The following is a 57,671-nucleotide window of genomic DNA, read 5'->3' on the forward strand; positions in this document are numbered from 1 at the left end:
TTTATTTTGAAAAATATTGATTGTAAAGATTGAAAAACTTTGCGGACGTGGATACACCTCGCGCTTGAGTTAGATCGCTTGATTGATAAATCATCATTTGATTCAACGAAGCATGATTTTAGCTTCTGATTGATTGTTGACTTGCTTCGAGTAAATCTTGATGCACTAATTCTGAAGTAGCTATTAATAATCCAGGTAAACTATAGTCTTGACAAGCAGATAAAGGTGGTAAAGAAGAACCATCTAAAGTAGTTACAATACAACCAGCTTCTCTAGCCAAAAATGACAAAGCTCCGCCATCAATAAATTTTCCTCTTCTAATTGCTAATCCTGTAATTTCATTAGCTAAAATCCCATTGACATTAGGAATTTTTATTTCGGTAGAGTAATCATTTTCTACTTCAATTACTTGATATTTTTGGGTTAATACTGGTTTGAGGAAACTCATTCCCCATCCCAATAAAATAACAGGTTTAGGATGATTAATTATCAAGGGAGTGCAAGCTTCTAGATCTTTATCTAAATTGCCTTGATATGTACCTTCTCCACGTAGAGCATAATAATAAGTATGTTGAGCAGGAGAAATAGCAATTACTGCTTCAAAATCATCAGCATTAAGAATACTTAGAATGATTTGATAATTATTATGTCCATCAAGATAAAATTTAGTACCATCTATCGGGTCGAGAGTAACTAAATAATCTCCTGAAGAACCTAAATCTGTTGCTCGAAAATATTTAGTATTGCGAGATTGTTCGTATTCTTCTCCATGAAAACGAAGCTCAGGAAAAGTTCCTAATAAAACAACTTCTATTAAGGTTTGAATCGAAATATCTGCATCAGTTAAGGCAGCAGAAAAAAAATTATTTCCTAATCCTTTATCGGGTAAAGCTTTAATCTTGGACTGAATTTGGTTTGCATAACCAGCAGCTACCTTAAGATGCGGAAATAAAGTTTTGAGAATTTGACGAGGAGAAGGATGAGAAGCCATTGAAGTAAAAAAGATAATTGAATTTAAACTTAAGCTTCTATAGTTAAGAAAGCTATAAATCAAATTAAAATTTAGAAAAGCCTTGTCTTGAACAATAGTGAACGGTTGAAATTAAAAAGCTCAAAAGATAAAAATAACTGTCAATTATTAACTATGAACAATTAACAACTAACTAAGTATTTATTGTCTTTTATTCAAATGCCAAACACTAAATAAATTATTATTCATAGTATTTCTTTTCTTTAGCAATTAACCAAGCTGCGATCGCACCACCAACAAAACCAAATAAATGTCCTTGCCACGAAATTCCGATTCTAGAGGGTAAAACACCCCATAGCAAACCGCCATAAAGAAAGAAAACAACAATAGACAAAACAATTGATGGCAAGTTCTTTTGGAAATAACCGCGTAGTAATAAAAAGCCTAAATAACCATAAATTAAGAGACTAGCACCAATATGAATTGAACCTGGTGCGCCAAACAACCATACTCCTAATCCTCCTACTAACATTGTCGCGATCGAAACTATATAAAAATCACTAGTTTCTTGAAGCATAGTTAACCATCCCAAGGTTAGAAAAGGGATCGTATTAGCTATTAAATGGCTAAAACCTCCGTGAAGAAAAGGAGCAAACAAAATACCTCGTAAACCAATAATATTATGAGGTTGAATGCCAAATCTATCTAATTTTCCGCGAAATACAAAAAAATCTAAAATTTCTATCAGCCAAAAAAGAGCTACCCATACTAATAAAGTTTTGAACTCGCGGACAGTAGATTTTTTTTGGTAGCTAGTCATGATTTTTTAGAGTTGTATCGTGCAATGATAGTATATTTTACAGTAGCAATTTTAGTCAGCCTGTTTGTATCTAGGGGTTAAGTTTGCTTTCGTTATAATTTAATCTTTTAAATTATTTAATCTTTTGACATAAACCCGATCGCATCGAGCGGTTTCTACGCCTGTTGCTGGTTGATAGCCACTTTTTTCATACAAGTTTACTGCTTCTTGCAAAACCGAAGCCGTCTCTACCCAAATTTCTTTAAAATTAGCAAGGGCGATCGCTTTTTCTAACTCTTGTAGTAAATATTTACCTAATCCCTTTCTTCTTACTGAAGGTAATAAATACATTTTGCGAATTTCTACGGCTCGTTCACCTCTGGTAATGGGATAATAAGCTCCAGTACCAACTATTTGATTTGCTTGTTCTACTACCCAAAATTCTCCACCTTTTTCTAAATAAGCAGTTTCGATTTGTATAACATCTTTATCTGCCTCTTCAGGTTGCCAGGGTAAACCATATTCGATCAAAACCTGCCTAATAACTGCTGCTACTACTTCTCTGTCTTTTGGTTGCCAATTTCTAATTAAAAATTCATAATATTTCTTCATGGCTTTGATCAATTTAATAACTGCAAGTTTAAACCTTACTGAGAAATAAAGATAAGCCAATCATTGATCTTTGTTCCCAATCTCAATCAATCAATTGCATTAAAATGTTGATAACTGATAACTGATAACTGGTCACTGGTCACTGGTCACTGGTCACTGTCTCAGCTGTGTATTCTTGGTTCTGGATATAAATTGGCTAAAATTTCACTTTCAACACTAGATAACTCATCTAAACGCTGTTGAACTGCGTTTGTTTCACAATATTCATTAGCTAATAACCAATAAATCCCATAGTGACGAGCTTCTGATGCCATCAAACTTCGATAAAATTTAGCTAAGTCTGGTTCTGGACAATATTCCCCTAAAAGTCCTAATCTTTCGTGAGAACGAGCTTCAATTAAAGCCGAAACTAATAAACAATCCAACAAACGATCTGGTTCTTGATGGCGAATTTGCGCTTTCAACTTAGCACCATAAGGAGGAGAGTTTAGAGGTGCTAAAGCAATTCCTCGCCGGTCTAACCACTGATTTACCTGCTCAAAATGCTCTAATTCTTCCTTGGCGATCGCGGTTAATTGCCGAACTAATTTATGAAAAGAAGGATAGCGAAACATCATATTAATTGCTACTCCGGCAGCTTTCCTTTCACAATGAGAATGATCGAGTAGAATTGTATCTAAATTCGCGATCGCGAGTTTAAGCCAAGATGAATCAGTTGGCTGTTTTAAGATTTTAATCTTAGCTACTATAGACAAATTAAACCTCTACTTCTCACCAGTTATTTTTGTAGGTATTTAATTGAGCGGAATGTCAAGACGTATTTAATTATTCTTTATATAATATGATGTAGTTGAAATCAGGAAAAAATATTTAAAATACCGCCTAATCATCCCAAAATTGGGAATCCTAAGTTAATAGGTTAATAGTCTAGTCTTATCATTAAAGGTCTGGAAAGTTCAAGATAATTATTGATATTTTAGGTAGTTAAAAATTAATATGCCCAATCAACGCCGAATCATAATAGGAGATGTACACGGTCACTACGATGCCTTAATCGCCTTATTAGATGCAATTGCGCCAAATAGTGAGGATCAAGTTTATTTTTTGGGAGATTTAATCGACCGAGGCCCAAAAAGTGCAGATGTCGTCGATTTTGTGATCCGCAACCAGTACCAATGTTTACGAGGCAATCATGAAGAAATGTTACTAGATGTGGTTGGTAGTGGACAAGTTTCGATTGAATTTTACCAAGGATGGCTCTATAGTGGCGGTCATGCTACTGTAACGAGTTACGATAGTAAAATCCCTCAAGACCACATTGATTGGATCAAGACTTTACCTCTTTATCTCGATCTCGGAGACATTTGGTTAGTTCATGCAGGAGTTTGTCCTAGACTTGCTTTAGAAGAACAAAATTCCGAACAGTTTTGTTGGATCAGAGAAGAATTTCACGGCAGCAACGAACCTTACTTCAAAGATAAACTAATTATCACTGGTCATACGATTACCTTTACCTTACCAGGAGTTCAACCAGGACAAATAGCTGCCGGTGCAGGTTGGTTAGATATTGAAACTGGTGCTTATCATCAAAATAGTGGCTGGCTAACTGCCTTAGATGTTGATAGTGGCAAAGTTTATCAAATTAATACCCAAAATAACTGTTTACGAACAATGCCTTTAAAAAGAGCGATCGCTAATGTTGATCCTACTCAAATTACACCAAGAAAAGTACGTCGAAGAGCATAAAACAGTTATCAGTGATCACTTACCAGTGATCAGTTATGAATTATGAATGATGAAGGATGAATAATCAACAATTAACTATGAACCTAAGCGAAGCGCACTACCGTAGGTCTCAACAAAAACCAGTGTTTTGACCAGATTTTATTACAGTCGAGAAACGCTATCTTATTCAGCTAATTGAGTAATTTGTTGAGCTAAATCAAAATCTTTTTGAGTAATGCCCCCCGCGTCGTGGGTAGTCAGGTTTACAGTAACTTTGTTATAAGAAATACTAAGATCGGGATGGTGTCCTGCTGCTTCGGCAGGTTCAACTAACTTATTCACAAATGCGATCGCGTCAACAAAGTCTTTGAATTTAAAAGTACGAGTAATTTTTTTTCCGTCAGTAGTCCAACCTGATAAACTTTGGATTTGTTGGTTAATTTCGGTTTGGTTCATTAACATTGTTTCTGCGTTTGCTTTGACAATTTTAATATTATTGAATAAAAGTAAAGTAACTCCAAAAGCTACTAAGAATTTTAAGATTTTCTGAGACAGTAGAAACATTAGTAAACAAGCTCATTGAAATTTTTTAGTTAATTAATTATCCTGCCATAATTTTTTGATTCTTAAAAATATTTTTTCAAATAAGGAAGTTTTGATAATTTATTTTTCAAAAACTGTTTAATAAAAATTAGTTAAAAAAAAATAAAAAAAAAAATATTTAATTTTTAATCTTATTTATTGCAAAAAATTCTTGTTGTAAATTAAATCGAGCTTGACTTTCTAATCGATTAAAAAAATATTCTGTATGATAAACTCTGGTTCGGGCTAAAAAACTTGCTAAAACTTTTTTTCTTCCAAAACAATAATCTGCTTGAGGAAGCCAAGAATATTCTTGACGAATTGCTTGACTATAAATTTGATATTCAGTTTGACTAGCACCAAGAATTGATAAATCTGCATCTAAAAAAATTTGACTGTCATAATCTTCAAAATTTGTCTGATGGGTTTGAGTCTTTAAAATTAATTGTTTAACTGATTGAATAATACAATCATCTATTTTTAAATGAGTTAAAACTTGTTCAGCATAAACTGCACTTTTTTCTTCGTTAATTTGCGCTTGTGAATCATAAATCACATCATGAAACCAAATAGCCAATTCAATGACTGAAAAATTCTTTGCTTCATCTTTCATTAAATTAGCTACAGTTAATAATTGTTCGATATGTTGAAGATTGTGATAATATCTTGTCGAATTAGAATAAGCAGTAACTAAATCATTAAAGATTGGTTCAGCTAAAAATAAATCTACCTTTAAACTTTGAAGTAAATTATCCCAATTATCCTTGAGTTTTTCTAACTTCATTCCTTAGCTTGAATTTTAGCAATTAAATCATAAAAAGGTTGCCAATTATCTTCCTCAACAATTGGTTGCCAAATTGATTCTATAACAGGACGAAGTAAAACTGTTTTAAGATTATAAAAATTAAGGCGATCGCAAATCAAGTCCATTTCTTCTGGTGGTAATAAATTTAAACAACCATGGTACAATTTACGCCAATAATCGCTCACTTCTTGAGATACACGAGCAAAAAAATTATTTTCTAGAATTAAAGAACTATCTTCACGCCAACCATAATTAAAACCTGCTGCTAACTCAGCAAAAAAAGCATGATAACCAATATCAGTATTTCTGAGTAATTTAATCGTTGCTTCTAATAATTCTGCTGCTGCCAAACTTGATAAGTTTTGGAAACCTAACTTATTAAGCATTAACTGATTATAGGTAGAAGAATAACAATCTTCAAATTGAGCCAAACCAGCCTCTAAATCAGACTTAGCAATGATCATCCCTAAAGGTAATTGCAACAGTTCCAAATTTAACTTACAAATAAAAGGCTGATTCCCATAACTATAGCGTCCACCGTAGTCAAAATAAGCTGCCGTAAAATAAGGATTATAAGTAGGGATAAAAGCATAAGGACCATAATCAAAACTTTCCCCAGTAATCGACATATTATCCGTATTAAGTACCCCATGACAGAAACCTGCGGCCATCCATTGGGCTGCTAATTGGGCAACTCTTTCGACTAATTCGGCATAAAACTTAGCGTATTTATCTTCTGTGTTGGCAATATGAGGATAATAAATTTCAATCACATGATCCAATAACTTCTGAATCAAATCAGGTCGTTGAAGATAATGTAGCCTTTCAAACGTACCAAACCGAATGTGGGAAAGGCTAAAACGCACCATCACCGAGGAACGAGTAGGAGAAGGTTCATCTCCTCGCCAAAGTGCTTCTCCAGTTTCGATCATACTCAGACAACGAGAAGTTTTAACTCCTAATTGATGCAAAGCTTCTGCTGCTAACACTTCTCTAACACCACCTTTAAGGGTTAATCTCCCATCAGCAGTACGAGAATAAGGAGTTCTTCCTGATCCTTTAGTACCAAAATCATACAGTTCTCCATCTGTTCCTCTAACTTGCCCGTAAAGAAACCCTCTTCCATCTCCTAAAAAGGGATTATATTCGCCAAATTGATAGCCATGATAACGTAAGGCTAAAAAAGGTTGTATTCCAAGGAATTTACCAAAAGCTTCAATAAAATGCTCATCTTTAACCGATTTAGCTCCTAACCCGAGCAATGGAAGTAAAGAGTCATTGCGAAAACGAAGAATATGTTGAGGAAATTCGGCTGCTGCCACTTTATCGTAGTAATCATCGCCCAAATTTTCCAAAACTGGCTGATACTCAAGACTGAGAAAAGGGTTGAAGCTAGTTGAAGTCATCAATAAAATACATGAACTAAATACATTTTAGCTCAGTGAGCGAGAAGCCTTACGCCTAGGCGATAGCCAGGCGTTAAGACGCAGTAATAGAGGACGCAAGAAATCTACTACGGTGCTGTCTGTTGGATAGGAAGCTCACGCTTACCCGAAGGGAAGCGTTGAGTACTTCACATATATGCTTATAATTTTAATCAATTAGGATTGCGATCGCTTACTATTAAAAATAAATAAACAAATATTTAAAGAGTCGCAGAATTTGGGAAATTTACGTTACAAATGATAACTATTAAAATCGCGTCTGACTGGTAACTAAAATTATGTGTGGAATAGTCGGGTATATAGGAACTCAAGCAGCAACAGAAATTTTAATCTCTGGTTTGGAAAGATTAGAATATCGGGGTTATGATTCGGCAGGAGTGGCAACAGTTTTAGAAGGAAAAATTAACTGTGTTCGCGCCAAAGGTAAATTATATAATCTACGGGAAAAAGTAGAAAGAGAGCATAACCCGGCCCAAATTGGCATCGGACATACTCGTTGGGCAACTCATGGGAAACCAGAAGAACATAATGCTCATCCTCATATGGATGCAGCGATGGGTGTAGCGGTAGTTCAAAATGGCATCATTGAAAATTATCGCGAGTTAAAAGAAGAATTAATTAGTAAAGGCTACGAATTTAAGTCAGAAACTGATACAGAAGTTATTCCTCACTTAATTGCTGATTGTTTAACCAATTCCCAGCATTCTTTACTCGATGCAGTTAGACAGATTATTCCCCGTTTGGAAGGAGCATTTGCGATCGCGGTTATTAGTGCCGATCATCCCTATGAATTAGTTGTAGCACGTCAACAAGCTCCCTTAATCCTCGGTTTCGGACAAGGGGAATTTTTCTGTGCTTCTGATATTACTGCTTTAGTTCCCCATACTCATACAGTTCTCAGTTTAGATAATGGGGAAATGGCAAGATTATCTCCTTTAGGTGTAGAGATTTATAATTTTGCAGGCGATCGCTTAAACAAATTTCCTCGTACCCTGGATTGGAATCTGGTTCAAGTAGAAAAGCAGGGATTCCGCCACTATATGCTCAAAGAAATTTACGAGCAACCTGGAGTAGTACGAACTGCTTTAGAAGCTTATTTCAATCCAAACTGGCACGCCCAAGATAATCCCGATTTTAGTCCTGTAACTCTTAGTTTATCACCCCGACTTTACGAAGATTTAGAACATATTCAAATTCTTGCTTGTGGTACGAGTTGGCACGCTAGTTTGATTGGTAAGTATTTGTTAGAACAATTGGCGGGAATTCCCACCACCGTAGATTACGCATCCGAATTTCGCTATGCTCCCAAACCCATTATTGGCAATACTTTAACTATTGGTGTTACCCAGTCAGGAGAAACTGCTGATACCATTGCTGCCTTGGAAACAGAAAAAGAGCGACGTGCTAACCTCGAACCTAAATTACAAGCACGATTATTAGGTATTACCAACCGTCCCGAAAGTACCATCGCTCAATTAGTCGATCAAATTATCAATACTCAAGCTGGGATTGAAATTGGCGTAGCAGCAACCAAAACCTTTGTCGCTCAAGTAATGAGCTTTTATTTCCTGGCTCTAGATTTAGCTTTTCGTCGCAAAACTTTACCTCTAGAGCAAATAGAACAAATTATTACTGGATTACATCAAATTCCCACTCAAATAGAAAAAACTTTAGAAAGTCAAGCTAATTACATCGAAGAATTGGCACACGAATTTACCAAAGAAACCGAAGACTTTATCTTTATCGGCAGAGGAATTAACTTCCCCATTGCCTTAGAAGGAGCATTAAAACTCAAAGAAATCAGCTACATCCATGCAGAAGGTTATCCTGCTGGCGAAATGAAACATGGTCCCATCGCCTTACTTGATACCAAAGTTCCTGTAGTCGCGATCGCAATGCCTGGTAGTGTATATGATAAGGTACTTTCCAATGCCCAGGAAGCTAAAGCTAGAGATGCTAGATTAATTGGCGTAACATCAGCGATGAATGCACAAGAAGCTGCTGCAACTTTCGATGATGTATTAACTGTACCTGAAGTTGAGGAATTGATCTCGCCGATTTTGGCAGTTGTGCCTTTGCAGCTATTGGCTTATCACATTGCAGCAATTAAAGGGTTAGATGTCGATCAGCCAAGGAATTTAGCGAAAAGTGTTACTGTTGAGTAAGTACAATAGTTCTATGCAGGATTTGTAGAGTAATAAAAAAGTTGGAAACTTTGGCAGGATAGTAGTACGTTTACTATCCTCTAACGAAGTTATCTGCTGTAATCCTATTCGATGCTCATCTTCGGCCCAAGTTTCTACCGTTGATTCAGGATATTGTCGTTTAACGTGTGCTGCGGTCTGCGCCAGTTTTTTTTCCACTGTTGCCTCATGTCGGGGTCGCTATCAACATGAGCAGGTCTTGGTCTTCGACGAACGTATTTTAGTCCTTTGAGATAATCCTATCCTCTTTGAGGTGCGATCGCGAGTCCTAATAACTCACTCATCCAAACTGCTAATGAGTGTTCCTGTCCATAATCCCCTATCAGCTGGTGGTGTTTGAAGGGTTTGCCATAATAAAGCTTGTTGTCGCCCCCACATCTCTTCTCATGTATATTATGGGTAATCAAACGGATTAGATAGAAGTTGAACATGATCCGATTAGGGCGATCGCGCTCCATGAAAGAAACCACTCCCGCAGCTATGCCTCCTTGTTTCGATAGATAGTGTCAAAAGTTTGATGATTTGCTCTTAAATAAAGCCCAAAAAAGAAAGTTTAGGCACACTGCACGAAGGATTATTGGGGAAAAGTGAGCGAAAAAATGTGTCTCAAATGGCTAAAGATGCGGTAGCAATCACATACTATAAATTATTTTATTACTCTACATTTAGAAATATTTAGAAAAGCAGCTTAACTTTACGTTTATCAACCTATAAACGCTTAAGCTTTTTAAATTCACATAACTCATTTTTTAGAACTTCTTGTTCTCCTTTGTGTTGTTCTATATTATTTTTAATTTGATTTTGTTTCTTTTCTAGCTCTAAAATGTGTTGATTATACTTATCTTTTGTTATTTCTAAAGCATCATTAATTTTCCTATCTTCTGATTCTAAAGCCAGATTAAAATCTTGGATAATTTTATCTACTAGATTTTTAACAAAGGATTGATAGTAACCAGATAAATCTTTTTTTAGTTTTTCACTTGCCTCCTCCATCATTAAATTATTATCTTGATTATAAGCATTAATTAACAAAAATATAATCCCAAAAACTACCAAACCAAATATCCATGGAAATTGTTTAAAGAAATTAGAAATTTGACTCATAAGCTGACTTTTTCCAGCTTGAATACCAATAAAAGAAAGTAATAAAGTTACCATCATCATGGTTTGCATTACTTGACTTCTTAACTGCTTCATAACGTAAGCACCTAAAGAAATTTGCTTATAACGAACTTCACAAGAAATTCCCGCAAAGGAAATCATAAAATTTCCTTTAATATTTAGAATTTGCGGAGAAGAAAAAGGTGACTCTTTTAGTAAAGAAGGAATAACATCGACATTAGTATATGACCGCTGTAGCAATCCATATAAACCATCTTTACCATAAACATGACAAATTCTATCCCATTCGTCCGTAGCCCACTGCCCTACTGAAAAAGTACAAAAATCAATTAGATTTTGATTGACATCTTGCGATTCTTGTTTATTTTTATTAGCAAGTTGAAGATATTTATGTCCATGTTTTGTAAAAATGATTGGATTTAAATCATCAACAAAGTTTTGAATTTTATAAATAATACTTTCTTTACGAAATCCATCTAAGAAAGCCACTTTTGATTGAGTTAAATCTAGTTTGGCTTGTTTAAAAAATGTATCTTTATCTTCGTTGATAAGACTAATTGCTTTTTTAGTTATCTCTTTAAAACTAACTTGGTTTAATTTTTCTAACTCTTGTCTTTCTTGAGCAATTTTTTCTGCAAGTTCTTCTTGTTGATGCTGAACGACTCTTTCTACGGGTTCTAAAAGATTGATAAACTTAATACTAAGTCTTTGGGCTAATAAATTTTCTGGTTGGCGTTTAACTATATTTTCTAAAGTTTTTAAAAAAGTATCTTGCTTTTTTTGTAAAGAAGAGTCTAATCCTTTTTTTTCATTTTCTTGATAATAAGGCTTAAGGCAAAGATGAATTAACTCAAAACCTGAATTAGAAGCTTGATTTTTTAAATAACTTTCAAGATTACCTAAATTAGTCTCTGCACTTAATACTTCTTCCTTAGCATCAGGCAGATCGATAATTAGAAATTGTTTAGCTATTAAGGTACGATCAAGATTTTTGACAAACTCTTTTTCTTTAGTAATAAGAGGTTTTCTAGAATCAATAACTAAACAAAAAAGATCGCAATCCACAACTTCCCAGTAAGCATGATTGATATTAGTATCTGGTGTGAAAATTTGAACTTCAAAAAGTAATTCGGCAATCCCTTGACTGGGTTTGGGATATCCTAAAGTAATTGTGTCCCCTGGCTGCAATGTTTGACACCCCTGTATGCGTTCTGAATTAACAAAAGTTCCATTGGTAGTATTGAGATCGCAAATTTCCCAGAGTTCAGAATTGGGATCGTTTTGTACGGGTTTAATGGTAGCATGATGCCAAGAAATTCCTTGATATATTTTTCCATCTAAACTAATTGAACACTCAGGATTTCTGCCAATTAATTCTTCTTTACCAAAAGAAAGTTCATAGCATCGCTGCATATCGGTAGAATTATTTTGTCGATGTTGAAGTTTAAGATTAGTAAATCTTTGAAGTTCTATTTTTTTAGGCAGTTCAGGAAGAGGATCGAACTTGAGATTATATGATTCTAGAAGTGATTCCTGAGTATTAATAAGATCGAATAAAGCTTGAGCTAATAACAAATTTTGACTGACAATTTGGATAGTTAATTTTTTTTGCTGTAAGTGAGTATTTAGCTTTTCTACGTCTCTAACTATTGCTTCACATTTTTGATTATCTTCAGATTTCTTTTTTAAAAGTATTTGAAAAATTTCGAGAGCTTGTCCTAGTTTGTCTGCTTTGGGTGCCATAGATAATCAATTTAAAAATCAACAAAATTGTTGAACTAAATTATTTCTGAAATACCAAAAATTTTTCATCACAATAACACAGGTTATAGAAATTGGAAAAGTAATCAGTTAAATATTTTTAAGTTTTATTTAACAATTATGAACAGGACAAATGCAATTTTAACTTTCAAAATAAGAAAACAGATCTAATTAATCCTGTTTTATTTAAAACTGAGTGGATTAAATATTTTTGGGCTATTCTTCTTTTCATCTATGAAAATGGAAAAAATATTCACTTGTTAGCTATTTGTCAGATTTTAGGTGGAATTAAAAGCATAGTACCAGTTCAAAACTTGAACGATTTGTCTGGCAATCTAAAACCAGGTTACGGATTTGATCGCCATGCTTCTTTCTTACACAAAAAAGATTTTTTTAGTCAAAGACAAAAAATTCAAGAATACCTAATTTCTCAAAAGAAATGGCAAACTCATCATAAAATTGCTCATTAAATACCTCTTTAATACTTTTAATTCACATTGCACTAAAATTAGGCAGAGGAAGTATATATTTTATAGGAATTGCCCAACTTAGCTTGCTCATTTTAGTCCATTCTTGATCGGAAACTGTAGAGCCATCTTTAAAAATATAAGGATTACCAAAAAGAGGATACTTTCCTATACCATTAATACCAATAAGTTCTCCCTGTCGATTTAATAATGGTCCCCCACTCATACCATTTTTAACTAAATTAGTATAGCCGATTTGATAGCCACCAACAAAAGGGCGATCGCTAGTTAAAGCAATTTGTCCCCTAGTGACATGAAACTGATTAGATTGAGTTAAATCATCTTCTATAGGAAATCCTCCAGCTATGACATTCTGCCCTATTTTTGCATTAAAAGTTTTGTTTAAGTTAATGACTTGATATTTTTTATTAAGACTAGGAAAAGTTAAATAACTAATATCATTTTCAAATTTTGTAGTAGTAATAATTTTACCTGGATATTCTCTTCCATCTGGAGTTTGAATTTGATAAGAGTTATTTTTATTAGCAACAACATGATTGTTAGTCAGAACTAAATAATGTCCTTTCTGGCGACGAATTAATATTCCTGAACCACTATTTAACCCTGATTCATCTTTAGAAAAGATTCGCACTGTAATTGAGCGAGTAAAGTCTTCTAATTGTTTTTGAGATAAATTTGTAGAAGAAAAAGCCTTATTGTCTGAAACTAATAAAGTGATTAATATTAGCAAAAATATAATCCCAAATAAAAGCTTGGCTTGATAAATATTTTGACGCATATGGAAAAACTATAAATTGAACAATAATGAGATATGTGTAATTAATTATTTTAATTTAAACAAAAATTTATGAAAAAATTAGTTTTTTTTTTACTAAGTAATTATATGCAAATAAGAAAAGCATATCCAAAATTTACTTAGGTATTTTATTGCAAAGATTAATTTATTTTTCGAGTTTGAAATAATCCGTCATTATTACTAGTCATTAAGATTTTATTGATGTTAGTCTGTGAAAACTTAAAAGTAGTCTCATTCAAATAGGTAATTTAAACTATTTTTTTATTAATAGTTCTCAGTGATATTGCTAACTTTTTTTTATTTTCAATAATGGTTTTTATTTAGTCATTGAGCAATTTCTATTAAAGTAATTCATTATTAATTACCTAAACTATCTGGTTAATTTAAAGGAGAAATTAGCTATGAAAAAGATTAGTTTGTTATTTGCTATTATTCCCTGGTTGGCAGCAATCAATTTTAAACCAATACTTGCTCAGAGTATTATTCCTGGTAATGACGGAACTGCTACTATAGTTACCCCCCAAGGAAATCGCATTACTATTGATGGGGGAACTCTTTCTAAAGATGGTCACAATCTTTTTCATAGTTTCCAAGAATTTGGTTTAGATGCTAACCAAATTGCGACTTTTTTATCTAATCCACAAATTCAAAATATTTTATCTCGTATTAATGGAGGAAATCCTTCTGTTATTAACGGTCTAATTGAAGTCGTTGGAGGGAATTCCAACTTATTTTTAATGAATCCCGCAGGGATTGTTTTTGGTTCTAATGCTAGGTTAAACGTACCTGGAGATTTTACTGCTACCACTGCTAGAGGCATTAAGTTTGGAGATACTTGGTTTAATGCTTTTGGTTTGAATGACTATGTAAACTTAGTGGGTAATCCCAACGGTTTTCAGTTTGATGGTTCTCAAGCAGGAACGATTATCAACGCGGGGAATTTAGCAGTAGCAGAAGGACAGAATTTGTCTTTAACTGCGGGGAAAGTAGTTAATACAGGTACTATTACCGCGCCAGGAGGAAATATTACTTTAACGGCAGTACCAGGAACGAACTTGGTACGCATCTCTCAAGAGGGACAAGTTCTCAGTTTAGAAGTTGAATTACCTACCGATAAAAATGGAAAACCGTTACCCATTCAGGTAAAAGATTTACTAGATATACTGGCGGGACTACCACCAGAAGTAGAGACGGGATTGAATTCTACTTTTGATGGAAAAGTACAATTAGCTGAGTCTGGTACGACAGTTCCCGATACTTCTGGGACGAATATAGTTTCTGGAAACTTAGATGTTTCTAATACAAAAGCAGAAGCTTTTGGCGGTGAAGTAAATGTTTTAGGAGATAAGGTTGGTTTAATTGCTGCAAATGTCGATGCTTCTGGGGATGCAGGAGGCGGTAAGGTACTAATTGGCGGAGATTATAAAGGACAGGGAACTGTACCAAATGCTGATGTTACCGTAGTTGATAGTGAATCGGTAATTAATGCTGATGCGCTGAGAGATGGGGATGGCGGTAAGGTAATTGTTTGGTCAGATGCAACTACCAGAATTGAAGGGAATATTAATGCCACGGGAGGGCAAAATTCTGGGAATGGTGGTTTTGTCGAAACTAGTAGTGGTGGATTTCTGGATGTTGTTAATGCTCCTAATGTAGCTGCATCTAATGGTTTAGGAGGAACATGGTTACTCGATCCACATAACATCACAATTGTTGAAGATGGAACATATTTGGTCGGTTACGAAAACACTTTGAACATAAGTACAAATAATCCTTTTACAGCGATCGCAGATGATGCACAAATTAAGGTTGGTATTATCAAAGAGGCTTTAACTGGCGGTTCTAATGTTGTTGTCTCAACTGGAACGACAGGAAATCAAGAAGGCAATATTACTCTAGAGGCAGACCTTGATTTTGATGGCACAGGTAACAATACTTTAACTCTAGATGCGGCAAATGATATTGTGATTGGAGTAGAAGGAGATACTTTAGTTGGTGAAACGACCACAGGAAAGATTTTTGATAGTAATGTTAATACCAATGATTCTCTCAATTTATTTTTAACCGCAGATAGTGATGAGAGTGGAGATGGACGAGTTCAAATCGTTGCACCCATATCAACAGGCGGGGGAAATATTGTGCTGACTGGTACTAGCAATAGCAATTCCTATTTTGACAGCGCAATTGAAATCGGCAGTCAAGTTAACTCAGGAGGTGGAGATATTGCATTGACTGGCACTGGCAATTCTGGGCGCGGAATTAGAATTTACAGTCAGATTAACTCAGGAGGGGGAAATATTACGCTGACTGGCACTAGCAATTCTGAGGGCGGAATTTCGATCTTTGATCGGATTAACTCAGAAGGTGGAGATATTGCACTGACTGGTACTAGCAATTCTGACAGTGCAATTTTCGTCCTCTCTGAGGGTGAGATAAACTCAGAAGGTGGAAATATTACACTAAAAGGCACTAATGCTGATATATATATTGAAGGTCAACTTAACTCGGGAAACGGGAGTATCACACTAACGTCTGACATTATTGGTCTAGATACTTTTGTGAATCAAGATATATTGATTGGTGAGGGAGATTTACTAATTCAAACACTTACTCCCGATCTAGATTTAGAAATTGGTGGCACAAGTGATCTTGAGACAACCTTTCTCAATGAAGACGAAATAGCTGCTATTCAAGATGGTTTTCGTTCCATTACCATCGGTAGAGAAGATGCAACAGGAAACATTGTCGTTGTTGATGATATTAGCTTTAACGACAATCTAACTCTTCAGTCTCCAGCATCTGGCGGTAGTATTACAGTAGATGGAGCAATTCAAACCAATGGCAACAATTTAACTCTCAATGCAGGTAATGCAATTAACGTTAATAGGGATATAATTACCGATGGTGGAATTATTAAGCTCGACAGCAACGGTACGATTAATAGTAGTCAAGCTTTACTAGATTCTAGTGCTGATGAAAATGGAGGGGAAGTTAGTCTTACTGCTGCTAGTGATATTACTGTAGGAGAAATTGATTCTTCCTCCGACACAGGAAATGGAGGACAAGCTAGTTTAAATGCTGGGGAAGACATTAATATAGGAACAATTGATTCTTCCGCCGATATAGGAAATGGAGGTCAAGTTACTCTTAATGCTGGAGGCAACATTAATCTAGAAAGCATCGATTCTTCTTCCTTCGACACAGGTAATGGAGGTGAAGTTAAACTCAATACTGGAGGTAACATTGCCGTAGGAAGCATTGATTCTTCCTCTGTTGTGGGTAATGGAGGAAAAATTGCACTGGAAAGTACAAATGGAGCAATTAATGCAACAACAACAGTTGAATCAGAAGGTCAACAGATAGTAGTTGGTGGGATAGTTTCTGGTTCGGAATCTGGCAATGGAGGAGACATTTCTATTAAAGCTCCTGAGAACATTCAAACAGGATATATTATTTCAAGTTCTTTAGGTACTGGACAAGGAGGTGCAATTAACCTAGAAAGTACAGGAGGAACTATCGATACTACCGTAGGTACAACAGAACAGTCCATTTCAACATCGGATTTATCAGAGGATTTATCTCAAGACATTGTAGATAAATTATTTGCTGGTATTAGTTCATTTTCTTCACTAGGAAATGGTGGAAATGTTACTCTTGCTTCTCAGGGAAATATTAAAGTAAAGGCGATTAATGCAGAAGGTGGAGACAATGGCAATGGGGGAGATGTTAACGTCAACTTAGACAATAACCAACCACCATTATTTCAAGCAACTGGTACTTTTACTGCCCGCAGCGGGTTAGATGCCAGTATCTCTACAGCAGCAGGTATAACAGGCGGAGACATTAATCTTAGACACGGTAGTGATGGAAAAAATAATCCTTTTAGAGTAGGCGATCCAACAGCACCGAATGGAACTGCTGGAGTAATTACTACTGGAGATACTACCATCGATGGCGAATCCTTCTTCTTTACGGAAAATAGGAGTAACATCAATCTTATTTCCGTTGATAATATTGTCACACCTCCTATAGTCAATCCACCTACGGAACCTCCTATAGTCGATCCACTCATCGATCCCAAAAAGATTGATGAAAACAATATTAGTGGAGTAAAAAATCCTCCTTCTCAACTACAAGCTAAAGTCTTACCTCCAACTATCCAAATTGCAACGATTGAACAAGCTCGTGAAACTCTTGCCAAAATCGAGCAAGCAACAGCAGAAAAACCAGCCCTAATCTATGTTAATTTCACTCCGCCAGGAATTTCTGCCAAACAAGACCTGAATGAAGATTTTGCTAGACGAGAAGCAGCTTCAACAGCACAGTACGAACAGTCCTTAAATCTACCTGAAAATATAGCCGAACCTAATCTATCTATTCCTAGTGAAGATAGTGATGTATTAGATATATTAGTAGTTACTCCAGAAGGAGAACCAATTCAGGTTAAGGTTGATGGAGCTACCCGTAAACAAGTTATTGAAACTGCCAATGAGTTTTATTTAGGATTTATCTATGAAAGAGCTAGTTATCCTAAAGAGCAATACCTGAAACTTGGTCAACAATTATATCAATCGCTGATTAATCCGATAGAAGACAAACTTAAAGAGCGAAAAATTAATAATTTGCTGTTTGTTATGCCTACAGGATTACGCTTACTTCCTATAGCTGCGCTTCACGATGGTCAACAATTCCTAGCTCAAAAATATAGTACAGGAATGGCTCCTAGTCTTAACCTGACTAATACTGCTTATCAAGATATTAGGGAGCAAAAATTAGTTGCAATGGGAGCTTCTCAATTTAACGACCCCAATGCACTAGGACCTTTACCAGATGCAGAACTAGAATTAAATACTATCGCGAAACTTTGGTCTGCTGGTAAGCCTTCCTTATTAAACGACAAATTTACTCTCAATAACCTTCAAGTTAGTCGTCAACAAACTCCTTATGGTATCGTGCATATTGCTACTCACGGAGAATTTGCCCCAAGCGAGCAACCTGACGAACCCTCAGAAATTTATCTGCAACTGTTTGACAAGAGGTTGGAGCTACAGGAATGGCGAAATCTAGGTTTCAATAATCCCCCAGTAGAATTATTAGTATTAAGTGCCTGTCGTACTGGCTTAGGTAATGAAGATGTGGAAATGGGTTTTGCAGGTTTGGCAGTACAAGCAGGAGTCAAATCAGCTTTAGGCACATTCTGGTATGTAAGCGATCGCGGTTCGATGGCATTAATGAATGAATTCTATCACCAACTTAAAACTTCCGAGACCAGAATGAGTAAAGCCGAAGCCTTACGTCGCGCTCAAGCAGCCATGATTAATGGACAAGTTCATCTTCAGGGAGAAGAATTAGTTACTAGTTGGGGAGAAAACATCAACTTATCCCAAAACTCCCAAGAGTCTCAAGAAGATTTATTCGGTAACCCCGTTCAAACCTCAACACTAGAAAGCGCAATTATTCCACCATCTAATCAAACACAACTAGATTTTTCTCATCCCTTTTATTGGGCTCCTTTTACGCTAATTGGCAATCCTTGGTAAACTGACACGCATTTAATTTATGGGTGAAGGGAGAAGAGAGTAGAAAGTAGCAGTGGCAAGTGACTGAAAGCTCATAGCTAATAACTAATGACTTAAAACTTCAAAACCTTCTGCCTTTTGCCTCCTAACCCCCGATTCCTAACGAACTCGTAATCGAACTCAGGTGTTGAGTGAATTGAACAATTAAAGTCAAAATATTTTTGGGAGATATACAAAATAATGGGATACTTAAGAGGTTTAATTGTAAGTTGCAATCTTCTACTAGTAATCTATACTGCTCTTTTGAGTAATATTTCTTCAGTTCATGCTGATGAAAGTAGTGCTACAACTTCTACAGATAGTAATTCAGTTGTTGCCAAGTCTTCTTCTAACTGTCCAAAAATTGAGCGATCGCACTCAACAATTTTCATTCGTAAAATTGAATTTATTGATGCTAAAGGTGAACCATACCAACCTTTGATCAGTAAAGAGAAATTAGAGCCAATTATTAAGTCTCTGGAAGGATGTTCTGTAACTCAAGACAAGTTAACTGAAGCAGAAGAAAAAATTAACCAATGGTATATAGGCGAAGGATATATAACTTCTAGAGCTTTTTTTCAAGGAATGACTAATGGCGTTGCCAAGATTGGCATTATTGAGGGAAGTATTGAAAAAATTACCATAGAAAATTCACCAAGATTAGAACAATATGTCCGTTCTCGTTTAGAACGAAGTGTGAGTAAACCTTTTAAGGTAAGTAAACTAGAAGAACAACTGCGTCTCCTGAAAGCAGATCCTTTACTAGAAAAAGTGCAAGCTAGTTTGAGAACAGGTAGTCAAAAGGGTCAAAATCAACTAATTGTCAACGTCACTGAAGCCAAACCTTTTGTCAATAGTATGGGTGTAGATAACTATACTCCTCCGAGTATTGGTTCTGAAAACTTAAGTTACAATTTAGCCTATCGCAATATTTTGGGATTTGGGGATACATTTTCTACTAATTACAATCCTAGTTTTGAGGCTATAGGTGGTACTTATAACTTAGAGTTTGGTTATGGAATCCCTCTCAATTCTATGGATGGTACTTTACAACTGAGAACAGCTATAAATCGCAATAAAGTAATTAGCGGACAGTTTGAAGAACTAGAAATTGAGGGAGAAACTGAACTATATGAACTTTCTTTTCGACAGCCTTTAGTTTTAACTCCGCGAAAAGAATTTGCTTTATCTTTAGGCTTTGCCTATCAAGATGGACAAACTTTTACGTTTCAAGGTCCTACTCCCTTTGGTTTTGGCCCAGATGAAGATGGGATTAGTCGCACCAGCGTCTTACAATTAGGGCAGGAATATACTCAGCGAGATGTTTCTGGAGCGTGGGCTTTTGGTTCTAAGTTTCGTTGTGGTCTAGATATTTTTAATGCTACCGATAATTCTGATTCTCTTCCTGATGGTCAGTTTTTTAGTTGGTTAGCTCAGGCTCAAAGGGTACAAGTTCTTAATGATGACAATTTTTTAATTATTCAAGCTGACTTACAATTAACACCTAATAGCTTACTACCTTCAGAACAATTTGTTATTGGCGGAGGTCAATCAGTAAGGGGTTATCGTCAAAATGCTCGTTCTGGTGACAGTGGGTTTCGTTTTTCTATTGAAGACAGAATCACGTTAGCCAAAAATCAAGCTGGAGAACCAGCATTCATCCTGGCACCCTTTTTTGATATGGGTTCGGTTTGGAATGTAGATGATAATCCTAATATCATACCAGAGCAGAATTTTATTGCTGCTTTAGGTTTAGGATTTTTAGTGCAACCCATACCAGGACTAAATCTCAGATTTGATTATGCCCCACCTTTGTTTGACTTAAGCGATCGCGAAGATAGTCTGCAAGATAATGGCTTTTATTTTAGTGCTAATTATAACTTCTAAACCAAATAGAGTAATTTTTGATTAGGAACAGACAAAAACTTAGGAGCGAACAATTGTTCGCCCATACAATTAAATGTTATGTCCTAATTTATACTTCCGATGTTTTTTATTGTTGCTGATTATTGAACAATAATCCGTCAAAATCCTCAAAATTTCCAGAAGAAGGCAAAGAATCAGATTCTTTCATTGTTGGAGCGTTCTGTAAAAAGTCTTCGATATTAATTACACCACCTCTCGTAATTGCTCCGTTACTCACTCTGCTAGAAACATCAAAAAGAGTTTTGAGTACTTCTTTAGGATTATCTTTAGGTTCTAAGGTAAGTAGTAAACCGTCTTGCTTGCATTTGTAGGGCTTGGTAGGAGAATTAGTTCGTTCTACTACACAAATTACTGGTTGCTTATTGATAGTGCCACTGTCTACATATCTCAAACTTCCCGCATCAGCGTGTTGCTGAAAACGGGCAGTCACGGCTTGACAACGTTGTTCAGGAGTATAACCACCGTTGGTAAAAAAGGTACTCTTCCAACTAATTAGAGGAATTTTACCTCTAGGGGTATCGGCAATTGTCATTGGATTTCCTTGATAGTTAATACAGGAATACTGAACTGGATTTTCAGCCAAAGTAAGTTTTGTTCCAGCAACAAGATTAAGAGTAGTAGCAGATATTAAGATAAGCATTTGAACTAATTGATTTTTCATAGTTGTAAAACCTTCTATTAATAGAAATTAGTAGACAAAGCAAAAAAGGTAACAGGTAATAGCAGGGGTTATACTTACGTAGGAATAATCACTTCGTTACACCTTTGGTGGCATGAATTATTCCTACTAGGGGCAACTATCACCTGTAATTAGGGCATTGTTACCGTCACAAAGATCTATTGGTGGTGGCGGTTCAACAATAACGGGATTAGTGGGTTGTTTAGGTTTCTCAGGCTTTGGATCGCTTTTAATTGGTATGGGAGGATCTGCAACAGGAACAGAATTAGAATTAGCAGGTTTAGGTAGATCGGGATTTTTTGGAGGATTAGGTTCAGAAAGTTTCTTTAATTCTGTTTCTGCCTGTTTTTTTAACCCAAGTCCTTGTTGTTCCCAATAAAAAGAATGAGATTGTTTGGCATTATTAATAATTTCTTGAGCTTTACTATTAGCACTGTCCCAAAAGCCTTGACTAATAGCAGCTTCACTTGCTTCAAACAGTCGAGCATTCTTTTGATAATCTTCTTCCCACTGTTGTTTTAAATCTAAAGATTTTCCTTTTACAGAACTACCTGATTTAATTTGAGCAATTGTGGCGATCGCTTTTTCTAAGTTTCCTTCTTTTTGATAAATTTCTGTGGCTTGTTTCAGAATTGCTTCTGCCCACTGCTCTTTATATTCCTGTACTTTGTTGTAGTTAGGAATTTTGTCATCAATTTCAGATGCTATGTCAAAAGCTTCAGCAAATTCATTATAGGATGCTTTTTCTTGCGCCCAACTAAGACCACATTCTCCTTTGATTTTTAATCTTTCTTCTTCTGAAATACCAGCTTGTTTGATCTCATCAGAATCAGTCTGTTGATAACATTCCTCATAACTTTTTTTGTTTTTAAGTTCTTCAAGAGTAGCGATCGCGCCTTGACGTTTTTGTTCTTGAGCTTTTGCAGCTTTATCGTTGAACAAATACATTCCTCCTGTTGCAATCGCACCTATTAATAGACCAACACTTACAACTTTCCCAGTTTCAGATTGAAAGAAAGCTTTAAGTTTTACAGTCAAATTATTTTGAGAAGTATTTTTTATAGATGTGGATGTTTCTTGTGTCTGTTTTGTCTTTGCTACATAACTAGAATTAATCTTGCTTGGTGAAGTTTGAGAAACATTTTTTTCTTCATAATTGTTGATAACAGATTGTTTTTCCAAAGGATTATTAGTTTCTAACACTTCTTTTTCTTGTGTAACAATTTCAGTTCCTGGAGCAATTTTGGCTGCTGTGTTTTGTTCATCTAAATTAAGAATATTTGTAGGTGTATATTCTACTTTTGAACTTCTTGATATTTGAGTGACTTGAATATTTACTAACTCTTCTAAAACTTCTTTAGCAGATTGATAACGATCTTTGAAATGGTAGCGTACCATCTTAGCAATCACTGCTGCCAATTGTGGATTTACATTTGCTTGAGATTGCCAAACAAATTCACCATTTTCATCTTCCTGAAATTCTACAGGATGAACTCCAATTAAAGCTTGAATAGCAATTATACCCAAGGCATATATATCACTGGTAATTCTTGGTTTTCCCCTTGCTTGCTCTGTAGGCATATAGCCACGAGTTCCTACTGCTACTGTAGAATTAACTAATTGAGTTTGAGCAAGAACAACTTCTTTAACAGTTCCAAAATCTACCAATACTACTTTATTATCTTGCCGACGACGAATAATATTATCTGGCTTGACATCTCGATGAATTACACCATTACTATGGACGAAATCAAGAATATTTAAACAATCTTGTAAGAATTCTATTACCTTAGTTTGTGACCAACATTTACCAGAAACAAGTTCTTGAGATAAAGTATGACCATCAATAAATTGTTGTACTAAATAAAATTCCTGTTCCTGTTCAAAATGAGCAAGTAGTTGGGGAATTTGAGGATGATTGCCTAACTTCTGTAAAGTTTCAGCCTCAGTTTTAAATAAGCGTCTTGCTGTATCTAAAAATTTAGGATCGTTAAAACTAGGATTAAATTGTTTGACAACACACTGAGGATATCCGGGTAGTTGCGTATCTTCTGCTAAATAAGTTTTACCAAATCCTCCTTGCCCTAGAGGTTCGATAATTTGATAGCGTGAACTAAGTATTTGTCCCTGCATGATTTACAACTAGAAAAATAAATTTAAATTTAGATATGAAATAATCAGTTATTTTTCCAAAAATATCACTTTTCAAAAAAAGCTCTTGTGATTTATAATCTTGTCAAATATTTTTTTTATAATTATTTGATAATTTTTATTGATTTGCTTGTAAAAAAAATAATTAATTTAAAAATTAAGTATTTTTACTATAAAAAAAGTTCATTTAATAATTAAAATACGTAGATTTAATGAGTATTTGCTAAAAGCTCAAAAAAACTGAAATAATTCTCACAAAATATACTATTGCTTGATATATTTTTACTCTACATTATGATTAAGTTTATTTTGTATAAAAAGGTTTGGCAGCAAGCTTTTTTACTTGGGCTATTACTAATTGTTTGGGTTAATCCTGCCCAGTCCAAAGAATTACCTAAATCTTTGCGAGTAGGCACTAAACCATTTGCTCCTTTTGCTTTTATTCAAAATGGTCAATATATTGGTTTCAGCATCGATTTGTGGAATGCTATTGCTAATCAATTAAATATTGAATACGAACTTTATGGAGAGGAAACTGTCACCGATTTATTAAATTCAGTAAGTTCTAGTAGTACCGATGTAGCGATCGCGGGAATTACAATTACTGCCGAACGGGAAAAAACCGTAGATTTTTCGCATCCTTTCTTTGAATCAGGACTGCAAATTATGGTTCCTCTTCGTTCTAATTCTTTGGCAGTACCTAGCTTTCTCGGGATAATTTTTTCACCTATTTTTTTAAATACAATAGGTGTCCTGCTAGTAGTTATCCTAATTTCTGCTCATTTACTTTGGTTTTTTGAACGTAAACATAACCCAGAAATGTTTCCCAAAGAATATCTTTCTGGAATTGGAGAAGCTTGTTGGTGGTCAGTAGTGACTGTTGTCACTGTAGGATATGGAGACAAAACGCCCAAAGGAATACCAGGTCGTATGATTGCCGTAGTTTGGATGTTTAGTGGCGTTTTACTGATTTCTTATTTTACTGCCTCTATAAGTTCTGCTCTTACTGTTCAAAAGCTTGAAAACTCAATACAAGGTATTGAAAGTCTTAACGGAAAACGAGTAGCTACAGTGAAAGGAAGTACTGCCTCTCAATATCTGGCTAATCTTCCTATCAATATCACAGAGTTCGAGCAAGTAGAAGATGTTTTTAAGTCCCTCGAAGAACATCAAGTAGATGCAGTTGTTTACGACGCTCCAGTATTAAAGCATTATGCTTCTCAACAAGGAGTCGGAAAAGTTCAAGTGGTAGGTTCAGTTTTTGCTAAACAAAGCTATGGCATTGCTCTCAAGCAAGACAGTCTTTATAGAGAACAAATAAACCAGGCTTTACTAAAACTTCAAGAAAATGGTACTTATGAAGAACTTTATGAAAAATGGTTTGGTCAGGTTAATTAGCATAATATGTAATATTAATAAGCTTTACCAAGCTGGTACGATAATTTAGAGTTTACATAGTTTAATTGCTTCATTCTTGCTACTAATAGCTAGTGTCTGCCCGTCAGCACTAATTGCTATGGATATCAATTCCGTAGTTGAAGTTGCGATCTCTTCGTGCCTTGGCTGCACCAAGATCGCAACTATTTCTTGCTTAGTGCTTAAATTCCAGAGTTTAATCATTTTATCTGCACTAGCTAAAGTTTGTCCATCAGGGCTAAAAGATAAAGCACTAACTGCTGATTTCTGTTCAGGCAGACTGACTATTTCTTGCTTAGTACTTAAATTCCAAAGTTTAATCATTTTATCTGCACTAGCTAAAGTTTGTCCATCAGGGCTGAATGCTAAGGAATTAACTGCTAATTTATGTCCCGTTAGAGTGAATATTTCTTGCTTAGTACTTAAATTCCAAAGTTTAATCATTTTATCTGCACTAGCTAAAGTTTGTCCATCAGGGCTGAATGCTAAGGAATTAACTGCTAATTTATGTCCCGTTAGAGTGAGTATTTCTTCCTTGTTACTTAAATTCCAAAGTTTAATAATTTTATCAGCCCCTGCACTAGCTAAAGTTTGTCCATCGGGACTAAAAGCTAAAGCTTGTACATTTTGAGAACTATTCGGTAGTTGGCATATATCTTTCCAAACTATTAAATTCCATAGAGTTTGACTAGAAGAGGCACTAGCAACTGTTGACTTCTCATGACTGACAACAGCTTCTGTGACAATCTTTTTTTGATTAAAGTTAGTACAATCGTCTAAATTAATATGCAATTGTGCTTCTACTTTTGTTTCTTCTATTGATTGAATTTCTGAGGATACTGCTATGGATGTTTCTGTCGTAGAATTAACTGAATTGCTTTCCTCTTGCAGTGTAGATTCTGAGATTTCTGTGGTTGGTATTTTTCTCTGTGATTTTTCAGAAGTTGATAGGAACTCGACTAATTCTTCCTGTTCAACTGATGAAATTTTTAAAGCATCTGTTAGCAGTGATTGAAGAGAATTATCTAAACTTGAAGGTTCTGAGTCCAAAACAGGAATTGCTATAGATGTGATTTCTTTAATTTCTGTTGGCTGAACTAAAACCGTAGCATTTAAAGTTTGGCATTCAAAAATAAATTCTGGTCCTTTCAAGCCCAGCACAATGCGATCGCCTGACTTTAAGCGATAAGTATCATTAATTTTTTCATCGTTAACTAAAGTACCGTTGATTGTGCCTAAATCAGAAATTTCCCAAGAGATTTCTGATTCACAACTACTTAGTTTTATTTCTGCATGATGACGAGAGACAGTAATATATTTTTGTGGGTCTAAAACAATTTTGCATTCTGGAGAACGACCAATAATATTTGATTCTTTAGTAGATAAAGAATATTGCAGAGAATTTTTTTTTTCGGAAGCTTTATTTAAAGTTAGAGTAGCGAAACAGCTATAATTAGAGTTTTGCATTTATTTAATTTATTCGAGCCAAAATTACTTAATAAGAATTGTTTTAATAACAAACATTTATTTTAACTTTAGCATTTGAGAATTTAAATTATTATTGATCTTTATCACATAGACCCACTTAAATAATTAGTTTAATCAAATAAAGAGAAACAAAATTTTGATTAAACCTTATAAAAACACGGAAATAATTTATGGCTGAGGATATTAATGTTCTCATTGAACAGTGTGAACAAAGGTCGCAAACTTTATTATTAGATGGGGAAAAAGCATTAGAAGAAGTAGAGCGAATCGTTGAATTTGCTACTAATCTTGCTTCTACTTTAACTAGTGCTGGTCAACAAGCACAAGAAAGTTGGAAAGCAATTATTGACGAGTTAGACGAAGCCGAACAAGAGCTAGAAACAGAATTAGAAACGGCTAATGAAAATTTCACTAATTTTCAGGACAAAATCACTGAAGTTGGTGAGAAAGTTGATGAAGAAATGAATGAATTTAAGAGTCGTTTAGCTGAATTTAAAAGTCGTTTAGAAGAAATAACTGCTGAACTTGACGAACAAACAGAATCAAGTAAATCTGGATTTGAGCAATTTACCCAAAATCTTCAAGACACAGAAGAAGAGATGGGTAATCATCAAGAAACAGCTAAAAATAGTCTAGAAACTTTCAATAGTTCTGTTGATAATGCTTCTCAAAGTTTTATAGATAAGAAAGGAACTTTGATAGAACAATTTTCTGGATTAGAAGAAGAATTAAGAAATAAATTAACTACTCTTTCCGAAAATTTTGCCGCGATCGCTGAAAAAAATACTAATCAACAACAAAACCTAGAAAGTAATTTGGATTTAACTGCCAGCGAGATTATGTCTGGTCTTTTAAGTAAGTTTACTGAAGAAATTTTAGGCGAACTAACTGATTCAGCAGAAACAGTCACCGAAGCTCTTTCTGTATTAGGTGATGCAGGTTCAGAAGCAGGAGATTTATTGGAGGGAAATGTAGGGAAAATTGTCGATAAAGTTTCAGAAGTATCTGATTTGATTGAAGAGATTAAGCCAGTTCTTGAAGCCATAGAAACTGTTTTAGGATAAGTAATTTTTATTGCATTTACTACTAAGAAATAATAAAAAAAGGAGAACTCAATTGTGGTTGGGACAGTTGAATTAGGAACAAATATAGATGAAGTCAGTCAGAAGTTAGTCGAACTGCAAAATGCTCTCGATATTGCCTCTGGGCAGATGGGAGACTTATCAGATCAATTAGCATCAACGACAGAAACCTTAGAACAAGCACAGGAAGCGATCGCTTCTAGTTTAGAAGAAACAACCCAGTTATTTGAAACGACTCAAACAGAATTTACAAATAGTCGAACGGAAACAGTTTCTGCCTTGGAAGCATTACAGCAGATGTTGACCGAACTACAAGAAAAGTTAGATGAATCTGGTCAATCTTTAGAACAATCCCAGGGGGAATTTGAAACGGCAGTTGACTCGCAAAAGTCTGAACTAGATGGAACTTATGAAGAGTTGAGTCAAGCTTTTAGCGAATTAGAAGAAACTATTTCGACTCTCGAAGAAAATTTAGCCAATAGTCGCAGTGAAACTGAGGAATTCTTCAGTAGTTTTGAAGAAAATACCAGTAGCTTACAAGAGCAAATGGAAACCGCTCAATCTGATACAGATGGAGATTTTGACGAAGTTAACTCTGAGGTAGGAGAAACCCACAAGTCAGGATTGGAATCACTTCTAGATGAATTTAGCGGTGATCTTACAGAAAATCAACTGACGGAAATTACTTCTCAATTTGAAGAACTAACTAATGGTTTCACCGAAATGTTCAACTCTTTTGGTGAAGATACTAGTCACTTAGGCGAACAACTACAAGAAAGACTTAAAGAGACTTTAGGCAATAGCCAAGATCATGCTGAGAATACTGCTAAAGAAAAGCTTACTGAAACCTTTCAAAATGCTATAGAAGATGCAGTAAATAGTATGGCACAAGAAGTCATCGAAAACATTGCTCTAATGAGCGTAGGAACATCAGTTACCGGTACAATCAGCCCAATCCTACCACAGTTAGCTGCTGCCAAAATTACAATTGGTGCAATTAATTCTGTTTTGGATTTCTTTGGTTAATTTCTCTTCAATCTTTATTTAGGAGTATTCAATCATGAGTGAATTAGGTGAATCTTTGCAATTGTTATCTCAAATGGTAACTGAGTTTCCCGAACGTCTTAGCGGGTTAGTTACTGAAGCACAACAGGTAGAAGAAGAAGCCAATAATCTCACCGAAAGTATTCTTGAAAAACAAGAACAAGTTTCAGAAATTCTAGCTCAAGTACAAACTGCTCTTGATGAAATGCGTCAAGCAGTAGAAAAAGAGCAATCAGAAATGGAGTCGGGAGTAGCAGATTTTGAAAGTAGTGCTTCTGAACTAACTAACTTTCTTTCTCAGGTTCAAGAAGAGTTAGGTGCAGAAGTAGAAGCAACTCAGGGCAAAATTGACCAGTTACGCGATCGCCTGAATCAAGGTAAAGGGGAGACAGAAACAGCAGAGGAACAGACTAATACAGCTATGGGAGAGGCTAGGGAATCTCTACAATCCTCTCAAGATAAACTTTCTAGTGCCATGGAAGCTACCATCGAAAAAATTGACTCTCTTCGAGAAAAGCTTGAGTCTGCCAAAATAACCATGACTGAAAATATGGATAACTTTACCAGTCAAATTGGAGAAAGCAAAGATGAGATCGCTAGCCAAATCGAAGCTATGACAACAGAATTTGAGAACATTAGTGAGAATTTTCATAGCAGTCTTGGCAGTACCCTTGAGGGAATGCAGGGTGGAGTTGATGGCTTAATGGATATGCTGCAATCTCAGATTGAAGAACAACTAAAAGAAATAATTGATAGTGCAGTGGAAGAAGTAACTAATTCTATTGAAGAAATGGTCGGGAAAATTAGCGACTCTGAATCAGAATCTTCTGAAGTTAGACAACTACTTGAGCCTTTATTTGATCAACTAGAAGGATTTATTGAACCTATTACAGATGGTATCGACGGAGTAAAAGAAACAGCGGAATCAGTCGGCGTTAGTTTTGGTTAATTAATTACATTAAGTCAGTCAGATAAAGATAAAAACAAGGAGATAAACAATGGCAGTCGATTTTGCAACTACCGCGACAGAAACAGCGCAAAAACTACAAGATTTAATGGATCGGGCTGATGAAGCAGAACAGAATCTTGCGGAAGCACGAGAACAATTAGCAGAAGTAGCCGAACAGTTTGAAAACAATTGGAACGAATTATCCGAGCGCGCTCAGGCTTTATTAGACCGAACTATGGCAGCCAGAGAAGGATTACAATCTCAGTCAGAGAGTCTTACTCAAAGTTTAGCAGATTTAAAAAGTAATCTTGAATCACTTCAAACAGAAGCTAGTGAGGAAGCAGAAGATACTAAAGCACAAATTCAAGCTCTAGGAGATGATTCTGACATTAAAGGTTCAGAAATGGAGGAAGTATTTAATTCTGTACGAGAAGACTTCGACTCTCTCAAGAGCAAAATAGAAGAAGTAAAAAATGATTTAGACGAAGTACTTTCTGAGTCGGAAAATCGTTTACAAAATGAAGTTTCTGAAGAAATTCAAACCTCACAAGACGAGATTGACGAACGTTCCTCACAGATGGAAACTACTATTTCCGATGAAGCAGTTTCTCAGATCAGCGAGATGATTTCTAATTTGAAAACTCAAGTAGAAGATTTCACTGAACAATTACGAACTAAAGTAGAAGAAAAATCTAATTCGACTCAAGAAGAATCTAATCAAATGCTCGAAGATTTTACTAGCAGTCAGGAAAGTATTTTTATGGATTTACTCAGCAAAGCAGAGGATTTACAAAATACAATGACTTCTTTGAGCGAGTTAGTTGGTAAGACTGGTGACAGTGTAGATACGGCTAAAGATACTTTAGTAACTGGTATGAAAGCAACAAATACTGGTTTAGAGACAGCTTTAGGTGTGTTCTCAGAAGTAAAAGAATTACTTGGCAAATTTATTTAAAAGAATCCAAAGAATTGACTGCGATCGCGCTAATTCAGCATTAAAAAGAAATTTCTTGAGAATTTGTCAATTTAATTTTGCGTCCTATTGGGATACACATTGGTGTATTGGCTACAGGATCGCAAACAATGCGACATTCTAAACCAAATACTTCTTGTACCATCTCTTCGGTCATAACCTGTTCTGGAATTCCAGTCGCATATACTTTTCCCTGTTGTACTGCTACCAAATAATCGGCATAACGACAAGCAAGATTGAGGTCGTGTAGTACCATGACAATGGTTTTGCCTTTACTTTCATGAAGTTCTTGTAATAGATCTAATAATTCTACTTGGTGAGATAAATCTAAAAAAGTCGTGGGTTCGTCTAGTAATAAAATATCTGTATCCTGAGCTAAAATCATGGCAATCCAAGCTCTTTGTCGTTGTCCACCTGAAAGTTTATCTAAGGCACGATCTGCTAGTTTGCTCATTGCGGTAATCTCTAACGCCTCTATTACTTTCTGTTCGTCTTGTTTCGACCATTGCTGTAACCAATTTTGATAGGGATAGCGACCCATAGCTACTAAATCTTTGACGGTTAAACCCTCTGGTGCAATCGGACTTTGAGTAAGCATTCCTAGTTTTTGAGCGACGGTTTTACTATTGAGGCGAACAATATCCTTACCATCCAAATAAACTATGCCCGATTTTGGTTTTAAAAGTCGAGCTAATCCTCGCAATAGGGTAGATTTACCACAACCGTTAGCACCCACTAAGACTGTAATTTTATTTGCGGGAATCCCTAAATCTAAATTTCGTACCACTGACACACCCTCATAAGCGAGAGTAAGCTGTTTGGTTTCGAGATGATTAATAAAAGGATTTTGATTCATGTCTAACGATTGCGAATTAGTAAATAGACAAAATAAGGCGCACCAACAGCAGCAATAATAATACCGCAGGGGAGTTCCAAAGGTGCAAACATAATCCTGCCGAGTAAATCGGCACACACGACCAACATTCCCCCCATCATCGCAGCTACAGGTATCAATCCTTGATGAGAAACTCCGACTAGCTGTCTTCCTAAATGAGGTGCCATTAACCCTACAAAACCAATTGTACCTGCTGTTGCGACTGAAGCACCTGCTAAAGCGACGCTGGTTAACAGCAATAAACCTCGTTGCCATTCAACTTGACTCCCTAAACCACGAGCCACTTCATCACCAAGATTTAAGATATTTAGCTCTCTGGCGAGAAATAAAGCAACTGAACCAAAAATGACAATCCAGGGCATTAAAGCCCATACTTGTGACCAAGTACGTCCGTAAACGCTACCTGTTAACCAAACTAAAGCCTGAGAAACGGTATTAATCTGTCCAAAGGTAATCATGATGTCGGTCAAAGTACCAGCAATTAGCTCGAAGCCAATGCCAACTAAAATTAACCGAATGGGTGAACTGCCTTCTTGCCAAGCCAAAAGATAAATTAAGAATGCCACTGTTAATGCACCAGTAAAAGCAGCGAAAGGAAGCCAAGCTGCGGGGGTATTGGGCAGTAAAATAATTAGACTAACGGCAGCCAAAGCTGCACCAGCATTGACTCCAATAATATCTGGAGCAGCTAAAGGATTGCGAGTAATGCCTTGAGTAATCGTTCCTGCGATCGCTAGTCCTACTCCAACTAAAAAAGCAACTAGAGTTCGGGGTAGGCGTAAGACCATAACAATAAAAGTATAATCTTCTTTAGCAGTGGGCAAACCTAACAGTGTTTTAATTACATCTAGTGGTGCAACTGGGTATTCTCCGTAGCCAATACTAATTACCATTGCTACAAGAGTTATAGAAGTAAGAATCAGCAATACTTTAATAACTTGGCGATCGCTTGGAAAGAAAATTGGTAATTTTTGGAAATTAATCATTAGCGATTGTTTGCTCCTTTCTACTTCTTCAGCTTCCATCTAATTAAATAGATAAAAAAAGGCGCACCAATTAAAGGCATTACTAAGCCTACAGGTAGCTCGGCGGGACGGATAATAAGACGACCAAACAGATCTGCAATCAGAACAATAATTGCCCCAAACATAGCTGAATAAGGCAGAATCCAACGATAATCGACCCCGACTAGGAAACGAGCTAGATGAGGAATGATTAAACCGACAAAACCAATCGGCCCTGCGATCGCGACACTAGAACCTGCTAGTAAAATAATACTTATGGCTGCCAAAATTTTAGTCAAAGCAATTGATTGTCCTAAGCTTTTAGCGGTATCTTCTCCCAAACTAAGCATGGTAATCTGTTTACTAAGGGCTAAGGCTAAGATTAAACCAATGCAGAGATAAGGTAATACTTGCAATAACAGATTCAAATCTCTACCTGCTACTGAACCAGCTAACCAAAATCTAATTTCTTCTAGGGTACGTTGACTCAAAATTAAAATTCCGCTCGTAATCGAAGCAATAAAAGCGGTAAAGGCTGCACCAGCAATGGTTAGGTTAAAGGGAGTAGCTCCCGAGCGACCGATTGAACCGAAGAAATATACTGTAACTGCACTAATAGCTGCACCTGCAAAAGCAAACCAGGTATAAAAGTTTAAGGAAACACTACCAAGCATTAATGTTCCTACTACTACAGCCAAAGCTGCTCCTGCATTGACTCCTAAAATACTAGGCGATGCTAAAGGGTTACGAGTTAATCCCTGCATGATTGCTCCTGCTACGGCTAAAGCTGCACCGACTAACAGAGCAATAAGCGATCGCGGTAAACGAATAGTACGAATAATGAGGTGATTACTAGAACCATCAAAAGCGGTAAATGCTTGATAACTGTCTTTAAAAGATATTTCTGCTGCACCCCAAGTAATACTGGCGATCAAACTAAGACATAAAATTATTACTCCCAAGATTAAACCAAAAACAAGCAAAAACTGCTTCTTGGTTTTCTCTGAGCGCAATTGGTTTTCAGTAATTGTCATGCTCGTGAAATATTTACTCTTGCTCTGTCGCGATCGCCATTCTCGCTCCGGGTATCTGTCGCAAATTATCCATTACCTTGACCACTATTCCATGTTCGACTTTTTCATCGGCATTAATCACCACCAATGACTCGGAATTGGGTGCAATTTTTTGGCTCAAAGCATCTTTAAGTTGATTCATCTCAATCGGCTGGCGGTCAATAAACAGATCACCATCAGCTTCAATGGTAATATTCACCTGTTCTGGTTTTTCTGCTGCTGAGGTTTGTGCTGAAGGTAAATTAACTGGTAAACTTTGCGATCGCGATAAAAATAAAGTTGAGATAATAAAAAAAGCCAGAATTGAAAAGATCACATCGATCATTGGCAAGATATTAATCTCAAACTGTTCTTCAGGTTCATTTGGTAGGCGCATAAGTTCTACTTCTTTCGTATAAACGACGATACATCAGTTCTAATTGCCCGCCATATTCTTGAATTAAAGCTAGCTCTCGTAAATACAAGCCTCGGAAAGCATTCGCAAATAGGAGGGTGAAAATTGCTACGACTAATCCCATTACTGTTGAAACTAATGCCTCACTCAATCCCGCAGTTACACCTGTAGCGTTACTATTAGCAACATTGCCAATTTCTAGAGAAGCAAAAGATTGAATTAAGCCTAAAATTGTTCCTAGCAGACCGAGTAAAGGAGAAACGGTAATAATAGTCTGAAAAATAGTACTAAATCTTCTTAAAATTGGTAACTCTGCTTGAGTGGCACTTTCTAACGCCAAACGAAACTCTTCAGAGGTAGGTTCTTCTAATTCTAAAGCCTCTAAAAAGATCCGTGCAATGGGTAAGTGAGCATTTTGTTTGAGCTTTTTAATCGCTGCAAAAGGATCACTACGATAAAGGGAAAAAGCTTCCTTGACTACTTTGCGCTGTTTTTGCTTTAATCGAAGCCAAAACACGATTCGTTCGACGATCAAGGCTACTGCTAAGAGAGAAAATCCCAGCAAGGGAAAACTAACGATTCCGCCTGCTGTCCATATATTATCGATAGGCATAAGCTACATATCAAAAGGTAATTGCAAATAATTATCATTTTCCTGTTTTAGCAGTTTACCACAGCTTATCAATAATTTTATTCAATTAAATTTAAAATTTTTTTTACGTCTAGCTTAAGGATAAATCAAAAAAAACAATTTAACAAAACTCGATCTAGATTTGTTTTGCTAGCTGTAACTTCGCCGAATTTAAGCACTAAAAAATAATATTTAACCATCAAATTAAATTTTTAATCAAGGATATTTTAATCAAATTTATTATCAATAAGTCTACTGCGGTTTTATCTGTAATTTTGCTGCTAAATCTGGAAACTTTTTACATTTTTGAGATAATTTTACGTTTGACTAAATGAGCTTCAACTTCTTGACGCGATCGCCATATTGGGCGCAATTGTTTTTGAGCAAATAATTTTAATTGATCTTCAGTGGAAATAGAATTTGGTTGAGTAGCATTACCATAACTAGTAAGTGCCATTGCTTTGACTGGTTGAGAAAACTCAATGGCAGCGACAAAAGAATCTCCATCAAAAGCTTGAAAATGTTTGGAGTTTTCCATAGGTATAAAGTTAACTACCCGAAAAATACCAAAGTCTCCCGGCCCACCATTGGCAGGTAAATCTAGATTACCATCCTTGAAGCGAAACACCTCACCCCAAGATACATCTATTGCACCATAATCTTGCTCGATCTGGGTAGCTACTGCTAACAGTGTTTTGACTGCCTGTTGAGGATCGGCTAAACCATTGGGGGTATTGAGAGGGGAATTTGGTTGCCAGGGTTGACTAAACAAGGTATCAAAGTCAATTTCTTCTAACCAAGCAGCAAATAAAACTGCTCCCTGACTTTTGGCATTAGTTTGTCTGTCCCATTGTTCGAGGACATCGGCTACTTGTAGAGCTAAGGTACTACTTTCTTGACGTAAAGCAGGAATAAGGTCGTCTAAAAGGCGATCCGCCATTTCCATGCGGGTTGAGTGTTTATAATTAATCATTTCTGGAAAAGAAATCTTGTCAGTTTCCGCTAGCATTCGAGCCGAACGTTGCGCTCGAAAATCCATCTCTTGGGGTGCGATGTAAGGAGGATAATCTTCTGGTGAGATGGCACTAGGAAATGTAGTTGTCCAAGGAGGATCATTAGCATTTTGTAGCCAACCACTAGTTGGATCGACGATCCGAGGTAAATCTTGATAGGGATGAATTTTAGTCCAGAGAGTAGTTGAAGTGTCGCCAGAAATAATACCTTGCCAATAGGCAAAATCGCCTTGAGAGCGAATGGGAACTTGACCATTAAATAGGTGCATAATGTGTCCCTCGCGATCAGCATACATTACAGTAAACATGGGTAACTGTAGACGTTGGAGTACGGCTTCAAACTGTTTGAAGTTATTAGCTTTTGCCATATCCCACCATTGCTCTAATACACCAGGACGATCTAAACCAACTACTCTCAATGCTAGAGCTTTGCCTTCTTCTTGTTTAATCAGAGGGCCATGAACAGAACTTTGTATGGTAAGTTTTTGTGATTGGATAGTGCCATCCTGTTGTTTTAATTTAATTTCAGCAGTTTTTGTCGTAAAATCACGAACTTCACCATCAAACAGATAGCCTTTACCAGAAAGAGTTAATTCATATATATCCCAACCATCAAAAGTATTGACAGTATGAGTCCAACCTAAATTATCATTAAATGCGATCGCGAGAACGGGAATCCCTACTAAAGTTGCACCATAAGCATCGATTCCTGGTGCGGTAATTTGTGCCTCATACCAGAGAAATAAATCGAACCAAGGTAGATGGGGGTTAGCCAGTAACAGAGTATTACCACTAGTAGAATGACCAGGTGCGATCGCCCAACCGTTAGAACCTTTGGAGTGTTTTGGTTTTTGATGAAGATTTGTAACTGTTTCTGGATCTACCACAAAGGTAAAATTAAGAACTCGTTGAACATGAGCGAGAACGTCTTCTCCTGAGATGGGTAGAACGGTTTTCACTTCATCATCAATTAATTCGGGATGTTCTGCTGCATAAGTGTTAATTCCTGTAGCAAAGCTATCTAAATAACTACGAAAAGTGGCATTCTGTTGTTGATACCAAGTTTTTGCTCGTTGAGGAATGCCCATTGTGACAACCCATCGATCTGATTCTAAATAATCTTCTCCCCAATACTCAGCAGCGCGTCCTCTAGCTTGACCATAAAGACGAAGAAGTAAGTTAGCGTGGCTGTGCATTTGCGCCCAACCGAAGGCTTGAAATGCGTCTTGAGAATTGACTCCATAAATATGAGGAACACCATAGTTATCCCAAAGAATTTCGCTACGTTTGGGATTACTTAATACATTGGTTTGTCCTACTAATAAAACTATCAATAGACTAATTAGAAACAAAGCTGATTTAAAAGATTTACCAAAAATATTTTTACTAAAGCTGAAATTAATAATAAACATTTAACTGTTGGATTAATTCTTGAAGCAGAAAAGACTGAGAGGAGTGAATAAAAAAGTGATTGCCCGAAAGCATTTTTAAAGAGAAAGAATTTAAAGTTTGTTCTCTCCAGGCTTCAAGTTCTTTTAGTTCGATTGTTCGATCTTGTAGACCGCCAAAAACAGAAATTGGGCAATTAAAAGGAGCGTCAGCAGTATAATTATAATTTTCTAAAATAGCAAAGTCTGCTCTAAGAATGGGAAGTAATATTTCCATTAATTCATCATTATTTAAAACTTCTTCTGGAGTACCATTGAGTAGGCGTAATTCTCGAATCAAATCTGCTTTAGGTAAATTACTAATTATAGTTTTTGAACGATTAATTTGAGGAGCGCGACGACCAGAGATAAATAAATGAACTGGTTCTAAATTATATTGACGACGAAGTAAACGAGCCAATTCAAAACTAATTAATCCTCCCATACTATGACCAAAAAAAGCAAAAGGTTGATTCAAAAAAGGTAAAATTTCTAAAGCGATCGCTTTTACTAAAGGCTCGATTCGATTGAAAGGAATTAATTGTATTTGGCTGCCTCTGCCTGGAAGTTCTACAGTACAAATTTCAATATTTTTAGGAAAATAATCAATCCAGGAACGAAAAGAATAAGAACTACCACCTGCATAGGGGAAACAAAATAAACGCAGGGAAGGAGAAGGATTAGGTTTAGGAAAAGTAATCCAAGAATTAATAGTAGGAGTAAGAGTCATGGTTTTGAAGTAAAAAGTTTAGATGCTATGGACTGTAGACTAACAATCAACTATCAACGCTTAACCAGAGAAATGAACTGTATCTCATTAATCTAAAAACCGCTATAAAAGCTATATTTATGGTAAAAATTCTCCTTCTTTTAATTCTGAAATGCTATCTTTAACCGCTTGAATAATATAATTAATATCTGCATCTGTATGGGCAGTTGATAAAAATCCACCGTTACCTCTGAGCATGATTCCTTTAGCTAAAAGGTGATAGTAAAGTAAGTCAAAAACTAATGATAATTCAGAATTATCTTCAGCAGATTCATCAATTTCTAAATCAGAAGAGCCGAATAATGAGCCAAAATTAGCCAGATAAATTGGTAATTCTTCTTGTTCAAAATAATCATTAAGTGTCGCTACAAAATTAGATGTGCGTTGGTTTAATTGTTCTTGTAAAGTAGCACCTTGAGTTTTTAAATGTACTAAAACTGCATGAGCAGAAGCGATCGCTAGAGGATGTTTGCAATAAGTTCCTGCAAAAAAAGTAGTTTTGCTTTGAGGAGATGATAAATCTCCATAATGCCAGATTCCACCATTGATCGCGTCTAAATATTGAGCTTTTCCTGCAATAATTCCAATGGGTAAACCACCACCAACAATTTTGCCATAAGTAACTAGATCTGCTTCGATTTCAAACCAAGCTTGTGCGCCACCTGGATGAATACGAAAACCTGTTACCATTTCATCAAAAATTAAAGCTATTTTTAAGTCTTGAGTAAGTTGTCTTAATTGTTGAAGAAAGGTTTTTGGTTGTAAATTTAATTGACTTGATTGCACTGGTTCAACTAAGACAGCAGCTATTTCTTGAGAGTTTTGTTTGATTATTTCTAAAGATTGTTCGTCACCGTATTTTAAGACTAAAGTATCTTGAAGATAACTAGTAGGAATTCCAGAGGCGATCGCAACAGTTTTGCTCTGATTATTGATTGTTTTGGGTTTACCAAGAGTGCCATCAAAATGACCGTGATAGGAGTTAGAAAACATGACAATTTTATTGCGTCCTGTTACAGTTCTTGCCAGACGAATTGCTGTCATTACTGCTTCTGTTCCTGTGTTGCTAAAAGCAACTCTTTCTACTCCTGTTAGTTCACTAATTAAGTTAGCAACTTCACCAATTAATTCTGGTTGAGAACCTAATTGAATTCCTTTATTTAGTTGTTCTATAATTGCTTTTTTAATAAAATCTGGGTTATGACCAAAAAGATTGACACCATATCCCATAACTAAATCTATATATTCATTGCCATCAACATCGTGGATTTTTGAACCGTAAGATTGTTGCGTAACTAGAGGATAATATAGTTCTTTAAGAGGTAGTTGAAAGTCTACAAAACTTTTATTGTCTGCTAAAATTGAACGATTTGCTTGAGCAATTTTTTTTGATTTTTTGGTTTTCTGGTTATAGCGAGTAATAAAGTCTGTTAAATATTCTTGTTGGCGATTATTTAAATTGATTTGAGAGAAAATTGTGGCGAGATTTTCTAAGTTTGTTAGTGGGGTGATTGTAATCATGTTTTTAGGTTTTAAATGAAGATTAATGGAACAAAAGTGTCCACGAATGAACGCAGATAGAGTTATCGATTGGTAGTGTTAATGGTTGATTATTTGTTCACTGATGAACACGGATGAATTTAAGGATTGGGTTTGAGGTTGAATAATTAAAGTTTATTTGTGACAAACAAAGTAAAGTATGTTGGCTTCTTTTGTGTGGGCTGAAATGTCTTCTTGGTTATAATAATTGATGTTTTTAAATCCGACAGTTTGTAGAGCGAAAATTACTTCTTCGAGATCATATCCTTTGACTGACCAAGTAAGATCAGAACGCTTCCAGTTGTTGTTAGTTAATTCAAAAATAGTAATGTAAATATTGCCTATTTTTTCTTCGGGATTGTAAATACGTTTTAATGCCCAAGCATATTCGTCTTGCACGTTTCCAATTAGGGAATTATTCCAATTGTCTTTTTTATAGAATTTATCCAATCTAAGATCGAATACGAATAAACCATTTGATAATAATGTTGTATAAACGTTCTGGAAAACCCAGGTTAATTCTTCTAGTTTGGTTATATGATTAAGACCATAATTGGTAGAAATAACTCCATTAAAAGAAGCTGGTAATTTAAAGTAACGAGCATCATCCACAATAAACTTACTCTGAGGGGCATTATCACGAGCATAGCGTAATAGTTCGCTTGAACCATCAATTCCAGTAACTTGATAGCCTTTATCTTGTAGCTTTCGTGCTAGATGCCCTGTACCGCAGCAAAGATCGAGAATCGAAGACTGTTGGGGAAGATGTTTGAGAAATAATGCCTCAACATCAGGTAATACAGCTTCACTATCCTCGGTTCCCCAATCTTCATTCATTACGCGTGCGAAAGAATCATAGGCTGAGTAAATAGTATTTGTAGTCATTTTAGTTCTCCTTGTTGTCGATTTTTAAGTTAATTGGGCTGTTTTAAGTAACTTTTGTTGATGAGATAGGAAAGATAGGTATTTATTAAATAGCGATCGCATGGTGGACAGATAATTGAAGTTCCTGTTAATCCAGAGTTAGTATTGTGAGCATCTAGTTTCTGGTTAATGGTTTCTTCTGGATTGGTGGTTTCGTTTTCGGTAAATGTACTGATCAGTGGAGATAAAGGATGATCTGAGTGTCTTTCTACTGTGGTTAGTAGTTGTTTGCGCCACTGTTGATAGTCGAGTTGTTGCAGTGGATAACCCAAAGAAATAACGGAGTCAACTACTTCCTGCCAAGGAGTGGGTTGAGGGTTAAAGATATGAAAAGTTTTACCTAATGATTCTGGTTGACTGGATAAATGAGCGATCGCTCTCACGGCATAATCAATAGGAGTTAAATTCACTAGCGAGTCTTCTTGGAAAACACTACCAAGTTGAATACAACCCCGAATCATTCTGAAGGTATGATCGTCTGGGTTACAAACACCTGTTTTACTATGTCCTGAAATTCGTCCTGGTCGATATATACTGATAGGTATACCGCGATCGCGGGCAATAGTAACTAGTTTTTCTGCTACCCATTTACTTTGAGTGTAACCACTGTCGATTTGTTCACTGTGATCGATGGAAGTATCTTCTTGAATAGTTAGTAATTTGCGATCGGCAGCACTAACTACACCAATGGTAGAAATAAAGTGGACTGGTTTGAGTTTATTTTGAACTGCTAATCTTAGAACTTCTTGAGTACCTAAAACGTTAGCAGCTTTAAGTTGTGAGTAAGGATAAGTAAAATTAACCCAAGCACCGTTATGATAGATGACATCAATCAAAGAGGCGAGTTTGGCAAAGTAATCCTTTGATAGTCCAAGCAGTGGTTGAGATAAATCCCCAACTACGGGAATAATGCGTTGACTGAAACTTTCATCCCATAATAAATAAGATTTTAATTTATTTTCGATCCGCTCTTGAGCCAGATTAATATTTTCAGCGCGAATTAAATAATAGATGTCTGCTGAAGTTTGTTGTAAAAGTTCATTTAGTAAGAAAGCACCTAAAAATCCAGTTGCACCTGTTAATAAAAACGCATCATTTTTTGTAAGGGCGTGAATTAAATTCACGCCACAGCCCCTTGCGAATGGCCATTCGTCCCTACTACTAGGAACAATATCAGAATCTAAAATTGCTTCAGAGTTGAGATTAGTAACAGTCTCTGCCTCTCCGTGTCTCCCAATCTCCCTGTCCCCCAGTCTCTTCGCTAAATCAGCAATAGTGGGTGCATTAAATAAATCCTTGAGAGGTAAGTCAACCTTAAAAGCATTTCTTACTTTTGCCAGTAGTTGAGTAATTAAGAGAGAATGTCCCCCCAACTCAAAGAAATTATCATGAATGCCAATTTTCTCTAAACCTAATACCTCTTGCCAGATTTCGGCTAGTTGTTTTTCTAAAAGCGATCGCGGGGCAAGATAAATTTGTTTTAATTCTGGACGATGTTGTTCTGGGTTTGGTAATGCTTGATAATCAATCTTACCATTAGCAGTTAAAGGCAATGCTTTCAACACCACGAAAGCAGAAGGAATCATATATTCTGGAAAGTGGGTAACACAAAAATTTCTTAATTCACTAGCGATCGCTGTCTCTTGATTGTGATGACGCAGACGAAATTGAGGAGTTGTTACTATGTATGCAATTAAACGTTGATGATTGAGTGAGTTTTCAGTTGCAGTAACTACTACTGACTGAAGATCTGGGTGTTGTCGTAATTTACTTTCAATTTCCTCTAATTCTATGCGAAAACCCCTGATTTTGACTTGGCGATCAATTCTTCCTAGAAATTCTAAATTACCATCAGGTAAATAACGTACCTTATCTCCAGTTTTGTATAGTATTGGTGTCAGAATGCAGGGGTTTAAAGGTGCAGAAGAGCTAATACTGATAACTGGTGTACAGACGTTCCATGGAACGTCTCTACTGGTAACTGTAAAAGGGTTAGGAATAAATTTCTCTTTAGTTAATTCTGGGCGATTGAAATAACCTTGACTAACTTGTGTGCCACCGAGATACAATTCCCCTGGTACGCCTAGAGGTACTGGTTGCAATTTTTCATCTAATACATAAACTTGAGTATTAGGTAAAGGTTTGCCAATAGGAACTGTTGTCGAAATGCTACTACTGTATCTGTACGGACTAATTTTCTGATTTGCAGCAAAAATATTCTCCTCATCTCCCAGTCTCCGCGTCTCCCAGTCTCTGCGTCTCCCAGTCTTCTCCGTTTCTGATTTAACTTCATAAGTTAGTACTCCTACTGTGGTTTCTGTAGGGCCATAATGATTAAAAATCTGACAATTTGGTTTTTGTTGTTTAATTTTGGCAATTAATTCCCAATTACTAGCTTCTCCGCCCAAAATTAGCTGTTTTTGTGGTAAAAAGCCTACTTTTGAAGCAGAGGTTAACAAGGCAGAGAGATGAGAAGGAACAATTTTGAGATAGTCTATCGGGTAACTTTGGCAATAATTGGTAAAAGCTTGAGGATCAGAAGCTGTTTCTTGAGAAATGATATGCAAACATCCACCAGTACCCAAGGCAGGGAATAACATAGTATTGCCTAAATCTGCTGCCAGAGTAGACACAGTGGCAAAGGTAGCATTTTCAGATAGATTGAATCTTTCTACAATGGAGTAGAAATAGTTAACCAGTTGTCTGTGTTGGATAGCAACAGCTTTGGGTGTACCAGTCGAACCCGATGTATAGATCGCATATACTAAATTATCTGGTGTTACAGTAGTGGGTAAATTGTCTGGTTTGGTTTGGGCAATAGTTTCCCAATCTGTATCTAAGCAAATGATCTGTTCGGTACTAGAGGAAATTGTAGTCAAAAGAGAGTGCTGGGTTAAGAGAATCGATACGCCAGCATCTTGTAAACGAAAAGTTAATCCTTCTGTAGGTAAAGCAGAATCTAGAGGTAAATAAGCTACCCCTGCTTTAAGGATACCAAGTAAACCAATAATTGCTAAATGCGATCGCTCTAGATATAAACCAACTAGGGTATTTGGTTTGACTCCTTGTTTTTTTAAATAATTAGCTAATTGATCGGCTTTTTGATTTAATTCTATATAAGTTAATTGCTTTCCTTCCCATACTAAAGCAATATTATCGGGTGTTTTTGTTACTTGGTTTTCAAATAACTGATGAATACATCGATCTTGAGGATAGTTAGTTTGGTTATTGTTAAATTCTATTAATAACTGATCGAGTTGTTGACGATCCAGAATGGTGATTTCTTCTACGGTTGCTGCTGGATTAGTTATGATACTTTCAATTAGGGTATGATATTGTCGACCTAATCTAGTAATAGTTTCTGAATCAAATTTATTACTATCATATTGAAATTCTGTAATTAAATCGTTTTGATTCTGCCAACAGGTAAGTTTAAGTTTAAAGTTTTCTAATTGAATATTTTTTTGCTTAGGAAAGAAAGATACACCATCAGCATGATATGGATTGGGTAATGTTTCAAATTCAAAGCCAACGGAGAAGTTTGACTCTACTTGCTCGTTATTTTCTGCTAGATAATATTCTTGGTATTGTTCTGCTTGATGTAAATTATCTTCTAGAGTAGATAAAATTTCTGAAAAAGTAAATTGTTTTGCAACTGTACAACTTATAGGCAAAAATTGTGCTAATAATCCAAAGGTATTTTCTAATTCTTGATATTTTCTGCCAGTAAATAAATTCGCAATGGTGATTTCTGATTGCTCGGTTAATTTCCAGATTAATATATACCAACAAGCTGAAAGCCAGGTAGAAAGATTGGTATTAGTTTGAGTGGTAGTTGAATGAATTTTATTGAGTAAGTTAGACTCTATTGTTAAATAAATTGTGTTTAATTTTGGGTATTGGTTTGAATTAATTTCCCCAGGTAAGCTTAAATTGTTTCTATTTTTAAATTGCTGTTGTTGCCAAAAAGCTTTTCCAGTTTCTGCTTCTTCTATTAATAATTCGTTTTGCCATTCTGAAAATTGAATATATTGTAATGGTTCTTCAAAAAAATCTTTTCCTTGTAAACAAAGAGAATAGCTTTGACTAATTTCTCTAACTAAATTATTAATTGTCCAGCGATCGGCACAGAGAGAAGGCAGGGTTACAATTAAATAAAAGCTTTCTTCACTTAATTTTATCAACACCAGACGTACAAGCGAATCACGTTCTAGATTGAAATTATTCGTTTGTTCTGATTGCAATAACTCAATCAGTTTTAATTCGATTTCCTGTTCCGTTAGGTGACTTAAATCAAGATTTTGCCAAACAGATTTACTCGTTTCATTAATAACTTGAAAAGGAATAGTAATACCCGATCGCCGATAGAAATTAGTCCGCATAATTTCTTGACGCTCAACAATTTTATCAACAGCTTCTTGTAAAATTTCTAAGTCAACTTTTCCTTCAATCAGGATTACAGCTTGGGATAAATAAACACGGTTATTTTGTTGTAATAACCACAAACGTTTTTGCTGAGGAGATAATTGAAATCCCTGTAAAGTTTCCGTTTTCATTTTCACCTATTACCTATTTTATGGAGGGCGCAAGCCTTGCGCCCCTAAAGTTCTGAATTCATCATTTCACCCATGGCTACTACAATTTTTCGTTCACCTTTGTAGGGATTACGACTATGAGCAGTTAATAAATTGTCCAACATCAAGACATCAGTTTTTTGCCAAGGAAAACTAATAGTAGCTGTTTGATAAGCCCGATTAATTTCAGCAATATCCTCTGGTTCTAGAGGAGAACCATCACCATAATAAACATTACGTGGTAAATTTTCTTCGCCAAATACTGATAGTAAAGACTCTCTAACTTGAGGATCGAGATAAGAAATATGATGAAGTTGAATTTGATTAAAAAATACCTTTTCTTGAGTGATTGGATGTAACGCGATCGCAGGTCTTTTTTTAGAAGTTTTTAAACCATTATTAGGTAACCATTCAAACTCCATTTCTGATTGGCGACAATGTTCTTCAACTACTGCTTTATCTTCGGTGTGAAAGAAATTTTGCCAACTTACATCTAAACCTTTAATATAGTTACGGACATACATTAATTGTTTTTGTTCTAATTTTTCTCTAACTTTAGGATCGAGAATTCGATAAACTTCACGACAATCAACAATCGGAGTTTCTCCTCCTTCTTGCGCTGGTTGGACACAATAAAACCAAATTTTTTGAGGATAACAATGCAGGTGAGAACTTTCGTTGTGAAATAAGATAGTTTTATTGGCAGGATAAGGAGTTGAACCATAAACTTTATTGCTTACTCCCGTACGAGGTAAATCCCCATAATTACCAAATAAATTAGGACAAATAGTTTGGGCTAGATTTTCAAAATCAGTAATAGAATTAAGTTGGCAATTCCGAAATAAAATTGCACCGTGTTGAAGTAATTTATCTTCTAAAAACTTTCTTTCGTTTTTAACCCAATCAATAAGATCCAGATCTTTGACAGCAGGAGTAATTACTAAAGGTAAAGTTTGTCCAGACTGTAAAAAATCTGTCTTAATTAATTCTTCAGAAGATGGCAAGCTAATTGCTTTGGGTTTAACCTTTAAAAACTTATTAAACTTACTTTTTGCTTGAGTTATTTCTGCCATTGTTTGTACCTCTTGTTCTGCTTGAATAGTAATTGCTAGATTGTTAATTCGAGTATCTGGTTTGGAAACAATATTTTGTAGTAAAGTTACGTAATGATTTGACAATTTACTGATGGTATTACCGTCAAAAAAATCGCTATTATATGTCCAAGTTCCAACAATTCCTGATGGTGTTTCAGAGATAAATAAAACGAGATCGAATTTGGCTTTACTATCTATTTCTTTAATAGGTGAAATAGTTAAACCAGGAAGCTCTAATGTTTGTGTTGGAACATTATCCATAACTAATAACACCTGAAATAAAGGTGTTTGATTTAGTTTTCTTGATGGTTGTAATTCTTGAACGAGTCGCTCAAAAGGTAAGTCTTGATGAGCATAAGCTGATAAAGTTACTTCTTTGACTCTGCTTAATAATTCCCTAAAACTCGGATAACCTGATAAATCGGTGCGTAAAAGCAGTAAATTAACAAAAAATCCAATTAATCCTTCTGTTTCAGTGCGATTACGATTAGCAATGTCTGCTCCGACGACAATATCATCCTGTTGGGTATAGCGATACAGTAAAACTTTGAGTGCCGTCAAAATCACCATAAACAAAGTGGCATCATGCTGGCGAGATAGTTGCTGTATAGCAAGGGTTAATTCTTGAGACAGTTCAAATTTATGACTCAGACTGCGATTAGTTTTAACTAGGGGTGGTTGTTGGTATGGCAGTTTCAAAACAGGTAATTTACCACCCAGTTTTTGTTGCCAATAGTGGAGTTGTTTTTCTAACACCTCTCCTTGTAACCATTCCCGTTGCCAAACAGCGTAATCTGCATATTGAATAGGTAATTCTGGCAAATGTGAGGGTTTTTGTTGAGAAAAGGCTTGATAAAGGGTGACAAATTCTTCAACTAAAATTCCTATTGACCAAGCATCGGAGATAATATGATGCATGGTAAAGAGAATGACGTTTTCTAAATCATCCAACCGAATTAAGGTAACTTTGATTAAGGAATCTGTTTCTAAATCAAATGGTTGTAGTGCTTCTTGTTCAGTGAGTTTGATTACTTCTGGTTCTTGTTCTGTTTTAGATAAACTAGTTAAATCAACTGTTATTAGTTGAAACTTACTCTGGGAATGAATAACCTGTATCGGTTCATCATTAACTACTTTAAAGTTGGTGCGGAGAATTTCGTGTCGCTCAATAATTACTTGAATAGTTTGAATTAAAACTTCTACATCTAGTTTTCCTTGCAAGCGTAAAGCTTCAGGGATATTATAAGCTGGGTTATCTGGTTCTAATTGAGCCAAAAACCATAGTCGTTGCTGGGCAAAGGATAAAGGTAAATCCCTATCTCTTGTTACAGGTTTAATTGGTGGTATTTCTTGGGTAATACTGGTTGTTATTTGATTAGCTAATTGAGCAATATTTGGATACTCAAACAAACACCGTAGAGCTAACTCAACCGATAAACTTTGACGTATTTTAGAGACAACTTGAGTTGCGAGTAGAGAATGTCCCCCCAATTCAAAGAAATTATCATTGATTCCTACCTGGGGAAGATTCAGCACTTCTTGCCAGATTTTAACTAGACTTGCCTCGGTTTCAGTACGAGGTGCAAAATATTGAGTTGTAGTTAGAGTAAAATCGGGAATGGGTAAAGAATTGCGATCGCATTTACCATTGGGAGTTAAGGGAAACGCCTTCAATTCCACCAAGGCAGAAGGAATCATGTAATCTGGTAATTTGGATTTGAGGAAATCCCTTAATTGTTTAATGTCTAGTTTTGCTTCAGAAATATAATAAGCAACTAATCTTGTATCCCCAGTAGTATCCTGATAAGCAACAACAACACAATCTTTAACTAGCGGGTAACTAGCTATAACTACCTCAATTTCCCCTAATTCAATCCGAAATCCCCGAATTTTAACCTGATGATCAATTCTGCCCAAATATTCAATTGTGCCATCACCATGATAACGAGCTAAATCGCCAGTTTTATATAATGTTGAATTCTGTAGGGATATTTCATGAAATATCTCTACGTCCAATAACGGGTTAGGAATAAATTTCTCTTTGGTTAATTCTGACCGATTTAAATAACCTCGTGCTACTCCCGCTCCACCGATATACAATTCTCCTGTGATACCAATAGGAACGGGTTGTAAATGGGAATCTAAAATATATAATTGTGTATTAGCAAACGGTTTACCAATCGGAACCAACTGTTCGGATGATAATTGCTTTGCTTTTAGTTCAAAATAGCAACTATCGATAGTAGCTTCAGTTACGCCAAAAGAATTAATTAGTCTGGTTTGTTTGCCTAAAAATTGTGGAAATTTTTGATATTCTCGACCATACCAACTATCCGAACCACAAATAACTAGTTTTAGTTCTAATTTCTGGTTACTCTTTTCTAAATACTCAATCAAATTTCGCAAGACTACAGGTACAAATTCACCGCAGTCGATTTGATGTTGCTTGATTAATGAATAAAGTTGCTCTGCTTCTAATAAAAACTCCTGGGGACACAGAACTAATTTTCCTCCCGAACATAATGCGCGAACTAAATCCCCAGTAAAAACATCAAAGGCGAAGTTAGCCATCTGGAGATGGGTTTTAAGCGAGTTTAATTGATAAGCATCTTTCCACGCAAAGTAATTATTAACCAAACTAGAATGTTCTACCATTACCCCTTTTGGTTTACCTGTTGAACCAGAGGTATAAATCACATAAGCTAGATTGTTAGTTGTAACTTCACTGATGGGGTTTTGATCGTTTTGTTGAGCAATTAATTCCCAATCTGAATCTAAACAAACTAACTCTGCTTGATATTCATCAAAAGATTTTACTAAAGGCTGTTGAGTTATCAAGATCGAAATTTGAGCATCTGATAACATCTCAGCTAAACGTTCCAAGGGATGAGTTGGATTTAGCGGTAAATAAGCTCCACCTGCTTTAAGAATGCCTAGTATGCCGACAACCACTTCTACTGAGCGTTCAACACAAATACCTATCAAAGTCTCTGGTTTAACTCCTAATTTTTGTAGATAGTGTGCTAGTTGATTAGCTTTGGTATTTAATTCTTGATAGGTTAATTGTTGATCTTGATAAACAACTGCTACTGCATTCGGTGTTTTGGTTACCTGCTCTTCAAATAAGGAGTGAATACATTGATCTAAAGGATATTCGATTTTAGTATCATTCCATTGGAATAAGATTTGGTTTCTTTCCGCTTCAGTTAATAAAGGTAATTCTGACAGCTTAGTTTCTAGATGGGTAACTATTGCCTTCAATAACACCTGAAAATGCCCGATCATTCTTTCAATGGTGCTAGCTTGAAATAAGTCAGTGCTGTACTCAAACACTCCTGTTAAACCGAAAGACGACTCAAATATATCTAAACTGAGATCGAATTTGGCTGTGTTACTATCTTCGTCAATTGAGCTTAAACTTAATCCTGGTAATTTTAGTTCTGACTCTGGCGCATTTTGTAAGGCAAACATCACATCAAACAAAGGATTACGATTGAGGTGACGCTCTGGCTTTAATTCTTCAACAAGCTTTTCAAAAGGTAGATCCTGGTGACTATATGCTCCTAGGGTGACTTGTTTGACTCGTTGTAGTAATTCCGTAAAACTGAGATTTCCTTCTAAATTGATTCTCAATACCAAGGTATTGACAAAGAAACCAATCAAGCCTTCAATTTCAGCGCGGTTGCGGTTGGCGATGGGAGTACCGACTACGATATCCTCTTGATGGCTATAACGATACAGTAGTACTTTAAAAGCTGCCAGCAACAACATAAAAAGGGTAACTTTTTCCTGTTGACAAAGAGCTTTGAGAGCTTGAGTTAAATATGGAGAGAGGATAAAAGATTGAGTAGCTCCTTGATAGGTTAATTTAGTTGGTCGAGGATAATCGGTGGGTAGGTTTAAAACTGGTGGGTTACTACCTAATTGCTGTTTCCAGTAATTGAGTTGAGTTTGCTGCGCTTTTCCCTGTAACCATTGACGTTGCCAGACAGCAAAATCTGCATATTGAATCGATAATTCTGGTAGAGGTGATGGTTTACCCTCCAAAAAGGCTTGGTAGAGAGTAGCTAATTCTTGAATTAAGATTCCTGTAGACCAATCATCAGAGACAATATGGTGGGTAGTAAATAAAATAATATGTTCCTGGCAACTGCATTTGAGCAGAGTAACTCGCAGTAATAAATCCCTTTCTAAGTTAAAGGGAGATTGAGCTTCTTGTTGGGCAAGTTCTTTAATTTCTCGTTCTTGTTCGGTTGAAGATAAAGTTGTTAAATCGATGACTGGAAGCCGAAAATCTACTGTGGGGGAGATAACTTGAACGGGGTGTTCTGTAACTGTGGTAAATGTAGTTCTTAAAATTTCATGTCTTTTAATAATTTCTTGTAAACTTTGTTCCAAGATGCCAACTTGAAGCTCACCAGTTAACCTAAAAGCTGAGGGTTGATTGTAAAAGGGATTACCAGGTTCTAAACGATCAAGAAACCATAACCTTTGTTGAGCAAAGGATAAAGGAAGCGTACCAGTTCGAGCAACGGGTTGGATAGAAGCCGAAGTTTGGTTAATTTCTTGCAAAAACTCTAAAATTTCTGCTTTCCGTTCGGCTAGTTCTGTTTTTAAGTCTGGTGTGAGTACGTCTTTAGGAGCATTACAGCGCAAGCGAATCTCTGAACTAGCTCCTGGGGCAGTTTCAGACCAGAGTTTGACATCTAAACTATTAAGATGGGATAAGAACTCATTAATAGTTTTCATAGTTCAATTTCCTCGCGATCGCGCCAGCGAAGCTGTCCGCACCGCGCCTCGCCTTTGGCGAGATCGCTGTTGGTTTCGTTGGTTTCTGTGGGGATTGTCTGTAAGTTTTGTAGGGCATTCATACTGTCAAGGTAGCTAGCTAATTGGGCTACGGTTGGCTCTTCAAATAAACTACGCAGAGGTATTTCTTGTTGATATTGCTCTCTTAATCTGGAAATAACTTGGGTAGCTAACAGCGAATGTCCCCCTAACTCGAAAAAGTTATCGTCAAGGCTAATTTGTGTTTGATTTAATACTTCTTGCCAAATAGCTGCTATTGTCTTCTCTGTTTCTGTCTGGGGCGGTAGGAATTCTTTAGAAGTTGCTTCAATTGCTGGTAATGCCCGTCGATCTATCTTGCCACTGGGTGTTAGAGGAAAAGAGGGTAAAGCCATCAAAGCCGAAGGAATCATCTGTTTGGGTAATCTTGCTTCTAGAAACTGACGTAGTTGTGGAATCAGTTCGCGATTATTTACCAAGTTGTTATGATGGGGAACTACATAGGCAACTAATTTTTTATCTTCTGAATCATCCTCTACAACTAAGGCAACTGCTTCTTTAATCTCTGGATATTGACTTAAAACAGTCTCAATTTCCCCTAATTCAATCCGATATCCCCGTATTTTGACTTGATGATCGATTCTACCTAGATATTCAATTCTGCCATCGGGTAACCATCTCCCTAAATCTCCTGTTTTATAAATCAGGGAATGGGGTAGGGGCGATTCACGAATCGCCCCTACGAAGGGATTGGCAACAAAACTAGCTGCGGTTTTCTCTTCATTGCGCCAATATCCTAGCCCTACTCCATAACCTGATACACAGATTTCTCCTGGTACTCCGATTGGCACTAATTGTAGGTTGCGGTCTAAGATGTAGAGGTTTAGGTTAGCTAAGGGTTTTCCTATTGAAACACTTCTTTGATTTGCTGGTAGGGATTGAGTGATAATCTCTTGGGTAATGTCATCACTAGCTTCAGAAGGGCCATAGGCATTGACTACTGGTATGTTGGGATATAATTGCAGCCATTGATTGACTAGTTCTACAGATACTGATTCTCCTGTGATCATCATCCATTGCAGAGATGGTAGTTGTCTAGCTTGAGGTGATAAACCTGTAAGGTATTGCAGTAAGTTTTTGAGTACTTGAGGTACTAATTCTACTAAGGTGATTTGTTGTTGTTGAATGGTTTGAAATAACTTGGGAGGATCACAGACGGTTTCAGTATCAATGATGATGGTTTTGCCACCAATTAGAAGGGGTGCTAAGAATTGCCAGACGGAAATATCGGATGAGGCGGGCGCACTTTGTAGGAAGGTTAAATTAGATGTTAATTGAAGGGCATCGTATTGAGCATAGATGTGATTGATTGCTCCACCATGTCTAATCATGGCTCCTTTGGGCATTCCTGTTGAACCAGAGGTATAGATGATATAGGCTAAATCTGTTCCTTTTCCTTCAAAATCAAGATTATCTGAAGAAAATTGGGCAATTGAATTGCGATCATGAAGTGCCTTGCCAAGGGCGAGATCGCTTATTTTTATAGAATTATTGTAATTGTCTTCGTTTATTTCACCATCCAAACAAACCAGATAATTGACTTCAGGGCAATCGCTCAAAAATTCGGCTAACGATTCTAAACTAACTTTGTCGGTTAAAATAGTCCTCGCTTGACTATTAGTAACCATATATTTAATTCTTTCTGGTGGATAGGTGCAATCAATTGGTACATAAACTCCCCCTGCTTTAAAAATCGCCAGAATTGCAATTAAAAAGTTAACATCTCTTTCTTTAACAACAGCAATTAATTCTCCTGATTGTATATTTAAATTCTGAAGTAATCGAGCTAATTGATTCGCTTTTTGATTTAGTTCGTGATAAGTAAAACAAATATCTCGGTCAATTACAGCAATACTATCCCTTGTCTTTTCTACTTGTTCTTCAAATAAAGTAGCAATGGTTTTATTAACAGGATATTCTTTACTATTGCGATTAAATTCATGCAAAAGTTTAAAGCGATCGCTTTTAGTTAGTAGTTCAATTTGTGATAACTGGCAATTTTTAATTTTGTTAATATCTTCAGTTAAAACATTTAAATAATATTGCTTAAATAATTCAATAGTTTCTGCTTTGAATAGCGAGCTTTTATAGAATATTTTTCCTTTAATCAGGTTTTGTTCAATCGAAAAAATAATGGTAATATCGTTGTTGATTGATTCTGGAATTGAGTGATGAATATTTTCTAAAGCAATAACCAGATCGAAAATCGGACATTGATTAATTGATTGAGGAAGTTGTAATTGCTGAATTAAATCTAAAACTGGATAATTTTGATAACTATAAGATTTAATCGTCGTATCTTTAATTAATTCTAATGTCTCTTTAAAAGTAAACTTTGAATCAAGTTTAAAACGTAAAGGAATAATCTGATCTAATTCACTTCGATAACTAGGTGAACCAACAATTATTTCTTCGCGGTCAAGATATCGATGAAGAAAAATCACCGAGTTTGTTAAAAGTAATAAATAAATTGAAAAATGAGAACCTTGAGTAATTTGCAGAATCTTTTGTGATACTTGTTGAGAAAGTTCAAAACAAACTTCTCGGTCTTTTTCTGTATAAGAGGTAGGTCTAAGATAATCGAGAATTAAATTTGTCTCTGGTAGTTCCCCACCTAATTGGTTTGACCAATAAACTTTATGAAAAAATAATTCTTCGTTAGTTAGTAAATTAGGACTATCCTTAATAGCAATCATTGGTTTAAATTAAATCAAATAATATTATCAAAATTCGGAGTCAGTAGGGGGGATTAATGAATTATCCCTACTAATTTTTTCAAGCTGAGACTCTATACGTATTTTTAGCTAAACAATCACTCAATGCTTGTTGAATGATCGAACAACCTTTTTGAAGAACCGACATTTCTATATTTAAAGGAGGTAAAATTTTGATAACGGTATCATTTCTACCGACTCTTTCAATAATTAATCCTAAATCAAAACAGCGATCGCATATATTTTTAGCTAAATTAGGATCGTTAAATTGGCTGAGATCAATTCCCCAAATCATGCCAATTCCGCGTATTTCTATTTTCTCATCAATTGGTTGAATTTTTTTATTTAAGAAACTTTTTAAGAAAAACTCTTTGAGTCTTACTTCTTTTTCAAGTTCAATATTTTCTCGATATTCAAGAGCAGCAGTTGCACCAACAAATGCTAATTGATTTCCTCGAAAAGTACCTGTATGTTCTCCTGCTTTCCAGATGTCTAATTCTGGTTTAATTAATAATAGTGACATGGGCAAACCATAACCACTAATTGATTTAGAAAGAACAACTAGATCGGGAACTATCTTAGCTCTTTCAAAGGAGAAAAAAGACCCAGTACGACCACAACCTACTTGAATATCATCACAAATTAATAAAATATTATAGCGATCGCACAAATCTCTTAATCGCTGCATCCATTCGATTGGCGCAACAATAATTCCTCCTTCTGCTTGTACGGTTTCAAATATAATTGCTGCTGGTTTCTCGATACCTGAATGAGTGTCAGTTAGTACTAATTCTAAATATTCTAAAGTATCAATTTTTGCCATCTTTCCATCGGGATAAGGCATAAAAGTAACGTCGTTAGTTAAACCATTTATACCAGCTTTTAACTCTTTATTTCCTGTAATTGATAAACTACCTGCGGTCATGCCATGAAATGCTCCCATAAAGGAAAATATACCTATTTTTTGTTTAACTTTTCTGGCTAATTTTAAGGCAGCTTCAACCGCATTTGTTCCAGTTGGCCCACAAAATTGTAAGCGATAGTTAAGGTTTTTTGGATTTAAAATTGAACTTTGAAATTTGCTAATAAATTCTTCTTTAGCAGAAGTATGAAAGTCTAATCCATGAGCGATCGCGTCTTTGTTTAGATAGTCAATAATTTGTTGTTTGATGTAATCGTTATTATGACCGTAGTTTAAAGCACCAGCACCAGCTAAAAAATCAATATATTCGCGATCGCCAGCATAAATAATTGAGTTTTTGGCTTTATTAAATACGGTGGGAAAATTGCGACAGTAGCTTCTTACGTTTGATTCGTATTGTTCAAAAACTTTCATGGTTTGATAATGATGAATGGTTGAGTTTTTTGTATGGTTAATTCGCCCTTAAAAAATTTAAAAATTAAAAGTAATTTGTTGTTCTAACCTCGCGATAGTTTGTTTTTGTTTTTCTGTTAAAAGTGATATATCTTGCAAACAACTATCAGGATGATTGACAATAAAGTTGAGTAAAATTTCAAAATGAGTTAAAATCGCGTCAATGGTGCTGCGAGCAACGACATTAAAGTCATAGTTGATTCCTACTAATAAAGGAAAAACGGGAACGACAACGACAGTAATGGGGTAATTAATTTTATAAAAAGTGTTGAAGCTAGTAGTTTCTATTTCTCTTTTATCTTCCCGTAAACTCTCAGGTTCTGGTAGATTTTCAAAGACAACAATACTTTCAAATAAAGGCGAATTTGGGGGCATTTCACTCCACACTTTTACCTCTACTAATGGACTATATTCGTATTGACGAATTTCAACTAATAAGTTTTGGAGTTGTTTGAGCCAAGGTAAAATAGTCTCGTTAGGATCGACTTTTACTCTGACAGGTAAAGTATTAAGTAACATCCCTGCAATCGATTCCACACCATCTAATTCAGGCGGACGACCAGATACGGTACAGCCATAAACTACTTCTGCTTGACTACTGTAATAACTAAGTAAGATTGCCCAAGTTCCTTGGATTAAAGTATTTAAAGTTAAGTGATTTTGTTTAGCAAACTCATTGAGCGCGCTACTCATGGCTGGAGATAAAGCAATTTGTCGATCTTCGTATTCTGGATCTGGCTCATCGCAACCATATAAATTATCTAAAGAGGTAGGAGTTTTAATTCCTTTGAGCATCGTGCGCCAAAATTGCTCTGCTTTAGATGGGTCTTGTTTTTGTAACCAGTTAATGTAACTGCGGAAAGGAGTACTAGGAGCTAAAGATAATTCTCGTTTTTTACAGATAGATAGATAAATTTGAACTACTTCATCGAGGAGTAGCGGGGCAGACCAACCATCTGCGACAATAAAATGTCTAGTCCAAACTAATTCGTAAAGATTCTCCGCCAAGCGGAATAAAGTCAAACGCATTGGACAAGGTTGAGTGAGAGCGAAACTATTAGAACGATCGCTTTCTAAGAAGAAGTTCATTTGCTCTTGTTGCTGCTCAACTCCTCGCCAGTCATGATATTCAAAGGGGACTGTTACTTGTTTGTAAACAACTTGTAAAGGTCGTTCCACATCTTCCCAATAAAAGCCTGTGCGTAAGATTGTGTGTCGTTGGACTACTTGTTGCCAAGCTTGTTCAAAGGCATTGCGATCAAGTAAGGTTTTTAAAGTAAAGGTAGCTTGAAATAAATAAAGTCCGTTTTCCGAATCATATAAACTGTGGAACAGGATACCCTTTTGTATCGGTGTCAGTTCGTAGATGTCTTCAATTGACTCTAATAAATTCGGTGCAATTTTATCTTTTAATTCAAGTAAGAGAGGTTGATAATTATTTTCCTCTTGAGGAGTTACCTCAATTTCCTTAGTCGTTATTTCTGCTGCTAAACTAGCGACGGTAGGATATTCAAAGATTTGTTTTGGAGTAGCTTGTAACCCTGCTTGGTTAACTTTGGCAACAATTTGAATACTTAAAATTGAGTCTCCCCCTAACTCGAAGAAATTATCATGAATGCTGACTCGTTCCATTTCTAAGACGGTTGCCCAAATATCCACTAAGATTGCTTCTGTGGGGTTACGAGGAGAAACAAACTCTTTTTCTGACTGGGATGTAACTCGTTCTGGTTCGGGTAATGCTTGTCTATTTACCTTGCCGTTGGGTGTTAAAGGTAAAGTCTTTAACTGGACAAATATCCCAGGAACCATATAGTCTGGTAATTTTTGTTGAAGGAAAGCGTGTATGTCGGCATCGCTTAATTGTTGCTGTGGTTGGGGAACGACATAAGCAACCAGACGTTTAGTTTCAGATTTGTCAGTTGTAACTGTAGCGATCGCGTCTTTTAGACTAGGATGTTGTTGTAGTGTCGCTTCTATTTCCCCTAATTCGATGCGATAACCCCGAATTTTAACTTGATGGTCGATTCTACCTAAAAATTCTAAATTACCATCGGGTAGATAACGTGCCTTATCTCCAGTTTTATACAGTATTGGTGTCAGGATGCAGGGGTGTAAAGGTGCAGAAGAGCTAATACTGATAACTGGTGTACAGACGTTCCATGGAACGTCTCTACTGGTAACTGTAAAAGGGTTAGGAATAAACTTTTCAGCAGTTAATTGAGGCTGATTTAAATAACCTCTACTCACTTGTAAACCACCGATATAGATTTCTCCTGGTACGCCGATAGGTACTGGTTGTAAATTACGATCGAGAAGGTAAATTTGGGTATTAGCGATCGCTTTACCTAACGGAACGGTTTCAGATGGTAAGACAGTGGTTTCGTTGGTAACTGCAAAAGTACAAACGCCGACGGTTGTTTCTGTAGGACCGTAATGGTTGAAAATTTGGCAATGAGGTTGATATTGTCGGATTTTATGAACTAATTGCCAGTTTAAAGTTTCTCCGCCTAAAATTAAGCATTTTTTTGGTAAGATTTTCTGTGGTTCGGCTGCACTGAGTAAAGCATTGAGGTGAGAAGGAACGATTTTTAGGCAATCTAGGGAATAGCGAGTGCAATAATCCGCAAAGGCTTCGGGATTGGTTGCTATTTCTGGAGAAATGATATGCAGACATCCCCCAGTTAACAAAGCAGGAAAGATCATTGTATTGCCCAAGTCGGCGGTGAGGGAGGAAACCAGGGCAAAGCTTTGATGTTCGGCTAAATTGATTCTCTCTGAGATGGCGTAGTAATAATTAAGGAGTTGTTGGTGTTCGATGGCGA

At 36.0% G+C, this 57,671-nt stretch carries 38 protein-coding genes and 1 pseudogene (1 of these 39 only partly in view); 11 read left to right on the forward strand and 28 right to left on the reverse strand.

Going from position 1 to position 57,671, the window contains the following annotated elements:
• Positions 1-118: 118 nt before the first annotated feature.
• The 4 genes from STA7437_RS12895 to miaE all read right to left on the reverse strand — a co-directional run bounded on the left by STA7437_RS12895 (position 119) and on the right by miaE (position 3,136).
• On the reverse strand, positions 119-991 hold the full coding sequence (locus STA7437_RS12895) for an inositol monophosphatase family protein (protein ID WP_015193831.1): 873 nt from the start codon (positions 989-991) through the stop codon (positions 119-121).
• Positions 992-1,211: 220 nt separating this feature from the next.
• The gene (locus tag STA7437_RS12900; protein ID WP_015193832.1) at positions 1,212-1,790 is read right to left on the reverse strand and encodes a rhomboid family intramembrane serine protease; all 579 of its coding nucleotides are present in this window, start codon (positions 1,788-1,790) and stop codon (positions 1,212-1,214) included.
• 99 nt (positions 1,791-1,889) lie between these two features.
• Positions 1,890-2,381 carry a GNAT family N-acetyltransferase gene (locus STA7437_RS12905; RefSeq protein ID WP_015193833.1) on the reverse strand — a complete coding sequence of 164 codons (492 nt, stop codon included), beginning with the start codon at positions 2,379-2,381 and terminating at the stop codon, positions 1,890-1,892.
• 161 nt (positions 2,382-2,542) lie between these two features.
• Complete coding sequence (gene miaE / locus STA7437_RS12910) at positions 2,543-3,136, reverse strand: tRNA-(ms[2]io[6]A)-hydroxylase (RefSeq protein ID WP_015193834.1); 594 nt, start codon at positions 3,134-3,136, stop codon at positions 2,543-2,545.
• 241 nt (positions 3,137-3,377) lie between these two features.
• Between miaE and STA7437_RS12915 the strand changes: the two genes are divergently transcribed.
• Positions 3,378-4,127 carry a metallophosphoesterase family protein gene (locus STA7437_RS12915; RefSeq protein WP_015193835.1) on the forward strand — a complete coding sequence of 250 codons (750 nt, stop codon included), beginning with the start codon at positions 3,378-3,380 and terminating at the stop codon, positions 4,125-4,127.
• A gap of 162 nt (positions 4,128-4,289) precedes the next feature.
• Here the strand turns inward: STA7437_RS12915 and STA7437_RS12920 are convergent, their stop codons facing one another.
• The 3 genes from STA7437_RS12920 to STA7437_RS12930 form a co-directional block, all read right to left on the reverse strand.
• Positions 4,290-4,568, reverse strand: coding sequence for a 4a-hydroxytetrahydrobiopterin dehydratase (locus STA7437_RS12920; RefSeq protein ID WP_150109151.1), 279 nt, complete (start codon positions 4,566-4,568; stop codon positions 4,290-4,292).
• Positions 4,569-4,827: 259 nt separating this feature from the next.
• Positions 4,828-5,472, reverse strand: a complete 645-nt coding sequence (locus tag STA7437_RS12925) for an HD domain-containing protein (protein WP_015193837.1) — start codon at positions 5,470-5,472, stop codon at positions 4,828-4,830.
• The gene (locus STA7437_RS12930; protein ID WP_015193838.1) at positions 5,469-6,899 is read right to left on the reverse strand and encodes a protein adenylyltransferase SelO; all 1,431 of its coding nucleotides are present in this window, start codon (positions 6,897-6,899) and stop codon (positions 5,469-5,471) included. Before STA7437_RS12930 ends, STA7437_RS12925 begins: the two co-directional genes overlap by 4 nt.
• A gap of 317 nt (positions 6,900-7,216) precedes the next feature.
• Between STA7437_RS12930 and glmS the strand changes: the two genes are divergently transcribed.
• Positions 7,217-9,103, forward strand: coding sequence for a glutamine--fructose-6-phosphate transaminase (isomerizing) (glmS, locus tag STA7437_RS12935; RefSeq protein ID WP_015193839.1), 1,887 nt, complete (start codon positions 7,217-7,219; stop codon positions 9,101-9,103).
• Here glmS and STA7437_RS26205 read toward each other — a convergent pair.
• A complete protein-coding gene (locus STA7437_RS26205; RefSeq protein ID WP_150109067.1) occupies positions 9,077-9,301 on the reverse strand; it encodes a hypothetical protein in 225 nt (74 codons plus the stop codon). The genes glmS and STA7437_RS26205 overlap by 27 nt on opposite strands.
• Before the next feature lie 80 nt (positions 9,302-9,381).
• On the reverse strand, positions 9,382-9,612 hold the full coding sequence (locus tag STA7437_RS25860) for a hypothetical protein (protein ID WP_150109068.1): 231 nt from the start codon (positions 9,610-9,612) through the stop codon (positions 9,382-9,384).
• Between STA7437_RS25860 and STA7437_RS27855 the strand changes: the two are divergent.
• Positions 9,599-9,806, forward strand: a pseudogene (locus tag STA7437_RS27855) (IS701 family transposase); the annotation flags it as partial. The gene STA7437_RS25860 and the pseudogene STA7437_RS27855 overlap by 14 nt on opposite strands.
• Positions 9,807-9,850: 44 nt before the next feature.
• On the opposite strand, the gene STA7437_RS12940 reads toward STA7437_RS27855, so the two are convergent.
• On the reverse strand, positions 9,851-12,007 hold the full coding sequence (locus STA7437_RS12940) for an FHA domain-containing protein (protein WP_015193840.1): 2,157 nt from the start codon (positions 12,005-12,007) through the stop codon (positions 9,851-9,853).
• Positions 12,008-12,339: 332 nt separating this feature from the next.
• Here STA7437_RS12940 and STA7437_RS26595 point away from each other — a divergent pair, with 332 nt between their 5' ends.
• Complete coding sequence (locus tag STA7437_RS26595) at positions 12,340-12,495, forward strand: hypothetical protein (RefSeq protein ID WP_171815455.1); 156 nt, start codon at positions 12,340-12,342, stop codon at positions 12,493-12,495.
• A 22-nt stretch (positions 12,496-12,517) separates the two neighbouring features.
• Here the strand turns inward: STA7437_RS26595 and STA7437_RS12950 are convergent, their stop codons facing one another.
• Positions 12,518-13,243, reverse strand: coding sequence for a S1 family peptidase (locus STA7437_RS12950; RefSeq protein ID WP_171815456.1), 726 nt, complete (start codon positions 13,241-13,243; stop codon positions 12,518-12,520).
• Between the two features lie 467 nt (positions 13,244-13,710).
• Here STA7437_RS12950 and STA7437_RS26600 point away from each other — a divergent pair, with 467 nt between their 5' ends.
• Positions 13,711-18,849 carry a CHAT domain-containing protein gene (locus STA7437_RS26600; RefSeq protein WP_015193842.1) on the forward strand — a complete coding sequence of 1,713 codons (5,139 nt, stop codon included), beginning with the start codon at positions 13,711-13,713 and terminating at the stop codon, positions 18,847-18,849.
• A 219-nt stretch (positions 18,850-19,068) separates the two neighbouring features.
• Positions 19,069-20,754: a ShlB/FhaC/HecB family hemolysin secretion/activation protein gene (locus tag STA7437_RS12960; RefSeq protein ID WP_015193843.1), complete on the forward strand. Its 1,686-nt coding sequence runs from the start codon at positions 19,069-19,071 to the stop codon at positions 20,752-20,754.
• A 106-nt stretch (positions 20,755-20,860) separates the two neighbouring features.
• On the opposite strand, the gene STA7437_RS12965 is transcribed toward STA7437_RS12960, so the two are convergent.
• Both STA7437_RS12965 and STA7437_RS24915 read right to left on the reverse strand, forming a co-directional pair.
• Positions 20,861-21,454, reverse strand: coding sequence for a COP23 domain-containing protein (locus STA7437_RS12965; protein WP_015193844.1), 594 nt, complete (start codon positions 21,452-21,454; stop codon positions 20,861-20,863).
• Positions 21,455-21,580: 126 nt separating this feature from the next.
• Positions 21,581-23,605: a serine/threonine-protein kinase gene (locus STA7437_RS24915; protein ID WP_015193845.1), complete on the reverse strand. Its 2,025-nt coding sequence runs from the start codon at positions 23,603-23,605 to the stop codon at positions 21,581-21,583.
• 312 nt (positions 23,606-23,917) lie between these two features.
• Here STA7437_RS24915 and STA7437_RS12975 point away from each other — a divergent pair, with 312 nt between their 5' ends.
• Positions 23,918-25,021 carry a transporter substrate-binding domain-containing protein gene (locus tag STA7437_RS12975; RefSeq protein ID WP_015193846.1) on the forward strand — a complete coding sequence of 368 codons (1,104 nt, stop codon included), beginning with the start codon at positions 23,918-23,920 and terminating at the stop codon, positions 25,019-25,021.
• 45 nt (positions 25,022-25,066) lie between these two features.
• Here STA7437_RS12975 and STA7437_RS24920 read toward each other — a convergent pair whose 3' ends face one another.
• Positions 25,067-26,506: a WD40 domain-containing protein gene (locus tag STA7437_RS24920; RefSeq protein WP_015193847.1), complete on the reverse strand. Its 1,440-nt coding sequence runs from the start codon at positions 26,504-26,506 to the stop codon at positions 25,067-25,069.
• A 191-nt stretch (positions 26,507-26,697) separates the two neighbouring features.
• Between STA7437_RS24920 and STA7437_RS12985 the strand changes: the two genes are divergently transcribed.
• The 4 genes from STA7437_RS12985 to STA7437_RS13000 are packed head-to-tail and all read left to right on the forward strand — an operon-like array spanning position 26,698 to position 30,557.
• On the forward strand, positions 26,698-27,591 hold the full coding sequence (locus STA7437_RS12985; protein WP_015193848.1) for a hypothetical protein: 894 nt from the start codon (positions 26,698-26,700) through the stop codon (positions 27,589-27,591).
• A gap of 54 nt (positions 27,592-27,645) precedes the next feature.
• A complete protein-coding gene (locus tag STA7437_RS12990) occupies positions 27,646-28,635 on the forward strand; it encodes a GumC domain-containing protein (RefSeq protein WP_015193849.1) in 990 nt (329 codons plus the stop codon).
• A gap of 34 nt (positions 28,636-28,669) precedes the next feature.
• A complete protein-coding gene (locus STA7437_RS12995) occupies positions 28,670-29,602 on the forward strand; it encodes a hypothetical protein (protein ID WP_015193850.1) in 933 nt (310 codons plus the stop codon).
• Between the two features lie 49 nt (positions 29,603-29,651).
• Positions 29,652-30,557: a coiled-coil domain-containing protein gene (locus STA7437_RS13000; protein ID WP_015193851.1), complete on the forward strand. Its 906-nt coding sequence runs from the start codon at positions 29,652-29,654 to the stop codon at positions 30,555-30,557.
• Between the two features lie 40 nt (positions 30,558-30,597).
• On the opposite strand, the gene STA7437_RS13005 is transcribed toward STA7437_RS13000, so the two are convergent.
• The 14 genes from STA7437_RS13005 to STA7437_RS13070 all read right to left on the reverse strand — a co-directional run.
• On the reverse strand, positions 30,598-31,431 hold the full coding sequence (locus STA7437_RS13005; RefSeq protein ID WP_015193852.1) for an ABC transporter ATP-binding protein: 834 nt from the start codon (positions 31,429-31,431) through the stop codon (positions 30,598-30,600).
• Positions 31,432-31,433: 2 nt separating this feature from the next.
• A complete protein-coding gene (locus tag STA7437_RS13010; RefSeq protein ID WP_041620005.1) occupies positions 31,434-32,456 on the reverse strand; it encodes a FecCD family ABC transporter permease in 1,023 nt (340 codons plus the stop codon).
• Between the two features lie 20 nt (positions 32,457-32,476).
• Positions 32,477-33,508, reverse strand: coding sequence for a FecCD family ABC transporter permease (locus STA7437_RS13015; RefSeq protein ID WP_015193854.1), 1,032 nt, complete (start codon positions 33,506-33,508; stop codon positions 32,477-32,479).
• Between the two features lie 13 nt (positions 33,509-33,521).
• Positions 33,522-33,923, reverse strand: a complete 402-nt coding sequence (locus STA7437_RS13020) for an ExbD/TolR family protein (RefSeq protein WP_015193855.1) — start codon at positions 33,921-33,923, stop codon at positions 33,522-33,524.
• Positions 33,907-34,554 carry a MotA/TolQ/ExbB proton channel family protein gene (locus tag STA7437_RS13025; RefSeq protein ID WP_015193856.1) on the reverse strand — a complete coding sequence of 216 codons (648 nt, stop codon included), beginning with the start codon at positions 34,552-34,554 and terminating at the stop codon, positions 33,907-33,909. Before STA7437_RS13025 ends, STA7437_RS13020 begins: the two co-directional genes overlap by 17 nt.
• Positions 34,555-34,870: 316 nt before the next feature.
• Positions 34,871-36,997, reverse strand: coding sequence for an acylase (locus tag STA7437_RS13030; protein WP_015193857.1), 2,127 nt, complete (start codon positions 36,995-36,997; stop codon positions 34,871-34,873).
• Positions 36,984-37,742 (reverse strand): thioesterase II family protein, encoded by a 759-nt coding sequence (locus STA7437_RS13035; RefSeq protein ID WP_015193858.1) that lies wholly within the window; start codon positions 37,740-37,742, stop codon positions 36,984-36,986. Before STA7437_RS13035 ends, STA7437_RS13030 begins: the two co-directional genes overlap by 14 nt.
• Positions 37,743-37,859: 117 nt before the next feature.
• Positions 37,860-39,302 carry an aspartate aminotransferase family protein gene (locus tag STA7437_RS13040; protein WP_015193859.1) on the reverse strand — a complete coding sequence of 481 codons (1,443 nt, stop codon included), beginning with the start codon at positions 39,300-39,302 and terminating at the stop codon, positions 37,860-37,862.
• 153 nt (positions 39,303-39,455) lie between these two features.
• Entirely contained in the window at positions 39,456-40,205 is a 750-nt protein-coding gene (locus STA7437_RS13045) for a class I SAM-dependent DNA methyltransferase (RefSeq protein ID WP_015193860.1), read from the reverse strand.
• 29 nt (positions 40,206-40,234) lie between these two features.
• On the reverse strand, positions 40,235-44,800 hold the full coding sequence (locus tag STA7437_RS13050) for a non-ribosomal peptide synthetase family protein (protein WP_015193861.1): 4,566 nt from the start codon (positions 44,798-44,800) through the stop codon (positions 40,235-40,237).
• A 44-nt stretch (positions 44,801-44,844) separates the two neighbouring features.
• Positions 44,845-50,661, reverse strand: a complete 5,817-nt coding sequence (locus STA7437_RS13055; RefSeq protein WP_015193862.1) for a non-ribosomal peptide synthetase — start codon at positions 50,659-50,661, stop codon at positions 44,845-44,847.
• Positions 50,658-53,456 (reverse strand): non-ribosomal peptide synthetase, encoded by a 2,799-nt coding sequence (locus tag STA7437_RS13060; RefSeq protein ID WP_015193863.1) that lies wholly within the window; start codon positions 53,454-53,456, stop codon positions 50,658-50,660. The genes STA7437_RS13055 and STA7437_RS13060 overlap by 4 nt, the downstream gene beginning before the upstream one ends.
• 79 nt (positions 53,457-53,535) lie before the next feature.
• Positions 53,536-54,810 (reverse strand): diaminobutyrate--2-oxoglutarate transaminase, encoded by a 1,275-nt coding sequence (gene ectB / locus STA7437_RS13065; protein ID WP_015193864.1) that lies wholly within the window; start codon positions 54,808-54,810, stop codon positions 53,536-53,538.
• 57 nt (positions 54,811-54,867) lie between these two features.
• Positions 54,868-57,671, reverse strand: partial view of a non-ribosomal peptide synthetase gene (locus tag STA7437_RS13070; protein ID WP_015193865.1) — the 3' portion only. It continues 1,792 nt past the right edge of the window; only the last 2,804 of its 4,596 coding nucleotides appear in the window; its start codon lies off the right edge, out of view; the stop codon is at positions 54,868-54,870.

This window comes from Stanieria cyanosphaera PCC 7437, assembly GCF_000317575.1.
GTDB lineage: Bacteria > Cyanobacteriota > Cyanobacteriia > Cyanobacteriales > Xenococcaceae > Stanieria > Stanieria cyanosphaera.

Excerpts from the sequence above, each read along its gene's own strand:
- STA7437_RS12895 (WP_015193831.1), bottom strand. The coding sequence starts at position 991 with ATGGCTTCTCATCCTTCTCCTCGTCAAATTCTCAAAACTTTATTTCCG.
- STA7437_RS12900 (WP_015193832.1), bottom strand. The coding sequence starts at position 1,790 with ATGACTAGCTACCAAAAAAAATCTACTGTCCGCGAGTTCAAAACTTTA.
- STA7437_RS12905 (WP_015193833.1), bottom strand. The coding sequence starts at position 2,381 with ATGAAGAAATATTATGAATTTTTAATTAGAAATTGGCAACCAAAAGAC.
- STA7437_RS12915 (WP_015193835.1), top strand. The coding sequence starts at position 3,378 with ATGCCCAATCAACGCCGAATCATAATAGGAGATGTACACGGTCACTAC.
- STA7437_RS12920 (WP_150109151.1), bottom strand. The coding sequence starts at position 4,568 with ATGTTAATGAACCAAACCGAAATTAACCAACAAATCCAAAGTTTATCA.
- STA7437_RS12925 (WP_015193837.1), bottom strand. The coding sequence starts at position 5,472 with ATGAAGTTAGAAAAACTCAAGGATAATTGGGATAATTTACTTCAAAGT.
- STA7437_RS12930 (WP_015193838.1), bottom strand. The coding sequence starts at position 6,899 with ATGACTTCAACTAGCTTCAACCCTTTTCTCAGTCTTGAGTATCAGCCA.
- glmS (WP_015193839.1), top strand. The coding sequence starts at position 7,217 with ATGTGTGGAATAGTCGGGTATATAGGAACTCAAGCAGCAACAGAAATT.
- STA7437_RS12940 (WP_015193840.1), bottom strand. The coding sequence starts at position 12,007 with ATGGCACCCAAAGCAGACAAACTAGGACAAGCTCTCGAAATTTTTCAA.
- STA7437_RS26600 (WP_015193842.1), top strand. The coding sequence starts at position 13,711 with ATGAAAAAGATTAGTTTGTTATTTGCTATTATTCCCTGGTTGGCAGCA.
- STA7437_RS12960 (WP_015193843.1), top strand. The coding sequence starts at position 19,069 with ATGGGATACTTAAGAGGTTTAATTGTAAGTTGCAATCTTCTACTAGTA.
- STA7437_RS12965 (WP_015193844.1), bottom strand. The coding sequence starts at position 21,454 with ATGAAAAATCAATTAGTTCAAATGCTTATCTTAATATCTGCTACTACT.
- STA7437_RS24915 (WP_015193845.1), bottom strand. The coding sequence starts at position 23,605 with ATGCAGGGACAAATACTTAGTTCACGCTATCAAATTATCGAACCTCTA.
- STA7437_RS12975 (WP_015193846.1), top strand. The coding sequence starts at position 23,918 with ATGATTAAGTTTATTTTGTATAAAAAGGTTTGGCAGCAAGCTTTTTTA.
- STA7437_RS24920 (WP_015193847.1), bottom strand. The coding sequence starts at position 26,506 with ATGCAAAACTCTAATTATAGCTGTTTCGCTACTCTAACTTTAAATAAA.
- STA7437_RS12985 (WP_015193848.1), top strand. The coding sequence starts at position 26,698 with ATGGCTGAGGATATTAATGTTCTCATTGAACAGTGTGAACAAAGGTCG.
- STA7437_RS12995 (WP_015193850.1), top strand. The coding sequence starts at position 28,670 with ATGAGTGAATTAGGTGAATCTTTGCAATTGTTATCTCAAATGGTAACT.
- STA7437_RS13000 (WP_015193851.1), top strand. The coding sequence starts at position 29,652 with ATGGCAGTCGATTTTGCAACTACCGCGACAGAAACAGCGCAAAAACTA.
- STA7437_RS13005 (WP_015193852.1), bottom strand. The coding sequence starts at position 31,431 with ATGAATCAAAATCCTTTTATTAATCATCTCGAAACCAAACAGCTTACT.
- STA7437_RS13010 (WP_041620005.1), bottom strand. The coding sequence starts at position 32,456 with ATGATTAATTTCCAAAAATTACCAATTTTCTTTCCAAGCGATCGCCAA.
- STA7437_RS13015 (WP_015193854.1), bottom strand. The coding sequence starts at position 33,508 with ATGACAATTACTGAAAACCAATTGCGCTCAGAGAAAACCAAGAAGCAG.
- STA7437_RS13020 (WP_015193855.1), bottom strand. The coding sequence starts at position 33,923 with ATGCGCCTACCAAATGAACCTGAAGAACAGTTTGAGATTAATATCTTG.
- STA7437_RS13025 (WP_015193856.1), bottom strand. The coding sequence starts at position 34,554 with ATGCCTATCGATAATATATGGACAGCAGGCGGAATCGTTAGTTTTCCC.
- STA7437_RS13030 (WP_015193857.1), bottom strand. The coding sequence starts at position 36,997 with ATGTTTATTATTAATTTCAGCTTTAGTAAAAATATTTTTGGTAAATCT.
- STA7437_RS13035 (WP_015193858.1), bottom strand. The coding sequence starts at position 37,742 with ATGACTCTTACTCCTACTATTAATTCTTGGATTACTTTTCCTAAACCT.
- STA7437_RS13040 (WP_015193859.1), bottom strand. The coding sequence starts at position 39,302 with ATGATTACAATCACCCCACTAACAAACTTAGAAAATCTCGCCACAATT.
- STA7437_RS13045 (WP_015193860.1), bottom strand. The coding sequence starts at position 40,205 with ATGACTACAAATACTATTTACTCAGCCTATGATTCTTTCGCACGCGTA.
- STA7437_RS13050 (WP_015193861.1), bottom strand. The coding sequence starts at position 44,800 with ATGAAAACGGAAACTTTACAGGGATTTCAATTATCTCCTCAGCAAAAA.
- STA7437_RS13055 (WP_015193862.1), bottom strand. The coding sequence starts at position 50,661 with ATGAAAACTATTAATGAGTTCTTATCCCATCTTAATAGTTTAGATGTC.
- STA7437_RS13060 (WP_015193863.1), bottom strand. The coding sequence starts at position 53,456 with ATGATTGCTATTAAGGATAGTCCTAATTTACTAACTAACGAAGAATTA.
- ectB (WP_015193864.1), bottom strand. The coding sequence starts at position 54,810 with ATGAAAGTTTTTGAACAATACGAATCAAACGTAAGAAGCTACTGTCGC.